Source organism: Bradyrhizobium sp. CCGUVB14 (assembly GCF_024199935.1).
Lineage (GTDB): Bacteria > Pseudomonadota > Alphaproteobacteria > Rhizobiales > Xanthobacteraceae > Bradyrhizobium.
The window spans coordinates 9,248,617-9,304,958 of sequence record NZ_JANADS010000001.1; the positions used below are offsets into that span (position 1 = coordinate 9,248,617).

Annotated in this window: 55 protein-coding genes and 1 tRNA gene (2 of these 56 only partly in view); 42 read left to right on the forward strand and 14 right to left on the reverse strand. The window is 64.2% G+C overall.

What is annotated here, in order from left to right:
• From NLM32_RS43315 to NLM32_RS43330, 4 genes are all read left to right on the forward strand, one after another.
• Positions 1-620, forward strand: partial view of a sugar ABC transporter substrate-binding protein gene (locus NLM32_RS43315; RefSeq protein WP_254134739.1) — the 3' portion only. It extends 397 nt beyond the left edge of the window; 620 of the gene's 1,017 nt are visible here — the last part of the coding sequence; its start codon lies beyond the left edge, outside the window; it ends in the stop codon at positions 618-620.
• Positions 621-699: 79 nt separating this feature from the next.
• On the forward strand, positions 700-2,823 hold the full coding sequence (locus NLM32_RS43320; protein ID WP_254134740.1) for an SMP-30/gluconolactonase/LRE family protein: 2,124 nt from the start codon (positions 700-702) through the stop codon (positions 2,821-2,823).
• Entirely contained in the window at positions 2,820-3,917 is a 1,098-nt protein-coding gene (locus tag NLM32_RS43325; protein ID WP_254134741.1) for a hypothetical protein, read from the forward strand. The genes NLM32_RS43320 and NLM32_RS43325 overlap by 4 nt, the downstream gene beginning before the upstream one ends.
• Complete coding sequence (locus NLM32_RS43330) at positions 3,914-5,410, forward strand: sugar ABC transporter ATP-binding protein (protein WP_254134742.1); 1,497 nt, start codon at positions 3,914-3,916, stop codon at positions 5,408-5,410. The genes NLM32_RS43325 and NLM32_RS43330 overlap by 4 nt, the downstream gene beginning before the upstream one ends.
• 9 nt (positions 5,411-5,419) lie before the next feature.
• Here NLM32_RS43330 and NLM32_RS43335 read toward each other — a convergent pair whose 3' ends face one another.
• The 3 genes from NLM32_RS43335 to NLM32_RS43345 all read right to left on the reverse strand — a co-directional run bounded on the left by NLM32_RS43335 (position 5,420) and on the right by NLM32_RS43345 (position 10,443).
• Positions 5,420-5,908: a DUF2059 domain-containing protein gene (locus NLM32_RS43335; RefSeq protein WP_254134743.1), complete on the reverse strand. Its 489-nt coding sequence runs from the start codon at positions 5,906-5,908 to the stop codon at positions 5,420-5,422.
• A gap of 12 nt (positions 5,909-5,920) precedes the next feature.
• Positions 5,921-7,123 carry an OpgC domain-containing protein gene (locus NLM32_RS43340; protein ID WP_254134744.1) on the reverse strand — a complete coding sequence of 401 codons (1,203 nt, stop codon included), beginning with the start codon at positions 7,121-7,123 and terminating at the stop codon, positions 5,921-5,923.
• Between the two features lie 272 nt (positions 7,124-7,395).
• A complete protein-coding gene (locus tag NLM32_RS43345) occupies positions 7,396-10,443 on the reverse strand; it encodes an AAA family ATPase (protein ID WP_254134745.1) in 3,048 nt (1,015 codons plus the stop codon).
• 305 nt (positions 10,444-10,748) lie between these two features.
• On the opposite strand from NLM32_RS43345, the gene NLM32_RS43350 reads away from it, so the two are divergent.
• The 4 genes from NLM32_RS43350 (at position 10,749) to NLM32_RS43365 (ending at position 14,738) form a co-directional block, all read left to right on the forward strand.
• Positions 10,749-11,249 carry a hypothetical protein gene (locus NLM32_RS43350; protein ID WP_254134746.1) on the forward strand — a complete coding sequence of 167 codons (501 nt, stop codon included), beginning with the start codon at positions 10,749-10,751 and terminating at the stop codon, positions 11,247-11,249.
• A 41-nt stretch (positions 11,250-11,290) separates the two neighbouring features.
• Positions 11,291-12,694, forward strand: coding sequence for an MATE family efflux transporter (locus NLM32_RS43355; RefSeq protein WP_254134747.1), 1,404 nt, complete (start codon positions 11,291-11,293; stop codon positions 12,692-12,694).
• 237 nt (positions 12,695-12,931) lie between these two features.
• Positions 12,932-13,486 carry a hypothetical protein gene (locus NLM32_RS43360; protein WP_254134748.1) on the forward strand — a complete coding sequence of 185 codons (555 nt, stop codon included), beginning with the start codon at positions 12,932-12,934 and terminating at the stop codon, positions 13,484-13,486.
• Between the two features lie 214 nt (positions 13,487-13,700).
• The gene (locus tag NLM32_RS43365) at positions 13,701-14,738 is read left to right on the forward strand and encodes a thermonuclease family protein (RefSeq protein ID WP_254134749.1); all 1,038 of its coding nucleotides are present in this window, start codon (positions 13,701-13,703) and stop codon (positions 14,736-14,738) included.
• 114 nt (positions 14,739-14,852) lie between these two features.
• Here the strand turns inward: NLM32_RS43365 and NLM32_RS43370 are convergent, their stop codons facing one another.
• Complete coding sequence (locus NLM32_RS43370) at positions 14,853-15,605, reverse strand: SDR family NAD(P)-dependent oxidoreductase (protein WP_254134750.1); 753 nt, start codon at positions 15,603-15,605, stop codon at positions 14,853-14,855.
• Positions 15,606-15,700: 95 nt separating this feature from the next.
• On the opposite strand from NLM32_RS43370, the gene NLM32_RS43375 reads away from it, so the two are divergent.
• A complete protein-coding gene (locus NLM32_RS43375; protein WP_254135552.1) occupies positions 15,701-16,012 on the forward strand; it encodes a helix-turn-helix transcriptional regulator in 312 nt (103 codons plus the stop codon).
• Positions 16,013-16,249: 237 nt separating this feature from the next.
• On the opposite strand, the gene NLM32_RS43380 is transcribed toward NLM32_RS43375, so the two are convergent.
• Complete coding sequence (locus NLM32_RS43380; RefSeq protein ID WP_254134751.1) at positions 16,250-16,963, reverse strand: GntR family transcriptional regulator; 714 nt, start codon at positions 16,961-16,963, stop codon at positions 16,250-16,252.
• 171 nt (positions 16,964-17,134) lie between these two features.
• On the opposite strand from NLM32_RS43380, the gene NLM32_RS43385 reads away from it, so the two are divergent.
• The 4 genes from NLM32_RS43385 to NLM32_RS43400 all read left to right on the forward strand — a co-directional run bounded on the left by NLM32_RS43385 (position 17,135) and on the right by NLM32_RS43400 (position 21,789).
• The gene (locus NLM32_RS43385) at positions 17,135-18,775 is read left to right on the forward strand and encodes a sugar ABC transporter ATP-binding protein (protein WP_254134752.1); all 1,641 of its coding nucleotides are present in this window, start codon (positions 17,135-17,137) and stop codon (positions 18,773-18,775) included.
• The gene (locus NLM32_RS43390) at positions 18,772-20,109 is read left to right on the forward strand and encodes an ABC transporter permease (RefSeq protein ID WP_254134753.1); all 1,338 of its coding nucleotides are present in this window, start codon (positions 18,772-18,774) and stop codon (positions 20,107-20,109) included. The genes NLM32_RS43385 and NLM32_RS43390 overlap by 4 nt, the downstream gene beginning before the upstream one ends.
• Before the next feature lie 37 nt (positions 20,110-20,146).
• Positions 20,147-21,064, forward strand: coding sequence for a substrate-binding domain-containing protein (locus NLM32_RS43395; RefSeq protein WP_375143660.1), 918 nt, complete (start codon positions 20,147-20,149; stop codon positions 21,062-21,064).
• Between the two features lie 131 nt (positions 21,065-21,195).
• On the forward strand, positions 21,196-21,789 hold the full coding sequence (locus tag NLM32_RS43400) for a DUF1349 domain-containing protein (RefSeq protein WP_254134755.1): 594 nt from the start codon (positions 21,196-21,198) through the stop codon (positions 21,787-21,789).
• A gap of 91 nt (positions 21,790-21,880) precedes the next feature.
• Here NLM32_RS43400 and NLM32_RS43405 read toward each other — a convergent pair whose 3' ends face one another.
• Both NLM32_RS43405 and NLM32_RS43410 read right to left on the reverse strand, forming a co-directional pair.
• Entirely contained in the window at positions 21,881-22,657 is a 777-nt protein-coding gene (locus tag NLM32_RS43405; RefSeq protein ID WP_254134756.1) for a cyclase family protein, read from the reverse strand.
• A 59-nt stretch (positions 22,658-22,716) separates the two neighbouring features.
• The gene (locus tag NLM32_RS43410; RefSeq protein ID WP_254134757.1) at positions 22,717-23,706 is read right to left on the reverse strand and encodes a fumarylacetoacetate hydrolase family protein; all 990 of its coding nucleotides are present in this window, start codon (positions 23,704-23,706) and stop codon (positions 22,717-22,719) included.
• A 112-nt stretch (positions 23,707-23,818) separates the two neighbouring features.
• On the opposite strand from NLM32_RS43410, the gene NLM32_RS43415 reads away from it, so the two are divergent.
• From NLM32_RS43415 to NLM32_RS43455, 9 genes are all read left to right on the forward strand, one after another.
• Positions 23,819-24,745 carry an ABC transporter substrate-binding protein gene (locus tag NLM32_RS43415; protein ID WP_256568348.1) on the forward strand — a complete coding sequence of 309 codons (927 nt, stop codon included), beginning with the start codon at positions 23,819-23,821 and terminating at the stop codon, positions 24,743-24,745.
• An 11-nt stretch (positions 24,746-24,756) separates the two neighbouring features.
• Entirely contained in the window at positions 24,757-25,461 is a 705-nt protein-coding gene (locus tag NLM32_RS43420; RefSeq protein WP_254134759.1) for a GntR family transcriptional regulator, read from the forward strand.
• Positions 25,458-26,264, forward strand: a complete 807-nt coding sequence (locus tag NLM32_RS43425) for an ABC transporter ATP-binding protein (RefSeq protein ID WP_254134760.1) — start codon at positions 25,458-25,460, stop codon at positions 26,262-26,264. The genes NLM32_RS43420 and NLM32_RS43425 overlap by 4 nt, the downstream gene beginning before the upstream one ends.
• Positions 26,261-27,025: an ABC transporter permease gene (locus tag NLM32_RS43430; protein ID WP_254134761.1), complete on the forward strand. Its 765-nt coding sequence runs from the start codon at positions 26,261-26,263 to the stop codon at positions 27,023-27,025. Before NLM32_RS43425 ends, NLM32_RS43430 begins: the two co-directional genes overlap by 4 nt.
• The gene (locus tag NLM32_RS43435) at positions 27,022-27,789 is read left to right on the forward strand and encodes an ABC transporter permease (RefSeq protein ID WP_254134762.1); all 768 of its coding nucleotides are present in this window, start codon (positions 27,022-27,024) and stop codon (positions 27,787-27,789) included. Before NLM32_RS43430 ends, NLM32_RS43435 begins: the two co-directional genes overlap by 4 nt.
• A 264-nt stretch (positions 27,790-28,053) precedes the next feature.
• Complete coding sequence (locus tag NLM32_RS43440) at positions 28,054-28,260, forward strand: DUF2892 domain-containing protein (protein ID WP_254134763.1); 207 nt, start codon at positions 28,054-28,056, stop codon at positions 28,258-28,260.
• Between the two features lie 5 nt (positions 28,261-28,265).
• On the forward strand, positions 28,266-28,811 hold the full coding sequence (locus NLM32_RS43445; protein WP_254134764.1) for an RNA polymerase sigma factor: 546 nt from the start codon (positions 28,266-28,268) through the stop codon (positions 28,809-28,811).
• The gene (locus NLM32_RS43450) at positions 28,808-29,062 is read left to right on the forward strand and encodes a hypothetical protein (protein ID WP_254134765.1); all 255 of its coding nucleotides are present in this window, start codon (positions 28,808-28,810) and stop codon (positions 29,060-29,062) included. The genes NLM32_RS43445 and NLM32_RS43450 overlap by 4 nt, the downstream gene beginning before the upstream one ends.
• Positions 29,063-29,093: 31 nt before the next feature.
• Complete coding sequence (locus NLM32_RS43455; protein WP_254134766.1) at positions 29,094-29,594, forward strand: isoprenylcysteine carboxylmethyltransferase family protein; 501 nt, start codon at positions 29,094-29,096, stop codon at positions 29,592-29,594.
• Positions 29,595-29,739: 145 nt separating this feature from the next.
• On the opposite strand, the gene NLM32_RS43460 is transcribed toward NLM32_RS43455, so the two are convergent.
• Positions 29,740-29,816 (reverse strand) — tRNA-Met (locus NLM32_RS43460).
• A gap of 380 nt (positions 29,817-30,196) precedes the next feature.
• Here NLM32_RS43460 and NLM32_RS43465 point away from each other — a divergent pair.
• The 5 genes from NLM32_RS43465 (at position 30,197) to NLM32_RS43485 (ending at position 36,245) form a co-directional block, all read left to right on the forward strand.
• Positions 30,197-31,573, forward strand: a complete 1,377-nt coding sequence (locus NLM32_RS43465) for a coniferyl aldehyde dehydrogenase (protein WP_375143661.1) — start codon at positions 30,197-30,199, stop codon at positions 31,571-31,573.
• Positions 31,574-31,670: 97 nt separating this feature from the next.
• Entirely contained in the window at positions 31,671-33,269 is a 1,599-nt protein-coding gene (locus tag NLM32_RS43470) for a GMC family oxidoreductase (RefSeq protein ID WP_254134768.1), read from the forward strand.
• A 320-nt stretch (positions 33,270-33,589) separates the two neighbouring features.
• Entirely contained in the window at positions 33,590-34,102 is a 513-nt protein-coding gene (locus NLM32_RS43475; RefSeq protein ID WP_254134769.1) for a CvpA family protein, read from the forward strand.
• A 178-nt stretch (positions 34,103-34,280) separates the two neighbouring features.
• Positions 34,281-35,063 (forward strand): SDR family oxidoreductase, encoded by a 783-nt coding sequence (locus NLM32_RS43480; protein ID WP_254134770.1) that lies wholly within the window; start codon positions 34,281-34,283, stop codon positions 35,061-35,063.
• 192 nt (positions 35,064-35,255) lie between these two features.
• Entirely contained in the window at positions 35,256-36,245 is a 990-nt protein-coding gene (locus tag NLM32_RS43485) for an NADPH:quinone reductase (RefSeq protein ID WP_254134771.1), read from the forward strand.
• Positions 36,246-36,315: 70 nt separating this feature from the next.
• Here the strand turns inward: NLM32_RS43485 and NLM32_RS43490 are convergent, their stop codons facing one another.
• A complete protein-coding gene (locus NLM32_RS43490; RefSeq protein WP_254134772.1) occupies positions 36,316-36,747 on the reverse strand; it encodes a DUF3775 domain-containing protein in 432 nt (143 codons plus the stop codon).
• A 132-nt stretch (positions 36,748-36,879) separates the two neighbouring features.
• Between NLM32_RS43490 and NLM32_RS43495 the strand changes: the two genes are divergently transcribed.
• The 9 genes from NLM32_RS43495 (at position 36,880) to NLM32_RS43535 (ending at position 46,152) form a co-directional block, all read left to right on the forward strand.
• The gene (locus tag NLM32_RS43495) at positions 36,880-37,731 is read left to right on the forward strand and encodes an MBL fold metallo-hydrolase (RefSeq protein ID WP_254134773.1); all 852 of its coding nucleotides are present in this window, start codon (positions 36,880-36,882) and stop codon (positions 37,729-37,731) included.
• Positions 37,732-37,924: 193 nt separating this feature from the next.
• Complete coding sequence (locus NLM32_RS43500; RefSeq protein WP_254134774.1) at positions 37,925-38,767, forward strand: fumarylacetoacetate hydrolase family protein; 843 nt, start codon at positions 37,925-37,927, stop codon at positions 38,765-38,767.
• Between the two features lie 186 nt (positions 38,768-38,953).
• Positions 38,954-39,565: a glutathione S-transferase family protein gene (locus NLM32_RS43505; protein WP_254134775.1), complete on the forward strand. Its 612-nt coding sequence runs from the start codon at positions 38,954-38,956 to the stop codon at positions 39,563-39,565.
• Between the two features lie 24 nt (positions 39,566-39,589).
• Positions 39,590-40,780: a serine hydrolase gene (locus NLM32_RS43510; protein WP_254134776.1), complete on the forward strand. Its 1,191-nt coding sequence runs from the start codon at positions 39,590-39,592 to the stop codon at positions 40,778-40,780.
• A gap of 17 nt (positions 40,781-40,797) precedes the next feature.
• Complete coding sequence (locus NLM32_RS43515; protein ID WP_254134777.1) at positions 40,798-41,667, forward strand: MBL fold metallo-hydrolase; 870 nt, start codon at positions 40,798-40,800, stop codon at positions 41,665-41,667.
• 223 nt (positions 41,668-41,890) lie between these two features.
• Positions 41,891-43,033 carry an alpha/beta hydrolase gene (locus tag NLM32_RS43520; protein ID WP_305884108.1) on the forward strand — a complete coding sequence of 381 codons (1,143 nt, stop codon included), beginning with the start codon at positions 41,891-41,893 and terminating at the stop codon, positions 43,031-43,033.
• Positions 43,034-43,120: 87 nt separating this feature from the next.
• The gene (gene mbfA / locus NLM32_RS43525; RefSeq protein ID WP_254134778.1) at positions 43,121-44,092 is read left to right on the forward strand and encodes an iron exporter MbfA; all 972 of its coding nucleotides are present in this window, start codon (positions 43,121-43,123) and stop codon (positions 44,090-44,092) included.
• 98 nt (positions 44,093-44,190) lie between these two features.
• Positions 44,191-45,663: an amidase gene (locus NLM32_RS43530; protein ID WP_254134779.1), complete on the forward strand. Its 1,473-nt coding sequence runs from the start codon at positions 44,191-44,193 to the stop codon at positions 45,661-45,663.
• Between the two features lie 135 nt (positions 45,664-45,798).
• Positions 45,799-46,152 (forward strand): nuclear transport factor 2 family protein, encoded by a 354-nt coding sequence (locus NLM32_RS43535; protein ID WP_254134780.1) that lies wholly within the window; start codon positions 45,799-45,801, stop codon positions 46,150-46,152.
• A 146-nt stretch (positions 46,153-46,298) separates the two neighbouring features.
• On the opposite strand, the gene NLM32_RS43540 is transcribed toward NLM32_RS43535, so the two are convergent.
• The gene (locus NLM32_RS43540; protein WP_254134781.1) at positions 46,299-47,387 is read right to left on the reverse strand and encodes a Zn-dependent alcohol dehydrogenase; all 1,089 of its coding nucleotides are present in this window, start codon (positions 47,385-47,387) and stop codon (positions 46,299-46,301) included.
• 44 nt (positions 47,388-47,431) lie between these two features.
• On the reverse strand, positions 47,432-49,216 hold the full coding sequence (locus tag NLM32_RS43545) for an acyl-CoA dehydrogenase family protein (RefSeq protein ID WP_254134782.1): 1,785 nt from the start codon (positions 49,214-49,216) through the stop codon (positions 47,432-47,434).
• A gap of 246 nt (positions 49,217-49,462) precedes the next feature.
• Between NLM32_RS43545 and NLM32_RS43550 the strand changes: the two genes are divergently transcribed.
• From NLM32_RS43550 to NLM32_RS43560, 3 genes are all read left to right on the forward strand, one after another.
• Entirely contained in the window at positions 49,463-50,164 is a 702-nt protein-coding gene (locus NLM32_RS43550) for an SDR family NAD(P)-dependent oxidoreductase (protein ID WP_254134783.1), read from the forward strand.
• A gap of 115 nt (positions 50,165-50,279) precedes the next feature.
• Positions 50,280-51,110: an enoyl-CoA hydratase gene (locus NLM32_RS43555; protein ID WP_254134784.1), complete on the forward strand. Its 831-nt coding sequence runs from the start codon at positions 50,280-50,282 to the stop codon at positions 51,108-51,110.
• Positions 51,111-51,176: 66 nt separating this feature from the next.
• A complete protein-coding gene (locus NLM32_RS43560; RefSeq protein ID WP_254134785.1) occupies positions 51,177-51,347 on the forward strand; it encodes an RNA polymerase sigma factor region1.1 domain-containing protein in 171 nt (56 codons plus the stop codon).
• A 10-nt stretch (positions 51,348-51,357) separates the two neighbouring features.
• Here NLM32_RS43560 and NLM32_RS43565 read toward each other — a convergent pair whose 3' ends face one another.
• Positions 51,358-52,266: a LysR family transcriptional regulator gene (locus NLM32_RS43565; protein ID WP_254134786.1), complete on the reverse strand. Its 909-nt coding sequence runs from the start codon at positions 52,264-52,266 to the stop codon at positions 51,358-51,360.
• A 120-nt stretch (positions 52,267-52,386) separates the two neighbouring features.
• Between NLM32_RS43565 and NLM32_RS43570 the strand changes: the two genes are divergently transcribed.
• Positions 52,387-53,229, forward strand: a complete 843-nt coding sequence (locus NLM32_RS43570; RefSeq protein ID WP_254135554.1) for an oxidoreductase — start codon at positions 52,387-52,389, stop codon at positions 53,227-53,229.
• Positions 53,230-53,280: 51 nt separating this feature from the next.
• Here the strand turns inward: NLM32_RS43570 and NLM32_RS43575 are convergent, their stop codons facing one another.
• Together NLM32_RS43575 and NLM32_RS43580 are read right to left on the reverse strand one after the other, a co-directional pair.
• Positions 53,281-53,904: a GNAT family N-acetyltransferase gene (locus tag NLM32_RS43575; RefSeq protein ID WP_254134787.1), complete on the reverse strand. Its 624-nt coding sequence runs from the start codon at positions 53,902-53,904 to the stop codon at positions 53,281-53,283.
• A gap of 69 nt (positions 53,905-53,973) precedes the next feature.
• Positions 53,974-54,177 carry a DUF1127 domain-containing protein gene (locus NLM32_RS43580; RefSeq protein WP_254134788.1) on the reverse strand — a complete coding sequence of 68 codons (204 nt, stop codon included), beginning with the start codon at positions 54,175-54,177 and terminating at the stop codon, positions 53,974-53,976.
• A gap of 110 nt (positions 54,178-54,287) precedes the next feature.
• Here NLM32_RS43580 and NLM32_RS43585 point away from each other — a divergent pair, with 110 nt between their 5' ends.
• Both NLM32_RS43585 and NLM32_RS43590 read left to right on the forward strand, forming a co-directional pair.
• The gene (locus NLM32_RS43585; protein ID WP_254134789.1) at positions 54,288-55,187 is read left to right on the forward strand and encodes a transcriptional regulator GcvA; all 900 of its coding nucleotides are present in this window, start codon (positions 54,288-54,290) and stop codon (positions 55,185-55,187) included.
• A gap of 145 nt (positions 55,188-55,332) precedes the next feature.
• Positions 55,333-56,342: the 5' portion of an MFS transporter gene (locus tag NLM32_RS43590; RefSeq protein ID WP_254134790.1), read on the forward strand. 322 nt of this gene lie beyond the right edge of the window; 1,010 of the gene's 1,332 nt are visible here — the first part of the coding sequence; its start codon is at positions 55,333-55,335; the stop codon falls past the right edge of the window.

The window sequence follows — 56,342 nt, forward strand, 5'->3', positions numbered from 1 at the left end:
TGGGCTCGGCCTACCGCAGCTCCGCCTTCGTCGGCGCCAACTGGGTCGAGATCGGCGAACGCCAGACCGAAGGCGTGGTCAAGGCTTGCGAGGGCAAGTCGAACAAGATCGCGATCATCCAGGGCGCGCTGTCGGCGGCCGCGAGCGCCTACACGCTGAAGGGCGTCGAGAACGTGCTCGCCAAGCATCCGGAGATCAAGGTGGTGTCGAGCCAGGCCGCTGACTGGGATGCCGCCAAGGCCAAGGCAATCACGCAGACGGTGCTGAAGCAGAATCCCGATCTCTGCGGCATCGTCGGCTTCTGGGACGGCATGGATATCGGCACCGCAGCGGCCGTGAAGGAAGCAGGTCTCACCGGCAAGGTGTTTCTCGCGACATCGGGCGGCGGCGAGCGGAAGGGCGCCTGCGAGCTGGTGAAGTCCGGCGCGTTCGACCTCAACATGAGCTACGACGTGCCGACCCAGGCTGCGCAGATGGCCGGCACCATCAAGTGGCTGCTGTCGTCGGGCGCCAAGCCTGGCTCGATCAAGGGCTCGGAATACACCACGCTGATTCCGATCACCAAGGAGAACGCCGACAGCCAGACGGCCTGCTGGAATCTCAGCGACCTCAAGAAATAGTTCGACGCTGACGCACGCGATCCCCGGGCGCATCAACGCCCGGGGACCCTCCGCCCGATAATTTCCATGCCCTGCTGGAATGCCGATGCGCGACACAATCACAAGCCTGCGTTACCGCTACTGGCCTGACCATCTCCTCGGTGAAATCCTGTCCAAGCGATGGACCGAGACTGCCATCCCGGTCATCCTGCTCCTGATCGTGGGCTTCGCGTTCAGCCGATCCATCGACAACTTCCTGTCACCGGCGAGCCTCGCCGACACCGCGCGCCAGGCCGGAGAGATCGGCTTCATCGCACTTGGGCTCGCGCTCGTCGTCATCGTCGGCGGCATCGATCTGTCCGTCGGTTCGATCTTCGCGCTGACGGATTTCTGCGCGCTCTATCTGCTCGACGTTGCCGGCTGGCCGGTTCCGGCCGTGGTGATCGCCACGCTGCTCTGCGGTGCGATGCTCGGCGCCGTCAACGGCATCCTGGTCGGATATCTGCGGCTACGCGCTTTCATCACCACGCTGATCACGCTGATCATCTATCGTTCGGCTTACGATCTCCTGATCCAGCGATACTCCAACGCCATTGCCTCAGCTTTCCCCGACATCCCGTCCTGGGATTTCATCGGCGCAGGCAGCATCTTCGGCATCCCGACCGTGGCGCTCGCCTATATCGCGATCGCCATCTTCGGCCACATCTTCATGACCCGGCTGCGGCCGGGCTGGCACATCACCGCGATCGGCGGCTCGCGTCGTTCGGCCTACAATTCAGGCATTCCCGTTCGCCGCACCATCGCGCTCTGCTACGTCGCAAGCGGCGCGCTGACCAGCGTCGGTGCGCTGTTCTTCGCCTCGCGGCTCGGCACCGTCGGCGGCGACATCGGCGTCGGCCTGGAAGTGATCGTGCTGACCGCGACCGTGCTCGGCGGCATCACGCTTGGCGGCGGCAAGGGCTCGGTCGCGAAATCCGCAGTTGGTGTCCTGATCGTGCTCCTGATCACCAACGGCCTCACAACCATGAACGCGCGCGGCGGCGTCAACCGCATGGCGCTCGCCGGCATCCTGCTCGTCGCAGCCATGGTCGACATCCGCTGGCAGAAGAACCGAACCCGCATCATCAGCAAGGTCTATGTCGCGCCGACCTACCACGAACTGCCCCCGCCGCCACCAACCGAAATCGGACAAGGCGGCCCGTTCGAGCAGAACGACAAGCTGCGTATCGTCGAGGCGATCGGCCTTGGCCGCATCGAGGCGCCGGAAGACGTCATCCTCGATCGCCACGACAACCTCTATGCCGGCTCACGCCATGGCGACATCATGCGCTTCCTCGCGCCCGACTACGAGAAGATGGAAGTATTCGCCCATATCGGCGGCCAGCCGCTCGGCATGGCCTTCGACCGCGAAGACAATCTCTATGTCTGCATCGGCGGCATGGGGCTCTATCGTATCAAGCCTGACGGCACGGTGGAAAAGGCGACCGACGAGACCAACCGCAGCATGCGCTCGGTCAACGATGACAGCCGGCTGCGGCTCGCCGACGACCTCGACATCACCGACGACGGCCTGATCTTCTTCTCGGAAGCGACGGTGCGCTACGAGATGGACGAGTGGCCGATCGACGGACTGGAGGCCCGCGGCAACGGCCGCATCATCTCCTACGACACCAAGACCGGTACCACGCGTACCGAGCTGCGCGGCCTCAAATTCCCGAACGGCATCTGCGTCGCCAGCGACGGCCAGTCGATCCTGTTCGCCGAGACCTTTGGCTGCTCGATCAAGCGCTACTGGTTTGCTGGACCGAAGAAGGGCCAAGTCGAAGTGGTCATGGACAACCTGCCCGGCTACCCCGACAACATCAACCTCGCCTCCGACGGCAATTACTGGCTGGCACTGGTCGGGATGCGCAGCCCTTCGCTCGATCTCGCCTGGAAGATGCCGGGCTTCCGCCGCCGCATGGCCAAGCGCGTGCCGGTCGACGAATGGCTGTTCCCCAACATCAACACCGGCTGCGTGGTCAAGTTCAACGAGCAGGGCAAGATCGTCGAATCGTTCTGGGATCTGCATGGCGAGAACCATCCGATGATCACATCGATGCGCGAGCATCGGGGCTATCTCTATCTGGGCGGCATCCTCAACAACAGGATCGGCCGCTACAAGCTCGACAACGCCGATCCGAACTTCGTCCAGTATGACAAGCGATGGGGGAAGCTCTCGTGATCGCTGCCGTCAAAGACTTCGCCAACCGCTTTCTCGGGCGCGGCGACGCCACCATCACCGTGCCGTCCTTCGACGGCGCATTGAAGCCCAACCAGAAGCTGGAATCGGCCGAGACCTTGCTGACGTGCGAGGCGCCGGAGGATATCGCCACCGAGGGAAGCAACCTCTTCATCGCTGACGGCCGGCGGCTGATGTGCCTGAGCGGCGGCACGGCATCGGAGGTACGCAGCTTCGAGCGGCCGATCTCGGCGCTATGCGCTCTTCCCGGTGGCGGCCTGACCGTCGCACTCGGCGGGCGCGAAGTGCGCGTTTACGCAAGTCCCTCGGCGGAGCAGCCGCGCGTCGCGTTCACCGATGCCGCGTTCAACGCCGTCAATGCGCTGGCACTCGCGGAAGACGGCACGCTGATTGCAACCGACGGCTCGACGACATGCGGCGTCGACGATTGGGCGCGCGACCTGCTGGAGCTCAATCGGACCGGCCGCGTGTTCAAGCTCGATCCCGGCAGCAAAGCCGTGACCCGATTGGCACAGGGGTTCGGCTATGCCTTCGGCACCTGCGCCCACGGCAACGCCATGCTGGTCAGCGAGAGCTGGCGTCATCGTCTCGTTCTCGTCTCGCCCGGCGCATCGCCAAAGGTCGTGCTCGCTCACCTCCCCGTCTATCCGTCGCGACTGACAAAGGCCTCCGGCGGCGGCTACTGGCTCACCGCCTTCACTGCGCGGACCCAGCTCGTCGAGTTCGTGTTGCGTGAACCGGGCTATCGGCGCCGCATGATGGCCGAGATCGATCCGGCCTATTGGGTCGCGCCGCGGTTGCGCTCCGGGCGCTCGTTCAAGGAGCCGATGCAGGGCGCGCACATCAAGACCATGGGCGTGATCAAGCCGTGGGCGCCGCCGCGCTCCTACGGCCTCGTCATCCGTCTCGATGCGGATGGCCAGCCGCTCTATTCGCTGCATAGCCGGGTCGACGGCATCAATCACGGCGTCGTTGCAGCCATCGAGATGGGCGGTGACCTCGTCCTGATTGCCAAGGGACCGGGCCGCGTCCTGCGATTGCCACTTGTTGGCCTTGCCGAGGAGTTTCGCCCATGAGCGACATCGCACTCTCGCTGCGCAAGGCCACAAAACTCTACGCCGGCGTGCCCGCCATCGATGGGGTCGACTTCGACCTCCGCCGCGGCGAGATCCACGCGCTGGTCGGCGAGAACGGCGCCGGCAAGTCGACCCTCACCAAGGTCATGGCAGGCGTGGTGACGCTGACCTCGGGGACCATGACGGTCGACGGCGCCGATGTCGCGCCGAAGACGCCATTGGAGGCACGCAATCTCGGCATCGCCATGGTGTTCCAGGAGAACAGCCTGGTGCCGACGATGACGGTCGCGCAGAATTTGTTTCTCGGACAGGAGAAGTTCTACAACCGCCTGCGCGGCATCTACATCGCCGCGCAGCAATTCCTGCAATCGCTCAATTTCGACGTCACGCCGACCGCCACCGTCAGCGGCCTCGGCGCAGCCAAGAAGCAGATGGTCGAGATCGCGCGCGCGGTCCTGCACCGCGCCAAGGTCATCATCTTCGACGAGCCGACGGCATCACTGACGCCGGAGGAGAAGAAATATTTCTTCGACCTCGTCCGCGACCTCAAGAAGCGCGGTGTCTCGATCGTCTTCATCTCGCATGCTCTTGAAGAGGCGCTGCTGCTGGCCGACCGCATCACGGTGCTGCGCGACGGCAGGCATGTCGTGACCGACGATGTCGCCAAGTTCGACCGCGCCGCGATCGTGCAGGCCATGGTCGGGCGCGATCTCTCCAACACGCTCTATGGCGCGCGGAAGAGCACCGTGAGGCCAGCGGGCGCGCGCGTGCTCACGGTGCAGAATCTGAAGATGGCACCGATGGTGAAGAACAATTCGCTGTCGGTGTTCGCGGGCCAGATCACCGGCGTGTTCGGTCTCGTCGGCGCGGGCCGCACCGAGACGTTCAAGATCGTTGCCGGCGTGCTCAAGCGCGATTTCTTCCATGGCGGCGAGATCCTGCTGCACGACCAGCCGGTGCGCTACCGCGTGCCTGCGCCGGCGGTCAAGGCCGGCATCGCCTATGTCACCGAGGATCGCAAGGTCGAGGGCTTCTTCGAGACGTCCTCCATCGCGCGCAACATCTATCTCGGCCTGCTGTCGAAGTTTCCGAAGGGCCGCATGATGCTGTCGCGGCGGGAGACCGACACGGTCGGCAAGACCTGGATCGAGAGGCTCAAGGTTCGCGCCATCGGCGACGACGGCAAGGTGGTCGAGCTGTCCGGCGGCAATCAGCAGAAGGTCGTGATCGCGAAATCGCTGGTGCAGGAGCCCGATTTGATCATCTTCGACGAACCGACCCGCGGCGTCGACGTCGGCGCCATCGTCGAGATCCACGAGCTGATCAACCGGCTCGCCGACGAGGGCAAGGCGGTTGTCGTGATCTCATCCTATCTGCCCGAGATCATGGCGCTGTCCGACCGCATCCTGGTCTCACGCCAGGGCAAGGTCGTGGAGGAGTTCTCCGCGCTGGAGGCGACGGAGGAGAAGATCATGTACGCGGCGATCCACTGAGGAGAGCCGCTACAGCTTGTGCCCCTTCTGGCGCAGCGCCTCGATCAGGCGTTGCTTCAATTGGTCGGCGGCCTTCTGGCTGACATCCTGGGCGATCTGCGTGGTCGCCTGCGCCAGCGCATCGGATTGCGCGAGCAGCTTTTGTCCGACCGGCTGGGCGTAGAACGCCTCGATCTGGCGCAGCTCATCCAGGGTGAAAGTCGCGGCATAGACGGCGGCGATCTGGTCGACCATCGCGGCGAAGAACGGCGCATAGATCTCGGCGCCGGGTGCGGTCATCGCGTCATAGTCGCGCTCGATCTCGGGCCTGTCCTGCGCCACCACCGGCCGCAGCTTGAGCAGCAGTTGCGGCAGCAGCGCGCGATACTGATCGGCGATCTTGAGCGTGACGACGAGCTTGCGCGCCGCAGCCATCGCCTCCGGCGACGGCGTCTCGGCGGACGCACCGCAGGCGAGGAGCAGGAGAATGCCGGTGATCGCTAGCAAACGTCTGGACATGGACCTCTCCACTCAGCGGCTCGCATTGGCGGCTGGCGCGCTCTCGACGGCGGTCTCGGGTTCGTCGACGTCGGTCACCTTCACAAACAGGTTCGGCACCCGCTCGGCGCGATCGAGCACCCAGGCGGCGGCGATCATGATGACGATACCGGTGAGCGAGACGGCGAGCTGCTCCCACGTGCCCTTGGTGTATTGGGTGAGGATCCAGTGGGCGGAGAACGACAGGAAGACGCCGAGGCAGAAGATCGGCAGCGAATGCTGGCCGCAGAGGATGACCGGCCGCAGCCACACCGTGTGCAGCGCCTTCCATTTGCGCGAGACGAAATGCGTCACCCAGATCGCCAGCGCCAGGAAATGCGTGAAGCGCAGCATGTCGAGGTCGGTCTTGTCGATCGGGTAGATCGCCTTGATCATCCATTTCGGGATCATGGCCTCGAGCGCGGGGACGTGCCATGTCATCACGATCAGCAGGGCGAAGACGAGCCAGGCGGCGGCCAGCGCCATCGCCGTCTTCGACCAGACCAGGGTTGAGAACTTCTCGATCTGGCCGATGCCGCACCAGGCGGCGAACACGAACATCAGCTGCCAGCAGAACGGATTGAAATACCAGGTCGTGCCGGGCGGATAGGAGGCGATGTTCCAGTCGAACCAGCGCGACAGCACGTAGAGCACGACGGACGCCGCGAGCGTCAGGTTCGGCCGGCGCACCAGGCACCACATGATGAAGGGCGAGGCGAACACCAGCGTGATGTAGAGCGGCAGCACGTCGAGATTGACCGGCTTGTATTTCAGCAGGATCGCCTGCCCGATCAACTCGTCCGGATGTGCCAGGAAATTGAACACGTTGAACTCGTGCTCGTACATCGGGTTGTCGAAGCGGCGGGCGGTGCGGGCGATCTGCGCCGTGAACAGCAGGAACAGCATGATGTGGGCGACATACATTTCCGTCGCCCGCCGCCACAGCCGCTTCAGCGCGGCGAGGAACCAGCCGCCGGCGACGATCGGCCCGTAGATCCAGCCGACCAGATAGCCGGAGATGAAGACGAAGAACTCGGCGGCATCGCTGAAGCCGTAATTGCGCAGCGTCAGCCAGGCCACGACGTCGTGCGGGATGTGATCGAGGAAGATCATCCACAGCCCGATGCCGCGGAAGAGGTCGAGCCGCAAGTCGCGCTCGATCGGCGCCAACAGTGCTGACTGGTCCCGTATGATCATGGCCCCCGCCTCGTCCGGTGGGCGTCGCGCCGTCGCGGCGCCGATGACGTCGGATGCTAAAATAGATCAATCAAATCGTCACCTAACCCGGCGACTAGAAACCGGACGGTAGCCCACCTTGAGGCCCGCGCAAGGGACTTTGTCATGACAACGCGCGGGCCTCCCACAAAAGGCGACCAAAACAACCCCATGCACAGTAGCTAAGTGCTTGCACTGCTTGCGAAACCTGGTCGACCCGTCGGGCGGGACCGCAGCCGGTCGCGCGCGGCGGCTCAACTCGGCTGATCGCCCGCGGCGCGCATGCCGTTCAGCATCGCCTCGGCCTTATGCAGCAGCGGCTTCGCCCCGCTCTCGGAGGCGATCGCGATTGCGGCGCGCAGCGCGGAAAAGATGATGGTCCGGTTCTCCTCGTTCGACGGCGGCGTCACCACGGCCTCGCCGAACAGGGCCTCGGCCTCGAGGCCGGAAAAACCCTGCTGGCGCGCGGTATTGCGCGCCTCGCGCAGCATGTTCTGCGCCGCCTGGGCATCGCCGAGCCGGTTGGTCGCCAACGCCAGGTAGATCGACGAGCGCAGCACCGCCGAGGTGTAGCCGACATTGCGCGCCTCTTCGCGCGCCTCGGCCAGCATGCCGCGCGCCCGGTCGAACAGGCCTTGCTCGAGATAGGCGATGCCGAGATGGCAGCCGAGCACCGGCACGAACAGCCGGATGCCGTGTTTTTGCGCCAGCACGAAAGCCTGTTCGAGGATAGCCGCGCCTGCCGCGGGATCGTTGCGGCCGAGCTTCAGCCAGCCGCCGCTATAGGCTGCCGCAACGCGGTCATAAGGGCGATTGGTTTCTTCCGCGATCGCATCGGCATGCCGCTGCATCTGTTCGGCGACGTCAAGGTCACCCATGACGGTGTGGTTGATGCTGCCCATCATGCAGCAAAGCAGCAACGCGTATTTCGCTGTCGTCCCGAAAGGTGCACTCGCCTCCGGCCCCATCAATTGGGCGCGGGCCCGTGCGAACAAACCGCCCGCCTCGCGATAGCGGCCGGCGAGGAAGTACACCTGACCGAGGCCGTATTGCGCAGCGTTGAGCCAGCCCGAGCTGTCCGACTGCTCTGCGAGGCCCACGACTTCCTCGTTGAGCTTGATCGCTTCGGCCGGCGAACCATAGAAATTCTGCGCCGCTGCCATGACCGTCATGGCCGCCACCTTCCGCCCGATGTCGTTGATCGCATCGGCGCGACGCTCGGCTTCCTTGCCTAGGTTCAGCCACTCGGACAGGTGGCCGGATCCAATGAACGCCGCGCGGGCCTCGATGCGAATATCCACGGCGCTCGCTTCCCGGGCGGGGGTAGCCAGCGTCATATCCAGCGATCGCATCGCTGTCTCGAAATAGTCTGCAGCATCAGTGAACGCGGATCGCGCCAGGCATTTTCGCGCCGAGGCCCGGCCATAAGCGAAAGCCTTGTCCCAATCCTTGGCCCGCGTGGCGTGATAGCAGAGCTTGTCGGAATCCTCGGCCTCGCTGCCTTCGAGTGCGGCGAGAATGCGCGCATGGATGTCCTCGCGCACCTTTTCGACCATCGAGTCGTAGGTGACCTGGCGAACCATCTCGTGACGGAACTCCAGCGAATCCTCCAGTTCGCTGTCGATCCGGACCAGCAGCTCGGCGCGATCGAGCGAGACGAGGCAGCCGTGGAGGGCATCTTCGGGCAGGATCGCAATCTTGCGCAGTATGGCCTCGCTCGACCGCGCCCCCAGCGCGGCCGCGATCTGCAAGATGGACCGTTCCTGCTTCGACACACGGTCGAGCCGCGCCGCGATCACGCCCTGAATGCTGGTGGGAATACCGAGCTCGTCGATCGGACGCACCAAAGCGAGGTCGCCCCACTCGCCGCGCAGGGTGCCGCTGTCCTTCAGCCCGCGGCAGACCTCCTCGATGAACAGCGGCACGCTGGCGGTGTGGGAGACGATCCGGTTCTTCAGATCGGCGTTGGTCGCGGACGATCCGAGCATGTCGGACAGCATTTCCAGCCCCGAATCGTCGTCGAGCGGCCGCATCGCGACGATTTCGGCGTGGCAGCGTGCGATCCACACCGGCATGCCGTTCGGGCGGGAGGTGAGCAGCACGAGGAGATCGGGCACTGCCAGCGAAGCGATGGCGGCCACGACGACATCACTGGCCCGGTCGATCCAGTGCAGATCCTCCAAAAGCAGGATGGTCGGCTGGCGGCTGGCGAGGGCCTGGATCACGGCGCAGCTCGCATCGGAGATCACGCGCCCGCGGGCATGAGGCTCGAGCTCGTCCCATTGCGGATTCGCAATCGGCACGTCGAGCACCGCGTCGAGGGCACTTTGCTGGATCGCGGTCAGGTCCTTCACGGGATCACCGGGATTGCCGGGCTCCCTTGCGGCTGCGTCCATGGCCGACAGCAGGATTCGCTTGAGCGTGCTGAAGGGCGCTCCTTGCAGATTCGGGCTGCACTCGGCGTCGATCAGCCGCCAGCCCTCGGCCCTGAGCTTCTGGGCGAATTCGTGCGCCAGCCGCGATTTGCCGATGCCGGCATCGCCCAGCAGCAGGACGGTCTGCCGGCTGGCCCTGGCCTGCCCGGCCGCGCGGTCCAGCAGGGCTCGCTCGGTGGTCCGATCGACGAACCGGGAGACACTGCGGGCGCGCCGGACCCGCCAGCTCGACAGATCGCTGGCGCCGACGATCCGGTAGACCGTCACGGGCTGGCTGAAGCCGCGCAGGGATTTGCCGCCCAGAGATTCGAACCGGACATGCCCGTCGGCAAGACTTTGACAGGCTTCCGAGACGTAGATCTGGTTCGCCTCGGCCTCCTGCTCCAGCCGCGCGGCCAGATGCTGCGCGGCGCCGCCGATCTCGTAGACCTTGGAGAATTCGCTGGCGACCATGTAGGCGACAACGTGGCCTGAGTGGAGGCCGACCCGGACCTGAAGGGCGGGATCGCCGAGGCTGGCGACGCGCCGGACCAGCTCGATCGCGGCATGACACGCCAGCGGCGCGTGGTTGTCGTCCGCGATCGGGGCGCCGAACACCGCGGCAAGCCCGTCGCCCAGCTCCTTGCTGACGATGCCGCCGAATTGTCGGACCGCGCCGCGCATGGCGGCCAGGGCCGGCTCCAGGCGCGAGACCGCCGCCTCCGGATCCAGCTCGGCGACGAGGCCAGTGGAATCGATCACGTCGGCGCGGAGGATCGTGACGAATCGACGTTCGCTGTCGGGATCAGGGCGCCGGACGGCCGTGCCGCATTTGGGGCACCGGCTATCGCCCGGGGCGAGCGTCGACTGACATGCAGCGCAATGCATTCCCGTGCTCTCAAGTGATTCCAAAGGCACTGTCGATCGGGCTCCCACGCGCGGATCGCAACAAGATCGCTTATCGAACCTTGCTTAGCAACGCCTAGTAATAGGGCAGCCGATCCATCCCCGGCGGAGTGCTGGCCAAGCGGTTGCTAATCTGGACGATTCACAGTCTGTGGTGGTAACCTCATGAATGTCGCGCGGAAAAGAGGCTGCGAATCGTGGGCTGCCAAGCACTCGTTCGAGCCGGCGAGTTTCGCAGAGCGGCATATTTCCCGGGGAAGCCAAGGGACTCATTGAGGGGCAAACATATGGGCATGCGAGTTTATACGGGCCGGCCATTTAAAGATCTGATGAATGCAAATTACTTTCCTTTGGAGAACATGAAGAAGAGCGTCAAAAAGCTCAAAGCGTCTGAAAACATTCACCTGCCGACTCTGGAATATGGCCAGTATCATTTGATCCTGGTGCCGAAGAGCAAGTGGCCGCAGGGCAGCGCGAAGCACTGGCAGAAGGAGAAGGGCCGCGCCCGCGTCGATCTCACCAACCAGCCGAACAAGACGCCCCTGTCCAAGGACGAGCCCAAGGTCGTTCCGCTGACCCGATGCGCGCTGCTCGATGCCTGCGTCCGCAAGTGCTTCAATTCGGAGCCGCCGATTCCGATGAAGACCAACATCATCACGCACGAGGCGACCGACCGTAACGCCGACCAGCACGAGATTCGACTGGAGTGGGAGTACGAGGGGAGCAGCAAGACGCCGACGCTACTCAACCTGACGATGGTCTGCCCGCACAAGCCGGCCAAGTCCTGATCTCGCGGCAAACCTGACAGGTCGACGAGAAGGAAGGTCCGATGTCATCGCCACCTCGCTCAGCGGCGAATGCGTTGCTCGACGGACCGATCCTGCGTACACTGCTCTCGCTCGCTTGGCCGAATGCGCTAGCGTTTTCGGCCGGCACTTTGGTTGCGATCGCAGAAACCTCGTACATCGGCAGGCTTGGAATCGAAGCTCTGGCGGCGATGGCGCTGGTGTTTCCTTGCGTGATGTTGACCATGAGCATGTCCGGCGCGGCCATGGGCGGCGGCGTAGCGTCGGCCATCGCCCGGGCACTCGGTGCCGGCGACCACGACCGGGCTGAGAACCTCGCCACGCACGCGCTCCTGATTGCGATCTTCTTCGGCCTCGTCTTCATGCTGGGCATGCTGGTCGGTGGCCGGAAACTGCTGGAGCTATTGGGCGGCCAAGGGGACGTGCTGGCACTGGCGGTCGCCTACAGCCAAGTCTACTTCGGCGGGGCCGTACTCACCTGGCTGGTCAATATTCTGGCCGGTGTCCTGCGCGGCACCGGCAACATGAAATTGCCCTCGATGATGATCGTCAATTCCGCGATCTGCCAAATCATCCTTGGCGGAACGCTAGGTCTTGGTCTCGGGCCTGTCCCGCAATTCGGGATGCCGGGGGTCGCAACGGGATCTTTGATCACCTATTCGATCAATATCGCGATCATGAGCTGGTACCTGTTCTCCGGCCGGGGGCGCATCGTTCCCCGGCTGCAGGGGTTTCGCATGCAATGGGCGTTGTTTGCCGACATCCTCAAGGTTGGTGCTGTCGCTTGTCTCTCCCCGCTGCAAAACACGCTGACCAACTTAACCCTCACCCACCTGCTGGCCATTTTCGGCACCGCCATCCTCGCTGCTTACGGCATCGGCGCGCGCCTGGAATACGTGCTGGCGACCATCGCTTTTTCTGTCGGTATCGGCTCGGTCCCGATGATTGGCGTGGCGATCGGCGCTGGGCGTATCGCGCGTGCCCGGCGTATTGCCTGGACGACCGGCCTTGTCGCGCTCGTGGTGGTTGGGGCGCTCGCGTGCGCGGTCGCTCTCCTTCCAGACCCGTGGGTTCGCCTCTTCACCGACAACGCGGAAGCGCATGCCGACAGCCGGCAGTTTCTCCGGACAGTCGCACCGTTCTACGCCTTCATCGGGCTTGCCTCGGCGATGTACTTCTCGTCACAGGGCGCCGGCAATGTGCTCGGTCCCGTGCTGGCGCAAACGGCGCGCCTGCTCTTTATCGTGCTTGGCGGCTGGTATCTGACGTCGCAGGCGGCGAGTGCCGCGAGCTTTTTCTCGCTCACGGCAGCTTCGATGATGTTGCTCGGCCTTCTCTCCTGCGCATCAGTTGCGTTTACCCGCTGGGGACCGCGCACGACCAACGTGAAAGGCCAACTGAATTTGGCGAACGCTGGCGACAAGTGAGAGCGCAAGGCCTGCACAACAAAATCGCCCTCAGCGTTGCCTTAAGATGCGGCGTCAACGAGCGCTCCGGCACGAGCGTTAAGCGCACTGCTGTTGTTGATCTGGACAACTCACTCTCAGGTAGTATCATTCCAACGCCGTGCGAGGCGGGGGGCTTCAAATCGTGAGCTGCCAGGCTTTCGTTCCAGCCGACAAGTTTCGCGGGGCTGAGATAGAAACATATTGAGGGAAAAGGCGATGGGCTCGAGACCTTACACCACGGCTGCATTCAGAAACCTGATGAACAGCAACTACTACCCTCTGGCGAACATGAAAAAGAGCGTGGCCAAGCTCAAGGCATCGGCTCACATCGATCTGCCGACCCTGGAATACGGCCAGTACCACCTGATACTGACGCCGGCCTCGAAGTGGCCTCAGGGCAGCGCGAAACACTGGCACAAGGAGAAGGGCCGGGTGCGCGTCGATCTCGCGGCACAGCCGAACACCGCCCCGCTGTCCAGGGACGAACCCGACGTCGTCCCGCTGACCCGATGCGCGCTGCTCGATGCCAGCGTCCGAAAGTGCTTCAATTCGGAGCCGCCGATTCCGATGAAGACCCACATCACGACGCACGAAGCGACCGACCCCGGCGCGGACACGCATGAGATCCGACTGGAGTGGGAGTACGAGGGAGACAGCAAGACGCCCACGCTGCTCTACCTGACAATGGTCTGTCCGTATAAGCCGGCGCGCGATGCTCGAGCTGTCGATAGTCGGTCCGTAGAAGCCGGCGAAGGGCTGAGCCTGGGCTAGATCGCAACTGCATTGCCTGATCTGAACGGCGCGGGTCGGCTATTCGCCGGCTCGCGCTTTTTGTTGCGTGGGTTGCAAGCGCCCACAAAACGACACTGCGGCGCTATGCCTCCGCCCCTCCTCCCGTCACGGGCCTGTCGTACGAAGATGGTCGGCTGCGTCTCATTGCGAGCGAGTCGCGTTGCGGCCGCGGGCTCATCGGAAGGAGCGGCCAATGCCGGTTGGATTGCTGGAGGTCGAAGGCACGATCGAGGTCAGCCAGTTCTGGCCGGAGGGACGATCGGACGCCGACACCACCAAGGTCGTGGTGAACGTCGCCCCCGACGCGATCCGCTTCCGCAAGAACGATCAATCGCCGTTCCAACCGACCCACGTTTTCGACAACGCCAAGGTCAAGGGGCGAACCAACACGGCGCCGATCAAGAACGGCAAGCTCACCATCCGCCTCCAGGGCATCGACGCGCCCGAGCTGCACTATATGCCGTCGCCGCTCTCGCCCGCCGAGAAGAAGGGGCTGACGGACGCCAGGAAGCAGGCCTATCACGAGGTCACGCATTCCTACCGGCAATTCCTCGGCGCGACCTCGACCAAGGCCCTGCATGACCTCCTCGCCGGCACCGGCGAGGCGACGCTCGCCTGCCGGGTGTTCACCCATGTCGACGCACCGAACGAGGTGTTCGACACCTACGGGCGGCTGGTCGGCGACATCGAGGTGACGATCGCGAACCAGACGATCGACATCAACCACTGGCTGGTCGAGCAGGGCTTTGCCTATCCGACCTTCTACTCCTCGATGAACGACGACGAGATCAAGGCCTTCCTGGCGCTGACCAAGACCGCGCGCACCAGGAAGCTGCCGGTCTGGAAGAACCTCGCCAAAACCATTCCCACCTTCGACTTCGATTTGCGCGAGCCCAAGAAGAACGAGACCGAATTGCTCGCGACCGACAAGGGCCCGGTGATCCTGCCAAAGCTCTTCCGCCGCCAGACCAACTGGTCGGCGCGCAAGAAGGCCAAGGTGACGAGCCAGAATTTCCAGACATTTTTGAGCGAAGGCTCCGGCGGCAAGCCCGACACCTGCTACGAGATCAACGACTTCCTGGCCAACGGCGTACACTCGGCCAGCCCGCGGAATTTCGCGGAATTCGTCGAGGGCGGCAAGACGATCAAGTTTCAGCCGGACGGGCTGGTGTTCGGCGAGGCGCCGTCGACGCTGGTGGGAGCCGACGGCAAGCCGATTACGGGGTTTTGAGCGCCCGAGCCACCAGACAAAAATGGCCCGCGCGAGGCGGGCCATTTTCTCATCGGAAGCCGTGAAGTCCAAACTTGGCCTTCAGCGACGTCGGGCCGCCAGAGCACCACCGCGTCAGCGAAGGCCGCCGGTGACGTGAAGTGTCTCGCCGGTCACGTAGGACGCTTCGTCCGAAGCGAAGAAGGCCACCGCCGCCGCGATCTCCTCGACCTTGCCGATGCGGCCGAGCGGGGTGGTGGATTCGATCCACTTGCGCATGTCGCCCTCGTGCAGGCCGGCCGACACGACGCCTTCGGTGGCGATCATGCCTGGATTGACGGCGTTGACGCGAATCTTGCGCGGTGCGAGCTCCTTCGACAGCACGGAGGTGATCGCATCCACCGAGGCTTTGGTCGCGGTGTAAACGGCGGTGTTCGCCGGTGCGATGGTCGATACGCCGGAGCTGATGTTGATGATGCTTCCGCCATTGGCGTTGAAGTGCTTCACCGCTTCACCCGAGACCAGCAGCAAGCCAAGCACGTTGAGGTCGAAATGCTTGTGGAAATGCTCGGGCGTGATGGCCTCGAGCGCGGCGAACTCGTAGATGCCCGCATTGTTGACGAGGATGTCGATCGCACCGAATGCCTTCACGGTCTCCGCGACAACGCTCTTCACGTCCTTGGCGTCGGCCAGGTTGCCATGGACCGCGACGGCTTTGCCCCCCTTGGCGATGATGGCGGCGACCACGCGGTCGGCGGCCTGCTTGCTGGAGCTGTAATTGACGGCGACCGCCGCGCCCTCAGCCGCGAGCCGGGCGGAGATTTCGGCACCAATGCCTTTGGATGCGCCGGTCACGAGCGCAACTTTGCCTTCGAGTCTCTTGGTCATCGCATGTCTTCCGTTGTTCGGCGGGATGCCGATATTCAATAGTTCAATACTAGTGAACTATTGAACGAGTTCAAGGGGCATGCTATATTTTGGGCATGGTGCAGTTCGTTCACCCATCGCGGGATGAGATTACGCTGGCCGGAGTGCTCGGAGCGCTCGCGGATCCCATGCGGCTGCGTATCGTCAAAAGCCTGGTCGCGCAGAAGGATTGCATGTCGTGCACCGAGGCGGCGCCTTGCCCCGACATGGCGAAATCGACCCTGTCGAACCATTTTCGCATTCTGCGGGAGGCCGGCCTGATCCGGACGTCGAAGCAGGGTGTCCAGCACCGCAACGTGCTTCGTGAGGAGGACATCAATGCCCGGTTTCCGAAGCTGCTCAAAACGATCCTGAGCTGCCCGGAGTGAGGGATCAGCTCGCTCTCTCACATCACAACGGCTAGACGCCCGGCAACAGCTTCCCGAGACCCCAAACAAAAATGGCCCGCATCAAGCGGGCCATTTTCGTATCGGAACCGGTCATCCCGAATTTGGTTGCGGGGATAGGATTTGCTTAAGAGCCTGATGAGCCACCGGGCTGCCCACCCCGCTTTAAACCGTTGCTTTCAAGATCGCCGAACCTCGCGACATGCAGCAGCCGGATCGCTAACTCTCGAAGAAGCCGGGATGCTTCTCCACGAAGGCGTGGAGCTCGCGCGCGACGCGATCGAGATGGTTGGCCATCTCGGCCCTGGCCCTCGCGGGATCGCGATCTGCGATTCCGCGGTAGATCGCCTCGTGCTCCGTGTAGGTTCCTTTGGGCCGGCCCGGCTCGGGCAGCAGCGTACGGCGCACGCGTTCAAGATGAGTTCGGATCGTATCGAGAGCTTCGCCGACGCGCGCGAGGCCCAGGCTCTCGGTCATCTGATGGTGAAACCTTGTATCGAGCTCGTGGAAGCCTTCGAGGTCTCCGCTCGCGATCGCGGCCTTTTGATAAGCGAGATTTTGGCCGAGCGCGCCGATCGCGTCGTCCGACATGCTGGCCGCGCAGACGCCGACGATTTCGACCTCCAGCGCGCGACGCATCAGCATCCACTGCCTGACGTCCTCGAGATGAATCCTGGCAACATAGGAGCCGCGCTGCGGCTCGACCACGACGAGTCCTTCAAAGGCGAGCCTGTTGATGGCCGTCGTGATCGACAGCTTCGACACGTCAAAGCGTGCACACCACTCGTTCTTGTCGATCGGCGTTTCGGGCGCGAGCGCGCCGGAGACGACGGCACGCTTCAGCGCGAGATAGGCCTGATCGACTTTCGACCCGCCTGCGCTGCGTCCGCGCGCCGGCCTCGCGCCGCCACTGAATCCGCCGACTGAATGCATGCTGTGTTCCCCCGGCCGATCTACACATATCGATGCCGCAACGCCAATCGCGCGGCCAAAAGGCTTGACGAGCATCAACTGATATAACTAGCATATCAGATAACAAACAAAGCATCACCTGCGGCTCTGATGTCTTCCCAAGGACTGACGGCACGCCGGGAGGAAATTGCAATGGAGACACGCGTCGGCGCGCTCGGGGCTGACGATGAGCGCGGCGCGTCGCGCTCCTCTCGCGTGGTCGAGCTTGGCAGCCGCGCGAGCGTGCCGGGCGGACATACCGTGCTCTGCGCGGAGCGGATCTCCAAATCCTTTGCCGGCGTGAGGGCGCTCCAGGACGTCGACTTCGACCTGCGCCATGGCGAAGTGCATGCGCTGATGGGCGAGAACGGTGCCGGCAAGAGCACCCTGATGAAAATCCTGGCCGGCGTGCATACGAGCTACGACGGCACCATCCTGGTCGGGGGCATCGCTGCGTCCTTCGGCGGCGTGCGCGACGCCGAAGAGGCCGGCGTCGCCATCATCCACCAGGAGCTCAACCTCGTCCCCGAGCTGAGCGTCGCCGACAACATCTTCCTTGGCCGAGAGCCGCTGATCGGCGGCGTCTTGATCGACCGGCGCCGGATGGTCAGGGCGGCCGGGCGCCTGCTCGCGCGCCTCGGCGTCACCATCGCGCCGGACACCAGGATCGCGGGCCTGCGCGTCGGCGAGCAGCAGCTCGTCGAGATCGCCAAGGCACTGTCGCTCAATGCGCGCATCCTCATCATGGACGAGCCGACCTCGGCGCTGTCCTCGTCGGAATGCGACACGCTGTTCAAGATCGTGCGCCAGCTCGCGAGCGAAGGCGTCGCGATCATCTACACATCGCACCGCATCGAGGAAGTGCTGGAGCTTGCCGACCGCGTCACCGTGCTGCGCGACGGAAAGCGCGTGGTGACGGCGCGAATCGATGAACTCTCGCGCGGCGCCATCATCTCGGCGATGGTCGGCCGCGAGATGGCCGCGAACGAACGCGGCGCGACGGCGCAGGACGGCGCGGTCGTCCTCTCGGTGCAAGACCTCACCCTCGATACGCCGGGTCCGCACGGATGGCGGCGGACACTGCACGGTGTGAGTTTCGAGCTGAAACGCGGCGAGATTCTCGGTGTCGGCGGCCTGCTCGGATCCGGCCGGACGGAGATCCTGGAGTCGATCTTCGGCGTGGCTCGCGGCTGGCGCGAGGGGCGCATCGCGATCGACGGTGCGGCGGTCGACATCACCTCTCCGTCCGACGCCTACCATCTCGGCGTCGCGCTCGTCAGCGAGGACCGCAAGGAGCGCGGCCTGCATCTGGCCGCCTCGATCTGCGACAATGTCGCGCTGCCCTCGATCGGCGCGCTCTCGCGATTTGGCCTGCGCACGTTCGCCCGCGAGCGCGCACTCGCCGCCGACATGGTGAAGCGGCTCTCGGTTCGCTGCACCGGCATCGGCCAGGAGGCCGCCGCGCTGTCCGGCGGCAACCAGCAGAAGGTCGTGATCGGCAAATGGCTGGCGACCGAACCGCGTATCCTGCTGCTCGACGAGCCAACCCGAGGCATCGACATCGGCGCCAAACAGGAGATCTATCGATTGATCTTCGATCTCGCCGCGCAGGGGCTCGGCATCATCGTGGTGACCTCGGAGATGCCCGAGCTCTTGCTGCTGTCCGATCGTATCCTCGTCATGTGCGAAGGACGGCAGACCGGCATCCTCGCACGCGAGAATGCGACGCAGGAGACGGTGATGCGCCTTGCCGCACCGGGGATGATGAACTGGTCGCAGGAAGCCGCATCATGAAAGCCATGCTGCGCCTGCTCTCCCGGACCAAGCTCTATTGGGGGCTTGTGCTGATCTGTCTGATCGGCGCCGTCATCTCGCCGCACACCTCATCCGGCCACAATATCTTCCTGTCCTACGGCAATCTGACCGACGTGCTGCGCCAGGTCTCGATCACCGGCCTCGTCGCAACCGGAATGACCATGGTCATCCTGCTCGGCGGCATCGATCTGTCGGTCGGCTCGGTGATGGGCTTCTCGACGGTGATCTGCGCGATGCTGCTGACCAAGCCCGGCTGGACCACGGCGTCCGTCATGGGCGTTCCGGCCGCGATCCTCGTCGGCGGCGCTGCCGTGGCGCTGGCGGCACGCTTCGTGTTTGCCGGCCTCGCGCGTGGCCGCGATGTCAGTGCGGGACGGCGGCGTGAGATTGCGCTGCCGCGCTGGCAGAGCACCGGCATTCCGGGACTGCTGGGCCTTGTCGCCGCCATCGCGATCGGCTGGTGGACGATGAACCAAGTGCCGGCCAAATTCGGTGTTCTCGGTGTCCTGCTGATCGCGCCCTGCCTTGCGATGGTGCTGGGCGGCATCAACGGTCTCCTGATCGTCACCGGCCGGCTGCAGCCCTTCATCGCGACGCTTGCGATGATGGTCAGCGCACTCGGCATCGCGCGATTGACGGCAGGCTCCGACAACGCCGTGGTCCCGGTCTACACCGGCACCAATGCGACCGAGGACTTCGAGCTGCTGCGCTCGATGCTGTGGGGCGTGTTGCCTGTCCCGAGCGTCTTCTTCCTCGCGGCCATCTGCCTGTTCGGCGCGATCCTGCGCTTCACCACTTTCGGGCGCTATGCCTATGCGATCGGCGGCAATGTCGAGGCCGCAAAGCTTTCCGGCATCAAGGTCGCGCAGGTGCAGCTCACGGCCTATCTGTTGTCGGGCCTGCTCGCGGGAATCGCCGGCGTGCTGTTCGTCGCGCAGTACCGCCAGGGCAAGCCCGACGCCGGCACGGGCCTCGAACTCGATGCGATCGCCGCCGTGGTGATCGGCGGCACCAGCCTGATGGGCGGCCGCGGCGGCCTCGCCGGCACCTTCGTCGGCGTCCTGATCTTCGGCCTGCTCTCCGACATCCTGCAGCTTCAGAACATCGACTCCAACGTCCAGCTCGTGATGAAGGGGCTGATCATCGTCTGCACTGTGCTGGTGCAGGAACAGAATCTCGGCCAGCTTGTCGCGCGATGGCGATTCCGCCGATCGGGCGAGGCCCAGGCCGATCCGAAAACAGCCGAGCCCCGTCGGCTGCCAAGTGCCGCAAAGGCCCAACTCGCAAGGGAGGATCTCGATGAAGCGTCGTGAATTCCTGAAACTGTCGACCACCGCGGCGGGTGCCGCAATGACCATCTATCTGCCGGCCGGCTGGACGCCTGCAAGTGCCGCCGGCAAGTCGAAAGTCGGCTTCAGCCAGTGCACCACGCTGGAGCCGTGGCGCGTGCAGTTCAACAAGGACATCCAGGCCGAGGCGAAGAACCATCCCGACATCGACCTCATCATTACCGACGGCCAGGACAAGACCCAGAAGCAGGTCGCCGATTGCGACAATCTGATCGTGCAGCAGGTCAACGTGCTCCTGATCTCGCCCAAGGAGTCGGCCGGCCTGACCGGCGTGGTCGAAAAGGCGATCGACGCCAAGATTCCCGTCATCGTGCTCGACCGCAACGTCGACACCAAGCGCATCACCCAGTTCATCGGTGGCGACAACGTCGCGATCGGCAAGGCAGCCGGCGAGCATGCGGTGAAGCTGCTCGGTGGTCCCGGCAAGGCGGCCGGCAACGTCGTGGAAATCTGGGGTGGCATGGGCACCCAACCCGCGCATGACCGGCACGACGGCTTCCATGCCTTCACCGACAAGGAACCAGGCATCAAGTACCTGCTCAACAACCAGTCGGGCGACTGGAAGCAGGACAAGGCCTACGACATCATGACGACGGCGCTGCGCAACAACGAGAAGATCGACATGGTCTACGGCCATAACGATCCGATGGCTTACGGCGCTTATCTCGCCGCCAAGGACGCCGGCCGCGACAAAGACATCAAGTTCATCATCGGCATCGATGGATTGCCGGACGAAGGCGTCACCTGGGTCTCCAAGGGCCAGCTCTCTGCGACATTCCTCTACGCAACACCTGGCGCGGAAGGATTGCGGCAGGCGGCAAAGCTGCTGAAGGGCGAGAAGCTCGAGCCGGTCATCACCCTGCCGACGATGCTGATCACCAAGGAGAACGCGGCGGAGATCCTGAAGAAGAACGGGTAGCTCTGAACCGTCAGCACTGAAATGTGCCTCGGAGAGCCGGTGATCTCGCACCAGGCTCTCCGTTCTTTTCACGGACCTATCGCGCGAGATCAACGTTCTCTGGTATCGGCAATTTTTCTTCGAGGTTCGACATGAGCGCTGCCATCTTCGCCAGACAGGATGGTGTCTGGCTGAATGAACCACAGCGATGGACTGCGCAGGGCGACAGCCTCGAGATCGTCACCGACAAGGCCACCGACTTCTGGCAAAAAACCCACTACGGGTTCTGCCGCGACAGTGGGCACTTTCTGGGATTTCGGACCGCAGAGGCGTTTACCGCCGAGTTGCGCATCCAGGGCAATTTCCAGGAGCTCTACGATCAAGCCGGCATCATGATGCGCATCGACGTCGAGCACTGGATCAAGGCCGGAATCGAGTTTTCGGATGGACGCGCCATGCTATCGAGCGTGCTGACCGTTGGTCAGTCCGATTGGGCAACAGCCCCGTACGCGCATGATGCCAGTGATTTCCGGATGCGCGTCACGGTCGCGGACGGCGTTGTTCGGTTGCAGACGTCGACCGACGGCAAGACCTGGCCGCTCGTCCGATTGGCGCCTTTCCCCAAAGCGCAATCCTATCTCGTCGGGCCGATGGCCTGCACACCCGAACGAGCGGGATTGCAGGTGAAGTTCACCGGATTTTCCCTGAAGCCGCCGCTCGGCAAGGATTTACACGATCTGAGCTAGAGCGGGGCAAGCCATGGTGCTGCGGTAACGGACGCCGAACTCGCGCCTTAAATAAAAATGGCCCGCGTCAAGCGGGCCATTGTCGTGTCGGCTAGCTTTCCAAAATCGCGACCGCGCGCGTCCATCCGGCCGAGGCGCGCTCGATCTTCACGGGGAAGCATGACACCTTGAAGCCGGTGGGCGGCAGCTGTTCGAGATTGTGCAGCTTCTCGAGGTGGCAATAGCCGATATGGCGGCCGGCCTTGTGGCCTTCCCAGATCAGGCTGGCGTCCTTCGTCTCGGCGTATTTCTTCGCGGTGTGAACGAACGGCGCGTCCCAGCTCCAGCCGTCGATGCCGGTCAAGCGCACGCCGCGCTCGAGCAGGTACATGGTCGCTTCATAGCCCATGCCGCAGCCCGACGTGACGTAGTCCTGTCGGCCATATTTGGCGCCGGCGCTGGTGTTGACGACGACGATCTCGAGCGGTTTCAGCTCGTGGCCGATGCGCTTGAGCTCGGCCTCGACATCCTCTGCGGTTGCGACATAGCCGTCCGGCAAGTGACGGAAGTCGAGCTTCACGCCGGGCTGGAAGCACCATTCCAGCGGCACCTCGTCGATGGTCCAGGACCGCTCGCCGCGATTCATGGTCGGGTGAAAATGCCAGGGCGCGTCGAGATGCGTGCCGTTGTGGGTCGAGAGGCTGACCTGTTCCACCGCCCAACCTTGCCCGTCCGGCAGATCCTCGGCCTTCAATCCGTCGAAGAACTGCAGCATGCGCGGCAGGCCCTGCTGGTGATTGATGTATTGGATGGTCGGATGATTTCCGGGCGGGTCGGCCGGCACGTCGTTCTGCAGGGGGACGGAGATATCGATCAGCTTGGTCGTCATGGCGCTTCCTCGTTGATTGTTTTCGTTAGCGGCCGTCAGGCGTCCCTTCAAACGAACCTTTAGACATCCTGCCGCTCGACGCGGTTCTTCAAGATACCGATCTTCTCGACCTCAAGCTCGATCGCATCGCCGTGCTCGAGATACCATCCGAGCTCGAGGCCGCAACCATTGCCGACCGTGCCGGAGCCGATGAATTCGCCGGGCATCAGCGTCTCGTCCTGGGTGACGTGGGCGATGATCTCCTCGAACGAAAACAACATGCCCTCGGAGACGCCTTTCGAACGGACCTCACCGTTGACGCGCGCTTCCATCTTCAGACGATAGGGATCGCCGATCTCGTCCGGCGTCACGATCCAGGGACCCATCACGTTGCCGCCGTCGAAACTCTTGCCCTTGGCCGGGCCGAGCCGTCCCTCCATCTCGATGCGCTGGGCGTCGCGCGCGGAGAAATCGTTGAAGATGGTATAGCCGAAGATGTGATCCCCAGCCTTCGCGGCAGAGATGTTTGAGCCCTTGTTCCTGGTGATGATCCCGAACTCGAGCTCGTAATCCATCACCTTGCTGTAGCGCGGCCATTTCACCGTCGTGTTGGTGCCGCGGACGCTGAAGCGGTTGGTGATGTAGAAGATCGGCTGCTTGCGATAGACCTCGGGCAACTCGCCGAGCGGTTCGGCGTCGATGCGCGCCAATTCCGCCATATCGCCCTTGGCGCGCGCCGCGAGCTTTTGCTGCCCGCGCGGCGCTTGCAGGATGTGCAGCGGAAACGACATGCCGTCGCGCATCTGCCTCGGCTCCGGCACCGGCGCGAGGATGTCGACGGCGCTGACCGCCGCCGACAGCGTTGCGTCCCGGCCGTGCTTGTCGAGCAGGGCCCGGGCCCGATCGAGCGCGCGGGGTCCGGCATCAATCAGCGCCAGCATCGAGCCGAAAGCCGGATCGGCCTGGCCGTCCCGCGCAGCGGCGGCGGCGAGATCGAACACCTGACTCTCATTGGCATGGACGGCGCCGATCTTCTCCTGACCGGCCGATCTGAATGTTGCGAGCTTCACCTTGGGCACCCCTTGCTATCGTTTCAAATATATGATCAGATAAAATATCGATAAACAAGATAGAAAAATACAAATTGGGGAGAGCGCGGTGAGACGAACGCAGATAAGGGCGATGTTGGCGGGTCTCTCACTCGGAGTTGGTGTGTGCGTTGCTTTGACGGCACCCGCGCTGGCGCAGGCCAAGATCCAGATCGGCTGCACCGCGACCACTGACTGCGCCTCGGCAATGGTCGCGGTCGACGAGGGCATCTTCAAAAAGCACGGACTGGACGTCGAGATGACGCCGATCGCGATCAACTCCAATATCCCGGCGGCGATCCTGTCGAACTCGATTCAGGTGGGTGGCCCGACCTCCACCGTCTTCCTCCAGGCCGTCGACGGCGGCCTCGACCTCGTCGCAATTGCCGGCGCCTCGGTCATGAACACGACCTCGAACACTGCGATTGCCGCGTTCGTCCGCAACGGCCTCACCATCAAGGAGCCGAAGGATTTCGTCGGCAAGAAGATCGGCGCGCCCGGCCTGAACGCCTTTCTCCATGTTTTGTTCGTGAAATGGCTGGTGGAGAAAGGCGTCGATCCCAAGAGCGTCAATTTCGTCGAAGTCACCTTCCCAACCATGGCGGACATCATCAAGTCAGGTGGCGTCGACGCCGTGCTCACGGCCGAGCCGTTCGTCACGCGCATGACCAACGCGGGGCTTGGTTCGGTCGGCGCGCGGTACGGCGCCGAACTCGGCCGCACCGATCCGATCATCTTCTATGCGGCGTCGCGCGACTGGGCGGAGAAGAACGCGGCGACGGTGAAGAAATTCCGCGAGGCCATCGCGGAGGCCGCTCCAATCGTCAACAGCGATCGCGAGAAGGCCTCCGCCTCGATCGCCAAATTCACCAAGCAGCCGCTCGATCTCGTCAAGGCGACGCCGCCGAACCAGTCCGAGCCGAACCTCAAGCCGGAAAACCTGTCCTGGTGGATCGACGTGATGTCGTCGCAGAAGATGCTGCAATCGAAACTCGACACCGCGAAACTGGTGCTGAACTGAGGATATCGACGATGCCCGCTCCCGAGCGCACTCTCGAACGCCCGCCGGCGGAAGCCGGCACCTTGAGCGAGCGCGCCGCAAATCTAATCGAGCGGGACATCCTGGCCGGAGATCTCGCGCCGGGATCGCGGCTCGGCATCGTCGACCTCGTGCAGCGCTACGAGATCGGCGCCACACCCTTGCGCGAGGGCTTGTCGCGGCTGATGTCGCGCGGCCTGATCGTCGGCATCGGCCAGCGCGGTTTCCGTGTCGCCGAGGTCAGCCGCGACGATCTCGCCGACATCACCTGCATGCGGACGGCGGTCGAGATCGAGGCCGTCAGGCTCGCTATCCTCCAGGGCGACGCCGCCTGGGAGGCCGGCATCATCAGCGCGTTGCATCAGATGCGCCGGCATATCGAGCGCACCGGCAATGAATTCCGCGAGGGCGCGGCTGACTTCGACCGGCTGCACAAGGGCTTTCACACCGCGCTGCTCGCCGCCTGCGGCTCACGGCGCATGCTGGCCGCCCATTCCGACCTCTACGACCAGGCCTATCGCTACCGCCGCGTGATGATGGGTGCCATCGACAGCGCCGAGGGGTTCATCCGGAGTCACCAGATGCTCGCCGACCACGTGCTCGCCCGCGACCTGGCCGCCGCGCAAAAAATGCTGGCCGCGCATCTGCACGCGACCATCGATTTCGTCTATCCGCCTGCCAGCGAGGAACAATCATGAGCGCCGTTGCCAGGCTCGACGAGGCGCGCGCCGCGCGGCGACAAAAGACGCTGATCGCCTTCAGCGCCGCGACGCTGCATCTCGGCGGCAAGACCATCATCGAGAATCTCGATCTGAAGGTGCGGCCGGGCGAATTCCTCTGCATCGTCGGCGCCTCCGGCTGCGGCAAGACCACGGCGCTGCGGCTCGCCGCGGGCCTCTATCGCCCCACGAGCGGTGCAGTCACGTTCGACGGCGAGCCGATCAATGAGCCGCGCCGCGAGGTGGCGATCGTGTTCCAGGATTACGGCAAGGCGCTGTTGCCGTGGCGGACCGCGGCCGGAAACATCTCGCTGGCGCTGGAAGCCTCCCGCGTGCCGGTGCGTGAGCGCGGTGCGCGCATCGAGGCACTGCTGCGCAAGGTCGGCTTGCCCGGCCATGCCGACAAATATCCGACCGAAATGTCGGGCGGCATGCAGCAGCGCCTGCAGATCGCGCGCTGCCTCGCGCAGGAGCCGACGACGCTGCTGATGGACGAGCCGTTTGGCGCACTGGACGCGATGACGCGCCAGGGCTTGCAGGACGAGGTGCTGTCGCTGACGCAATCGAGCCAGACGACCGTGATCTTCGTGACCCACGATCTCGACGAGGCGATCTATCTCGGCGACCGCGTCGTCGGCCTGCTGCCGCATCCGGGCCGGATCGGGATCGAGCTCGATGTCGACCTGCCGCGTCCGCGCGACCAGCTCGCCACCCGCGAACATCCGGAATTCCTGCGGCTGCGCCGGCAATTGTTCGACTTCATCAAGGCGAGCGAACATTGAGCCTCGATCGCACGAGGCCCTTGCTGCTGCCGCTGGCGCTGATGCTGGCGTTCGAGCTCTGGGCGCGGCTCACGCATCTGCAGAGCGACAGCCTGGCTCCGCCAAGTGCGATCCTCGCGGCGCTGACCGCGGCACTTGCCGATCTCTCGATTCCGATCGCGACCCGCGACACGCTGTTCGCCGCCTTTGCAGGATTGGCGATCGGTAGCGCAATAGGTCTTTCGCTCGGCATCGCCTTCGGCATCTCGCGTCCCCTCGACCGGCTGATGGAGGTGACGGTCGAGGCGATCCGCCCGATTCCCTCGATCGCGCTGCTGCCGATTGCGCTGATCGCGCTCGGCTTCGGCTATCGGATGGAGATCGTGATCGTGGCGTTCGCCTGTGTCTGGCCGATGCTGATCATGACGCGCAGCGCGGTGCGCAGCATCGAGCCGCGATTGATGGAAGTGTCGCGGGCCCTGCGGATGAGCGCGGCGCAACGGATCGCGAAGATCGTGATCCCGGCGGCACTGCCGCGGATCTTCGTCGCGTTCCGCCTGTCGGCCGGCATCGCCCTGATCGTCGCCGTGACCGTCGAGATCGCGATCAATCCGATCGGCCTCGGCGCCGGCATCATGCTGGCGCAGCAGGCGCTGCGCGCCGATTTGATGCTCGCTTATCTGCTCTGGATCGGCGTGATCGGCTACGCGCTGAACATCCTGTTGATCGCGGCCCAGCGCCGCCTGTTCGGCCGCGCCGCGCTCGGCGGAGACAATCAATGAACCGCGCGGCGATCCTCTGGCGTGTCGCCAGCATCCTCGTCGCGGCCGGCTTCATCGCGGCGTGGCAGCTCGTCGCCAACCTGCGGCTGGTCTCGCCGGTGTTCCTGCCCGGTCCCGACAAGGCCTGGGCCGCCCTGGTGCGAGGTTTCTCGAGCGGCGACCTCGCGGGCAAGCTGATCGGCACGCTCGAGCACATGGCCTATGGCTGGCTCGCCGCCTCGATTGCCGGCATCGCGCTCGGCGCGCTGATCGGATCGTCGAAGATGATGCGCGCCTATATCGCGCCGTCCCTGGAATTCTTGCGGCCCCTGCCGGTCTCGGCGATCATCCCGGTCGCAATCGCGATGCTCGGGCTGACGCAAGGCATGGCGCTGTTCGTCATCGCCTTCGGCGCGATCTGGCCGATCATGCTGGCAACCATTCACGGCTTTGCCGCGGTCGAGCCGCGGCTCTACGAGGTCGCCCGCTCGCTGCAGATGTCGCGCGCATCAGTCATTGCCAAGATCGCACTGCCCTCGGCCTTGCCTGATATCCTCGCGGGCATGCGGCTCAGCCTGACGGTCGCGTTGATCCTCTCGGTGGTCTGCGAGATCCTGGCCGGGCTCGACGGCCTCGGTCAGTGGGTCCTGCTCTCGGCCCGCGCGTTCCGATCAGCCGACCTCTTCGCCGGTGTCATCCTGTTAGGTGCGACCGGATATCTGACGTCGATTGCGGTATCGCTCGTCGAACAGCGACTGCTCGCCTGGCAGACTGCGGCGCGGTAGGGCTGCAATCACATTGGCAGACGCCCATCGTCGGCGGGTAGAAGCACGCACCAATCTGCCGACTATTCTTGATGAATCCGTCGAAATGCCCCCTCAAGAGAACATTGCGGGCGATTACGGTTGGCGTAGGGTGGACAAGTCGGACCCCCAGTAGGTGCGGTCCCCTCAAATTATTTTTTGTGCCGCGACCCCGGCGCCGGATTTGCGCCCTCTCATCTGGGTGAACGCGCCATAGCGGCGCGTCACGAACCGGAGCACAGAACCATGTGGTATAGGAAGAACGTTGGCGGGTGGGGGCGCGCGGCCAGGCTGATCGGCGGGGGCTTGATGCTCATCTGCGGCGTGGTTGCGCTGCACGCTTCGCCGCTCGGGCTACTGCTCAGCGCCGCGGGTGTCGTGATGCTGGTCACCGGCATGTTCGGTTATTGCCCCGCCTGCGCCATCGCCGGGCGCGAGCCAGTCAAGGGGTGACCGCCTTGGCGCGCGTATCAGACGATCTCTTGCTCGCGGCACAGTCGGGTGACCGGCACGCGCTGACACAGCTATTGGTGGCGCTGCAGCCGGACGTTCGACGTTACGCCCGGCGCCTTTGCTACCGCGCCTCGGTCATCGAAGATGTGGTGCAAGAAGCACTCATCGTCGTGTACCGACGCGTGGGCACGATCCGCAGTCCAGCTGCACTCGCCGGCTGGCTGGTGACTGTCATCGCGCGCCTTTGCATGCTGCCCGCGCTGATGCTGATGCGCGGAGTCGAGGAGCTCGCCAGCCTGGAAGCGTCGCGCGAGTTCGCAAAGGTCCCGCCGGACGAGTTGCGCATAGACCTGGTCGATGCGATCGAGTCGCTTTCGCCGTCGCATCGCGAAGTGCTGCTGCTGCGAGACCTCGAAGATCTGACGATCTGGGAAATCGCCGGGCGGCTCGGCGTGACGCGCGAAGCGGCCAAAAGCCGCCTTCGCCGCGCCCGTGCACTTGTGCGCGAATACCTGCTCGGCACAAAGAACAGCGGACGAGAGAGCACATGAATTACTTTCGTGGAGTCGGCGTGTTCGGGAGCTCCTTCCTGGGCGCACACCTGATGCGCGGCGCGGCTGCGGCCGCGCTACTCGCTTGGGCCATCGTCCACCAGACCGCGCACCCCTGGCTATCCTTTGGCGCGGGCGTTGCCGCCCTCGTCGCGCTGCGCGGATGTCCAATGTGCTGGACAGTCGGCCTGGTCGAGACGCTTTCGCAAGGCCGGCGCGATTCAACCGCTGAACGCGCTGACCGGACATGACTGCATTAACATTGCGACAAGGACGGGACGCATGTCGAAGCTCACGGCAATCCTGGGTTCCGCGCTGTTTTTCCTCGTTGCACCGGCGGTGTTGGCGGGTGTCATCCCGTGGTTGATCACGCATTGGGAATTTCGGCCACCCTTCCTAGCCGTCGAAGCGACCCGCTTGGCTGGGCTAGCGTTCATTATTGCCGGCGTGCCAGGATTGTTGGATTCGTTTGCGCGCTTTGCGTTGCAGGGTCTAGGCACGCCCGCGCCGATCGCGCCACCACGCAATCTCGTTGTGAGCGGATTATATCGCTATGTGCGCAATCCGATTTATGTTGCAGTCGTTGCCGTCATTCTTGGTCAGGCGCTGCTATTCGCTGACTGGCATCTCCTCGGCTACGGTGCGTTCATGTGGCTCTTTTTTCACGCTTGGGTCGTTGCCATTGAGGAGCCGGGGCTCCGCGAAAGCTTTGGAGCCGAGTATGAAAGCTATTGCGCCGATGTGCCGCGCTGGCTTCCCCGACTCATTCCGCGAGCCGTCTAACCGATTTGAGGCTCGGTGGGGTCGAAACGTCTGAATCCGGCCGATCGCGACACACCAGGGTTCAAGGCGAGATAACGCCGCCCCCAAACAAAAATGGCCCGCATCAAGCGGGCCATTTTCGTATCGGAACCGGTCATTCCGAATTTGGTTGCGGGGATAGGATTTGAACCTATGACCTTCAGGTTATGAGCCTGACGAGCTACCGGGCTGCTCCACCCCGCGTTAAATCGTTGCTTTGCCTCTGCGAAAAGGCCGGGGACGGTGGATTGAGGGCCGACGCTGTTCGCGTGGCTGCTTCTCCCGTCCCGAAGGCTTCCCTGGAAGGCAACCCCGGGGCAAAGCCCGTCGGGTGCGAGGGGTATGTACCAACCCGAACCGCCTTTGGAAAGGGCCGCCGGGACGTTTTTTTCGACTTTATGACAGGTTGCGGGCGCGGATTCCCGCCGATTTGCCACGGACTTGCCAGAAGTTCCACAAACCGCCAGCTTGCGGCAACAAAACAGAGGCGAAACGCCGATTTGGGGAGGACCGCCTTGAACAACACGTTCGATCGCCCCTTGGCGAGCGCCCCGCTGGCGGCGCTCAACGACAGCTTCCGGGCCATGGCGGCGCGGTCGCGCGCCGAGCCGGCGCCTGATTGCGCCGCGCGGCTCGACCGGCTGGCGCGGTTGCGCGCCGTGGTCGCGGACAATGAAGAGCGGTTCCGGAAGGCCATCTCGGCCGATTTCGGCCACCGCTCGGCGGTCGAGACCAATATCGCCGAGACGATGCTGGTGTTCTCCGAGATCCGGCATGCGACAAAACATTTGAAGACCTGGATGGCGCCGCAGCGCGTCGCAACCGCACTGCAATTCCTGCCCGCGCGCAACCGGCTGATGCCGCAGCCGCTCGGCGTGATCGGCATCATCGCGCCGTGGAATTATCCGCTGCAACTGACGCTCGCGCCCGCGATCGGCGCCATCGCCGCCGGCAACCGCGTCATCATCAAGCCGAGCGAGCTCGTGCCGCACTTCTCCGCGCTGTTGAGGGAGACGGTGGCCGAGAGGTTCGATGCGACAGAGTTACTCGTCACCGGGGTCGAGGACGAGATCGCAAAAGCCTTCGCACACCTGCCGTTCGATCACCTCGTCTTCACCGGCTCGACCCGGGTCGGGCGGCTGGTGGCGGAAGCCGCGGGGCGCAATCTCACGCCTGTCACGCTCGAGCTCGGCGGCAAGTCGCCGGCGATCATCGATACCTCGGCCGATCTCGACGAAGCCGCCGAACGCATCGCCTACGGCAAGCTGCTCAATGCCGGACAGACCTGCATCGCGCCCGACTATGTGCTGGTGCCGGAGGACGCGCTGCAGGCCTTCACTGAAAAGGTCCGCGCGCAGATGCGGCGCATGTTCGGCACCGATCCCGCCAACAAGGACTACACCTCCATCATCTCCGACCGGCATTATGCGCGGCTCGAAGCGCTGGTCGCGGATGCCGCGCAGCGTGGCGCAAAGATCCTGCAGCCGGCGAAGGCGGACGATCCGAACTGGAAGGCGCACCGCAAATTCCCACCGACGCTGATCGTCGGGGCCACCGAAGAGATGGCGGCGATGCAGGAGGAGATCTTCGGCCCCGTGCTGCCGGTGCTCGGCATTCGCGCGCCCGCGGACGCCATCGCCTTCATCAACCGCCGCGACCGGCCGCTGGCGCTGTACTGGTTCGGCAGGGATCGCGACGCGCGCGACGAGGTGCTGGCGCGCACCGTCTCCGGCGGCGTCACCATCAACGACTGCCTGTTTCACTTCGCGCAAGCCAACCAGCCGATGGGCGGCGTCGGCCCATCCGGCACCGGCGCCTATCACGGCGAATGGGGTTTTCGCACCTTCAGCAAGCTGAAGCCGGTGTTCTATCGCTCGAAATTCAACCGCCTCGCCGATCTCTATCCGCCCTATGGCGGCAAGATCGCGCGGCTGGAGAAGATGATGCGGTTCATGTCGTAGGGACGGTCGTTCCGGGGCGCGAAGCGAACCCGGAACCTCGAGATTCCGGGTTCGATGCTACGCATCGCCCCGGAATGACAATAAGGGGGAAACATCAGTGACTGACACATTCGACTTCATCGTCGTGGGCGCGGGCTCCGGCGGTTGCGCGGTGGCGGGGCGGCTGTCGGAGGATGCGGCGACGTCCGTGGCACTGCTCGATGCCGGCGGTACGAACGACAATTGGCGGATCACGACGCCGTTCGGGCTCGCTCTGCCGTACAAGGCGGCCAACTGGGCCTTCGATACAGTGCCGCAGAAGGGATTGAAGGGCCGTATCGGCTATCAACCGCGCGGCAAGGGCCTCGGCGGCTCCTCGGCGATCAACGCCATGGTCTACATCCGCGGCCACAAATGGGACTACGACCATTGGGCCGCGCTCGGCAATGAAGGCTGGTCGTATGCCGACGTGCTGCCCTATTTCAAGCGCTCGGAGAACAACAGTGATTTCGACGGCGAATATCACGGCAAGGGCGGCCCGCTGCATGTCAACAGGCTGCGCTCGGACAATCCGATCCATGACATCTTCCACCAGGCCGCGCGCGAGGCGCAATTCCGCATCCGCGAGGACTTCAATGAAGCGGACCACGAAGGGCTCGGCAGCTACCAGGTGACGCAGCACAAGGGCGAGCGCTGGAGCGCGGCGCGCGCCTATCTGCAGCCCCACATCGACAAGCGGGCCAATCTGCGCGTCGAGACCGGGGCCCATGCCACGAAAGTCCTGTTCGAGGGCGGGCGCGCGGTCGGCATCGAATATGTGCAGGGCAAGCAGACGAAACGGCTTCGCGCCCGCCGCGAGGTGATCCTTGCCGGCGGCGCGTTCCAGTCACCGCAATTGCTGATGCTCTCGGGCGTCGGCGATGGCGCTATGCTCGGCAAGCACGGTATCAACGTCACGCATCATCTGCCGGGCGTCGGGCGCAATCTGCAGGACCATCCGGACTTCGTGTTCGTCTACGCCTCGGACTACCCGCACTTCGTTCACGCCTCGATCAGTCGGGTGCCATCCCTGCTCCGCGCCATCCAGCGCTATCGCAAGGAGCGACGCGGCCTGATGACCAGCAATTTCGCCGAGTGCGGCGGCTTCCTGAAGACGCGGCCGGACCTCGACGTTCCCGACATTCAACTGCACTTCGTCATCGCAATGCTCGACGATCACGGCCGCAAGAAGCACAAGGAGGCTGGCTTTTCATGCCATGTCTGCCTGCTCAGGCCGAAGAGCCGCGGCAGCGTCTGGCTGAAGAGCGCGGACCCGCTCGCCGCTCCAATGATCGATCCGAACTTCCTGGAGGAGGACGAGGACCTCGAGGCGATGGTTGCGGGCTTCAAGACCACGCGACGGCTGATGGAGACGCCCGCGCTGCGCGCGCTGCAGAAGAAGGACATGTTCACGTCCGGCGTGAAGACCGACGACGACATCCGCAACATTTTGCGTAATCGCGTCGATACCGTCTATCACCCGGTCGGCACCTGCAAAATGGGCACCGATGCGGCGGCCGTGGTCGATCCGAAGCTGAAGGTGCACGGCGTCGACGGTCTGCGCATCGTCGATGCTTCGATCATGCCGACGCTGGTCGGCGGCAACACCAATGCGCCGACCATCATGATCGGGGAGAAGGCGGCGGACATGATCAGGGCGGAGATGCGGGTGAGTTAGCGGCGTTATCTCCACATCGTCGTCCCGGCGAAGGCCGGGACCCATACTCTCGAGGCGTCGTGATGCGCCGAACTGGTAACCACGAGTCATCGCCAAACTACTGCTTGTGGTTATGGGTCCCGGCCTTCGCCGGGACGACAGCGGAGTATCTGTCACCGATTGAGGCAATAGTGTTTGATGATGCTTTCTTTACCGACGTCGAATAGTCCTGAATCGACACAATCCCGAGCTGCTGGAGCGAAAGAATACAGACGATTTTAGCGATCTGAAACCGGAACGATCGGTTCAGCGTTCATTCGTTCCACGGCAGGGTTTCGCTCATGAACAAATTCGATCTGGCGGTCTATGCCGCCCTCGTTATCGCGATCGGCTTCGGCTTCAAGACCGGCCTGCTGCGCAGCGCCATGACCATCCTCGCCTATCTCCTCGCCGCTCCCATCGCGGTTTCGCTGATGCCGATGATCGCGCCGCAGATCACCGGCAATCCGAATGCGCCGCTGGTCCAGAACTGGATCTGGTTCTTCGGCATCTTTCTGGTGGTCGGCATGCTGCTCGGATATATCGGCCGCTTCGTGCTGGACGACACGATCCGCGAGGCCGGGATCGGCGACCGGCTCGGCGGCGCCGCGCTCGGCGCCATCAGGGTCGGCCTCGTCGCCACCACGCTGGTGCTGGTGTTCGACCAGATCGTCCCGGCCAATCGCCAGCCCCCCTTCCTTGCCGGGTCGCAGCTGCGGCCGCTGTTCTCGGCGGTCGGGCAGATGGGCTTCAAGTCGCTGCCGCCGGAGGCCGCGGCCGCGATCGACCGGCTCAAGCAGGAGCGGCGTATCTAAAGCGTTTGGGCATGATCTTTTCGGAAGACCGCGGCACACTTTTCCGGATCATGCCCGTTTGCATCGCCACGGCGAGCGCCATGCATTTTGACGCGGCTCCATCCCTTATCAGCGGCGTCGAGGTTGGCTAGAGTGCGCCCCGTCCAAAAACCTGCCTGCTATTTTCGGGAGTGAAACTGTGGATCTTGGGATCAAAGGTCGCCGCGCCATCGTCTGCGCATCCAGCAAGGGCCTGGGGCGCGCTTGCGCCATCTCGCTGGCCGAAGCCGGCGTTGACGTCACGCTGACCGCGCGCGGCGCCGACGCGCTGAAGAAGACGGCCGACGACATCCGCAAGGCCTATCCGGGTGTGAAGGTCACCGAGATCGTCGGCGACATCACCACGCCCGCGGGCCGCGAGGCCGTGCTCAAGGCCTGCCCCGAGCCGGACATTCTCATCAACAATGCCGGCGGCCCGCCGCCCGGCGATTTTCGCAACTGGACCCGCGACGACTGGATCAAGGCGATCGACGCCAACATGCTCACGCCGATCGAGCTGATCAAGTCGACGGTCGACGGCATGATGGCGCGCAAGTTCGGCCGCATCGTCAACATCACCTCGGCCGCGGTGAAGGCGCCGATCGACATTCTCGGCCTCTCCAACGGCGCGCGCGCGGGCCTCACCGGCTTCATCGCCGGCCTGTCGCGCAAGACCGTGATCAACAACGTCACCATCAACGGCCTCTTGCCGGGCCCGTTCGAGACCGACCGCCTGACCGGCACCGCGAAGGCCGAGGCCGACAAGCGCGGCACGACGCCCGAGCAGATTTTGGCCGAGCGCGCCAAACTCAACCCGGCTGGCCGCTTCGGCCAGCCCGACGAGTTCGGCTATGCCTGCGCCTTCCTGTGCGGCGCCAAGGCCGGCTTCATCACCGGCCAGAACATTTTGCTCGACGGCGGCGCTTTCCCCGGCACGCTGTGAGGGCGGTGGCGCCTTCAACCTCTCCCCAGCGGGGAGAGGTCGATTTGCGCCAGCAAATCGGGTGAGGGGGTGCTGCAACACGTGAGAGCGTAACCCCTCACCCCGCGCTACGCGCCGACCTCTCCCAAGGGAGAGGTGAAATTCCGATGCCGCGCCTCTTCATACAAAATCACAACCCGGAAAATAGCCGAGATGAGAGCGGTCTGGTACGAGCAGACGGGACCGGCAGTTGACGTTCTCACCTATGGTGAGATGGCGACGCCGGTCGCGGGCCCAGGCGAAGTCCGCATTCGCCTGGAAGCCTCCGGCATCAATCCGGCCGATGTCGGCAGGCGCGGCGGTTCTTATCGCGCGATGGAATTCTCGCGCGTGATTCCGAACAGCGACGGCGCCGGCTTCGTCGACCAGATCGGCGACGGCGTGACACGCTTCAAGATCGGCGACCGGGTCTGGCTGTTCAACGGCCAGCGCAACGGCCGCGCCTTCGGCACCGCGGCGGAATACATCGCGCTTGCCGAGCAACTGGTGACGCCGCTGCCGGACACTCTCTCTTTCGCGGAAGGCGCCACGCTCGGCATCCCCGCGATGACTGCGTGGTGCAGCCTGTTTGCGGATGGGCCGATCGTCGGCAAGACCGTTCTGGTCACCGGCGGCGCCGGCGCGGTCGGGCACTATGCGGTGCAACTTGCAAAGTGGGGCGGCGCGCAGGTGATCGCGACCGTCAGCTCGGCGATGAAGGGCGAGCAGGCCCGGCGTGCGGGCGCCGATCTCGTGGTCAACTACAAGGACGAGGACGTCGTTGCGAAGGCGATGGCCTTCACCGGCGGGCGCGGCGTCGACCGCGTCGTCGATGTCGATTTCGGCGGCAACATCGCCACCACGCTGAAACTGATGGCGATGAATTCCACCATCGCGGTCTACGCCACCAACGGCAACCGCACGCCGACGGTGCCGATGCGCGAGCTGATGGAGAAGTGCATCAACCTGCGCGCGCTCGTGCTGTTCGCGCTGCCGCCGGCGCTGCTCGCGGCGGCGCAGGCCGACATTTCAAAATGGCTGGCGGCCGGGCCGCGGCTTCACAACGTCGCGGCGCAGTTCGCGCTGTCGGATACGGCGCAGGCCCATCTCGCCGTCGAGAAGGGTGACAAGCTCGGCACCGTGATCGTCGACTGCGCGCGGTGAGCACCGAGTTAGTCGCTCGAAGTCTCCACAACCGTCATGGCCGGGCTTGTCCCGGCATGACGACGTCTCGCTACGCCACCGGCGTCGTCCGCTCGTCGCTCCAGTCGATGCCGAGCTCATCCATGCCGTCGGCCAGGAGATCGCCGAGCATCGGCTCTCCCAGCAGATATTGAACCGTCTCGCGCCGAGGAGCCTTGTACTCGCTGCGCGCTTCCACGGCCCGCTCGCGCAGATCGTCCCATTCGTCCACATCGCCATCGCCGCGGCCGAGCCACATCAGCGTGACGAGATCGAGCTGCTCGTCCTCGTTCAGCGCCCGGATGAAGCCGGAAAGCTCCGCTGCGACCGGATCGGAATTGCTGTCCTCGAGCACATCAATCTCGTCGTCGTCGGACGGATTAGAGCCCGAGTCCGGATCTGAGGCCGCTTCCTTGACGTCGAATTCGCGGGCCTTCTCGATGATGAAGGCGACCTTGTCGGCGGAAATCGCAAGCTCTGGCATGGGCTCCCCCTGCTGGTCGTTTGGCTGGTTCCAGCCTCCCCGGATAACGCAACATCACGACAGATGATCCATTGCGTTCGACGGCGGAAGACCGCATCTTTCGCGAAAGCAAGAAAATGAGGGGCACGCCCGATGCAGTGGCAGGTCGGCAACGTCAAGATCACCAAGCTCGTCGAAATGGAGACGGTCGGCTCGACCCGCTTCATCCTGCCGGCCGCAACCAACGACGAAATCCGGAAACTGCCCTGGCTGATCCCGCAATTCGCCACCGAGGAGGGTCGGCTGAAAATGTCGATCCATTCGCTGGTGGTGGAGACGCCGTCGCGCCGGATCGTGGTCGATACCGGGCTCGGCAACGACAAGCAGGGCCGCGGCGTCCCGGTCTGGAATAACCGCGACACGCCATTCCTCGAGATCATGGCGGCGGCGGGCTTCCCCCCGGACAGCATCGACACCGTGCTGTGCACCCATCTTCACGTCGATCACGTCGGCTGGAACACAAGGCTTGTCGGGGGCAAATGGGTGCCGACGTTCCCCGGCGCGCGCTACCTGTTCGGCAAGACCGAATATGAATATTGGCGTGACTATACGGCCGAGCCGGACAAGGTCGCGGTGTTCAACGATTCCGTGAAGCCGGTCGTCGATGCGGGCCTGGTCGACTTGATCCCGAGCGATCACCGGCTCTGCGAGGAGATCAGCGTGATCCCGACCCCCGGCCACAGCCCCGGGCACATGAGCGTCCTGATCGAGTCCGCCGGTGAGCGGGGGCTGCTCAGCGGCGATGTGGCCCATCATCCCTGCCAGATGGCGCATCTCGACTGGTGCTCCGTCGTCGACAGCGATCCCGCCCAATCGGCGGCGAGCCGGCACACGATATTCTCGCGCTTTGCCGATACCCCGACCCTGGTGATCGGCGGACATTTCTCGGCCGGGCACATCAAGCGGGACGGCGACGCGTTCAGGTTCGTGGCGCTGCAATCGTAGAATTTGGCTGCCCACGACCTGTTGCTGCAGGGAAAAGTGGTGGGCACGGCGCACCGCGCCTTTGCCCACCCTACGAGCGACGAGCGCCTGAATCGGGAGGCTGCAATGCACCCCTTTTCCGCGGTTGAATTTCCCGCCGCGCTGTTCCATGAAGCTATTTAACCGATCAGTCCATCCCAAGGGAGAAACCAGAATGAAGCTTGTTCGTTACGGCGAAAAGGGTGCGGAAAAGCCAGGCCTGATCGACAAATCCGGCCAGTTGCGCGACCTGTCGGCGCATGTGAAGGATTTCACCGGCGAGGCCTATTCGCCGGAGTCCCTGAAGAAGCTGGCGGCGATTGATCCCGCCTCGCTGCCTGCCGTGTCCGGCAAGCCGCGGTTCGGCGCGCCCGTCACCGGCATCTCGAAATTCGTCGCGATCGGCCTCAATTACAGCGACCACGCCAAGGAGACCGGCGCCGCCATTCCGACCGAGCCGATCATCTTCATGAAGGCCAACACCTCGCTGACCGGCCCGAACGACAAGGTCGAGAAGCCGCGCGGCTCGACCAAGCTCGACTGGGAAGTCGAGATCGCCGCGATCATCGGCACCCAGGCAAAATACATCTCGGAAGCCGATGCCCTGAACTACGTCGCCGGCTATTGCGTCTGCAACGACGTCTCCGAGCGCGCCTTCCAGACCGAGCGCCTGGGTCAGTGGACCAAGGGCAAGTCGCACGACACGTTCGGCCCGGTCGGTCCCTGGCTCGCCACCAAGGACGAGATCAAGGACGTGCAGAACCTGTCGATGTGGCTCGACGTCAACGGTCAGCGCCGCCAGACCGGCTCGACCAAGACCATGATCTTCTCGATGGCCAAGTGCATCTCCTACGTCTCGCAGTTCATGACGCTGCTGCCGGGCGACATCATCACCACCGGCACCCCGCCCGGCGTCGGCCTCGGCATGAAGCCGCCGACCTTCCTCAATGTCGGCGACGTCGTCACGCTCGGCATCGAAGGCCTCGGCGAGCAGCGCCAGGAGATCGTCGCGGCGTAAGTCGCCGTCCTCCCTCATCCTGAGGAGCGCGCAACGCGCGCGTCTCGAAGGATGTGCCAGGAAAAAAGTCGCCCGACGTTCGCGCCGGGTGACGAGCGAAGATACCTCGTTGTCCATCCTTCGAGACGCGCGCCAAGTGGCGCGCTCCTCAGGATGAGGACCGTCTGTCTCGATAGAGGACATCCCATGAAACTCTCCTTCTCCGCCGCCTCGCCCTTTGCCCGCAAGGTGCGCATCGCAGCGATCGAGCTCGGGCTGATCGACAAGATCGAGTTCACGCCGGCAACGGTCGCGCCGGGCACGGTGAACGAGGACTATTCGAAGATCACGCCGCTGAAGAAGCTGCCGGTGCTCATCACCAATGACGGCGACGTCATCCTGGATTCCTACGTCATCGTCGAATATCTCAACGAGATGGCCGGCGGCAATTTGATCCCGTCTTACGGCCCGCGGCGCTGGAAGGCCAAGACCAATCATTCGCTGATCAACGGCATGCTCGATTCCATGCTGCTGTGCCGCTACGAGAAGATGGTGCGGCCGCAGGGCCTGCAATGGCAGGCATGGTCTGACGACCACTGGAACCGGGCCTGGACCGGCATGGCGCGCTTCGAGAACATGCCTGATGTGCTGAACGGCCCGTTCGACATCTCGCAGATCGGCCTCGTTTGCGTGTTCGGCTATGCCGACTTCCGCTTCGCCGATTGCGGCTGGCGCAAGGCCTATCCGAAACTCGACGCGTTCCACCAGAAGATGCTGGAGCGGCCCTCGGTGAAGATCTCGGTCCCACCGGCCGCGTAGCGACAGTATGCCGGGAGAATGACGATGCGCGATCAATTCTCCCGGTTCTCAATTCTCAGCGCGAGCTTCGTGCTCGCGCTCTCCGTCTCAGCCACCCATCTGCGGGCCGAGAGCATGCCGCCTGGACCAACCGATCAGGCCTGCGGAGCGCCCTCATCGATCGATGATGGCTGGGAGATCGCCTCGCCCGACACTGTCGGCATGGACGGCGCGAAGCTGTGCACTGTCGCCGCGCGGCTCGCGCAGCGGTCGACCGCGGTGCATTCGGTCGTCGTCATCAGGCATGGCAAGCTCGTCTTCGAGCAATATTTTCCCGGCTACGACCAGCCCTGGGGACAGCCCGACGGCCAGTACGAGTTCACCGCCACGACGAAGCACGACATGCGCTCGGCATCCAAGAGCGTGACCTCGCTGCTGATTGGAATCGCGATCGACCGCAAGCTCATCGCAGGCGTCGATGAGCCCGTCCTGAAATTCTTTCCCGATTATGCCGCGGTGAAGCAGGAGGGATGGGACGCCATCACGCTGCGCCACCTGCTGACGATGTCATCCGGCTTCAAATGGGACGAGGCGCGAGCCTGGACCGATCCGAAGAACGAGGAGCCGCATCTCGTCACCGAGCCGGATCCGCTTGGCTATGTACTATCACGACCCATCGCAGCACCGCCCGATACGCTATGGGCCTATAGTGGCGGCGGCACGGAATTGCTCGGCAACATCGTCATGCGCGTCTCGAAACAATCGCTGGAGGCGTTCGCGCGCGAAGCGCTGTTCCAACCGCTCGGCATTACCGACGTCGAATGGAAGAACTACAAGAACGGCAAGATCGCGGCGGCCGCGGGCCTGCGCTTGCGGCCGCGCGATGCGGCGAAGATCGGCCAGCTCGTTCTCAATCGTGGCCTGTGGAACGGCCGGCAAATCGTCTCGGCCGACTGGATCGCACAATCGATCACGCCGCGTTTCCAGGCCGTCGGCTATTTCGGCAGCACGCAATTCTATGGTTATCAATGGTGGATGGGTCGCTCGTTCGCCGGCGACAAGGAGATCAAATGGGTTGCTGCCTTCGGCTGGGGCGGTCAGCGCATCTTCGTTGTACCCGAGCTTGATCTCGTCATGATGACCACTGCTGCGCAATACGGCCAGCCCAAGGAGGGCGTGGCCGCGATCGACATCCTCTCCAATATCGTCATTCCATCCGTGCGCGACGTGCACTGATCACAAAGGAAGCGAGCATGAGCCTGAAATATTCGGTCGGCGATCTCACCATCCAGCGCGTCATCGAGCAGGAGACCTCGTTCGTTCCGGCACTGGAGATGCTGCCGGGACTGACACCTGAGGTGCTGGCCGAGAACCGGGACTGGATGCGGCAAGCCAAGGCGCTGGACGATCAGGACGTGCTGATCCTGGCCTTCCAGTCCTATGTGGTGAAGACGCCGCACCACACCATTTTGATCGATAGCTGCATCGGCAACGACAAGCCGCGCCCCAATCGCGCGAAATGGAACATGAAGACCGATGACACCTATATGCGTGCGCTCAATGCCGCGGGCGTCTCGGTTGACGACATCGACTTCGTGATGTGCACGCATCTGCATGTTGATCACGTCGGCTGGAACACGCGGCTGGAGAACGGCCGCTGGGTGCCCACTTTCCCCAAGGCACGCTACGTGTTCGCCAAGCAGGAATACGACCACTGGTTCGCAGAGAATGCGAAGGCGGAGATCCCGCCCTTCGCCGACAGCGTGCTGCCAGTGGTCGAGGCCAAGCGGCACGAGCTCGTCAGCAACGATCACCAGATCGGCGATCACGTCCGCATCGTGCCGACGCCGGGCCACACGCCCGGCCATATCGCGATCGCGATGGGACGCGGCAAGGATGACGCCGTGTTCTCCGGCGACCTCATGCATTCGCCGCTGCAGACGCTCTATCCGGAGCTGTCGATCAAGTTCGACACCGATCCGGCCAAGGCGGCCACGACGCGGCGGAGCTTCCTGGAACGCTATTGCGACACCGACACGTTGTGCTGCACGGCGCATTTCCCCTCACCATCGGTGGGGAAGATCAAGCGCAAGGGCAACGCATTCGTGTGCGCGGCGGTTTGATTTAGCGCGGCTCGCACGGCGAACTCCCATCCTCCCCTGGAGGGGAGGATCGGATCGCATACAGCGAAGCGGAATGCGATCCGAGGTGGGGTGACGGTCTATCCTCGCTGAAACCGCCCGTGTTGAGAGATCACCCCACCCCGCTCGCGCTTCGCGCGATCGACCTACGAGCGAGCTACGCTCGTCTCGGACCCCTCCAGGGGAGGGTAAGGAGACAACATCGATGACAACACTCCCCGACATTCCTCTTCCCGCCGGCATCCGCTCGCGATACGTCGACGGCATCAACGGCCTGCGCATGCATGTGCTCGAAGCCGGCTTCGAGACCAGGGGCCGTCCCTGCATCCTGCTGCTGCACGGGTTTCCCGAGCTCGCCTTCTCGTGGCGCAAGGTGATGCCGGCGCTGGCCGCCGCCGGCTATCACGTGCTCGCACCCGACCAGCGCGGCTATGGCCGCACCACCGGCTGGACCGCCGATTACGACGACGATCTCACCCCGTTCTCTCTTCTCAACCTCGCGCGTGATGCGCTCGCTTTGGTGTCGGCGTTCGGCTACAGGCAGGTGGACCTCGCCGGACATGATTTCGGCAGCCCGGTCGCGGCGTGGTGCGCGCTGATCCGGCCCGACGTGTTTCGTTCGGTGACGCTGATGAGCGCGCCGTTCGGCGGGGCGCCGCCGCTGCCGTTCAATACGGCCGATGGTCCGGCGAAGACTGCGGTCGAGGATCCCGTCCATCGCGAACTCGCCGCGCTGCCGCGCCCGCGCATCCATTATCAATGGTACTACGCGACGCGCGCCGCCAACGCCGACATGCAGCACGCGCCGCAAGGCGTGCATGATTTCCTGCGGGCCTATTATCATCACAAGAGCGCGGACTGGATCGACCACAAGCCTTATCCGCTGAAGTCGTGGTCTGCAGGCGAGCTCGCAAAGCTGCCGACTTATTACGTAATGGACCTCGGCGAGACCATGGCCGAAACGGTCGCGAAGGAGATGCCCTCGCCGGCTGCGATCGCCGCCAATCGATGGCTGCCGGACAGCGACCTCGCTTACTACAGCGCCGAATATGGCCGCACCGGATTCCAGGGCGGTCTGCAATGGTATCGCTACGGCACAACGGGCATGCTCAACAGCGAGATGCAGCTGTTCTCGGGCCGCAGCATCGACGTGCCCTCGTGCTTCATCTCGGGCAAGCAGGATTGGGGCACTTATCAACGCCCCGGCGTGTTCGAGGCGATGCAGGGACGCGGTTGCACGAGGATGCTCGGCTGTCATCTCGTCGACGGTGCCGGCCATTGGGTGCAGCAAGAGCAGCCCGCCGAGGTCAGCCGGCTGCTGCTGGACTTCCTGGCAAAAGCAGCCTGACCAAGTCCGCCGACGCCCGATTTGACCCGGGAACCACGGCGCCCTATATAGTTTAGAATTATTCTAAACTAGCGAGATAGGGCCGCCGTGAAGAATTTTGCTGATCTGACCGAGCGCGAGGTGCTTGCGGTCGCGATCTCCTCCGAGGAGGAGGACAGCCGCATCTATATGAGCTTCGCCGAGGACTTGCGGGAACGCTATCCGGATACGGCGAAGATCTTCGAGGAGATGGCGGAGGAAGAGCGCGGCCACCGGCACCGCCTGCTGCAACTCTATGAAGAGCGTTTCGGCCCGCATCTGCCGCCGATCCGGCGCGAGGACGTCAAAGGCTTTCTGCGCCGGCGCCCGATCTGGCTGACCAAGAACCTGCCGCTCGACACGATCCGCAAGGAGGTCGAGACCATGGAGCTCGAGGCCGAGCGCTTCTACGCGCGCGCCGCCGAACAGGCCGAGGATGTCGGTGTACGCCGCCTGCTCGGCGACCTCGCCGAAGAAGAGAAGCACCACGAGAACCGCGCGGTCGCGCTCACCGACGAGATCCTGAAGCCCGACGTGCGCGCGGAAGAAGACCGCACGCGGCGGCGGATGTTCGTGCTGCAATATGTGCAGCCGGGCCTCGCCGGCCTGATGGACGGCTCGGTCTCGACGCTGGCACCGCTGTTCGCGGCAGCCTTCGCCACGCACCAGAATTGGCAGACGTTTCTGGTCGGCCTCGCCGCTTCGATCGGCGCCGGAATCAGCATGGGATTTGCGGAAGCATTGTCCGACGACGGCTCCCTCACCGGGCGCGGCTCACCCTGGCTGCGCGGCATCACCTGCGGCGCGATGACGACACTCGGCGGGCTTGGACACACCATGCCCTATCTCGTGCCCGATCACTGGGCCAACGCGTTTTGGATCGCGACGGGAATCGCCGGCATCGTCGTGTTCTTCGAACTCTGGGCGATCGCCTTCATCCGCGCACGCTACATGGACACGCCGTTCCTGCAGGCCGTATTCCAGATCGTGCTCGGCGGCGCCATCGTGCTGGCGGTGGGGATCTTGATCGGCGCGGCCTGAGGCATTCCGCACCACGGCATGGCAATCGCGATCAAACGGCGGTTGCGGCCTTCCGGCAAACTGCGCATCATCCCCCAGGTGAAGCGCAGGAGCATGTCGTGGCGAAATCGGAATGGAGTTACAAGAGTGCGGTCGAACTGTCGGCCGCTTTGGCAGCGAAGAAAGTCTCCGCTGTCGAGCTCACGCAGGACGCGATCGACCGCATCGAGCGCCACGACGGCAAGGTCAACGCGATCTGCGTGCGAGACTTCGATCGCGCGCTGAGCGCCGCGCGTGATGCGGATGCCGCATTGGCCCGCGGCGAGCGCAAGCCGCTGCTCGGCCTGCCGATGACGGTGAAGGAATCCTACAACATCGCCGGCCTGCCGACGACGTGGGGGAATCCAGCGCAAAAGGATTTCATTGCCAAGGAAGATTCGCTGCCGGTCACGCGGGTGAAGGACGCCGGCACCATCGTGCTCGGCAAGACCAACGTGCCGGTCGCGCTCGCCGACTGGCAGAGCTACAACGACATCTACGGCACCACCAACAATCCCTACGATCTCGGCCGCACCCCGGGCGGCTCATCCGGCGGCTCGTCGGCGGCGCTCGCCGCGGGCTACGGCCCACTCTCGCTCGGCTCGGATATCGGGGGCTCGCTGCGCGTGCCCGCGTTTCATTGCGGTGTCTACGCACACAAGCCGACCTTCGATCTGTTGCCCTCTCGCGGCCACACGGCTCCGCCGGCTGCGTCGCTAGCTTATGAGCGCGATCTCGCCGTGATAGGCCCGATGGCGCGCAGCGCCGGCGATCTATCCTTGCTGCTCGACGTCATGGCCGGGCCGGACCCAATCGACAACGGCAAGGCCTACAGGCTCGAGCTGCCGCCTGCGCGTCACGGCGCGCTAAAGGATTTCCGCGTCCTCGTGATCGATACCGATCCGGTGCTGCCGACCGACACCGCGGTGCGCGGGAGCATCAACACGCTCGCCGACAATCTCGCCAGGGCCGGCGTCAGAATCGAGCGCAGCAGTCCGCTGCTGCCGGATTTCGCGGCGTCCTCGCGCCTCTATATGCGGATGCTGCTGTCGTTTCTTGCCGCCAGCTTCCCGAGCGAATTCTACGCAGGCGCGGTCGCCGCGGCCGCCACCCTGCCGGCCAGCAACAACAGCCTGCAGGCCGAACGCCTCCGCGGCATCGCGCTCAGCCATCGCGACTGGGTGACCGCGACCGTCGGCCGGACACGACTGCGCGCACAATGGCGCGAACTGTTCACATCCTTCGACGCGGTGATCTGCCCGATTATGCCGACACCAGCCTATCCGCACGATCATTCGCCGGATCAGGAGCAGCGCCGTATCGTGATCGATGGCAAGGAGCACGTCTATACCGACCAGCTCGCCTGGCCCGGCATCGCCACGCTTCCCGGCCTGCCCTCGACCGCAATCCCGACCGGCTTCGCGCCGGACGGCCTGCCGATCGGCGTCCAGATTGTCGGCCCGTGGCTGGAGGACCGCACGCCCTTGAGGCTGGCCGAACTGATCGAACGCGAGTTCGGCGGGTTCGTGCCGCCGAAGATGTTTGACGACTAGACGAGAACCTCATCCTGAGGAGACCGCGAAGCGGTCGTCTCGAAGGATGGCCACAGGAGAGATCGGGGCCTTCATGGTTCGAGACGGCGCTAACGCGCCTCCTCACCATGAGGGTCGAATCGGGAGAGAAGCATCATGAGCCAGGACATCGAACAGCTCACCGCACTCAACCGCGACTACGTCGCCTCCGTGCAGAACTGCGACGTCAAACGCTTCGACGAGATTTTGGCGCCGGAGTTTTACTGCTCCAATCCCGACAAGACATTGGTCGACCGCGCCGCCTTCCTGGAGCAGACCGCGCGGCCGATCGCGATCCGCAATCTGCACGCCTTCGACGTCATCATCCGCATCATGGGCGACTTCGCCATCATCCACGCGGCGACGAGCTACACCACCGCGGATGGTCAGCAGGCGACCGGGCGCTATACGGACTGCTGGACGAAGAAGAACGGCACGTGGCTGGCGGTGTCGGCGCACGTGTCGCGGTGAGTTGATGCAGGCCATCCCCGCACTCCGCAGTCATGCCCCGGCTTGACCGGGGCATCCAGTACACCGCGGCAATAGTTCGTTCACGCAACTTCCGCCGCAGAGTACTGGATCGCCCGCCTTCGCGGGCGATGACACCGTCCTAGACGTCAACTATCAAACACAATCACGCTCCGCAGCGTCTTGCCGGCTTTCATGTTGGCAAAACCTTCGTTGATCTCGCTGAGCTTCAGCTTGGCCGAGATCCAGTCTTCCAGGTGCAGCCGGCCGCGCAGGTAGAAGTCGACTAGGCGCGGCATGTCGACACGGAAATGGTTGGAGCCCATCGACGAGCCCTGGATCCGACGCTCCCGCAAGAAATCGAAACCGTGCAGCTCGATCTTCTGGCCGAACGGGATCATGCCGACGATGGTCGCGGTGCCGCCGGAGGCGAGCATGCCGAAGGCCTGCTCGGCGGTTTCCTTGCGGCCGAGCACCTCGAAGGAATGCTGCACGCCACCATTGGTGAGGTCGCGCACCTGCTTCACCACGTCGCCGTCGGCGGGATTGATGATGTCGGTCGCACCGAGCTTGGTCGCGAGCTGGAGTTTTGCGGGATTGGTGTCGATGGCAATGATCCGCCCGGCACCGGCGATCTGCGCGCCGTTGATCGCGGCCATGCCGACACCGCCGCAGCCGATCACCGCCACGGTCTCGCCCGCGGTCACCTTCGCGGTGTTCACCACCGCGCCATAGCCGGTGATGACGCCGCAGCCGATCAGCGCGGCGAGATCGAGCGGCATTTCTTTCCGGATTTTGACGATGGCGTTTTCGTGCACCAGCATCTGCTCGGCAAAGGACGAGAGGTTGAGGAACTGATGCAGCTTCTCCGGCCTGTTCCACTGCATGCGGTCCGAGGCGCCCGGCAGCATCTTCACCGTGGTGTCGGTGCAGAGCACGGTGCGACCCGTGGTGCAATTGTCGCAGGTGCCGCAGAACACGGACAGACAGGTCACGACGTGATCGCCCGGTTTCACATAGGTCACGTCAGAACCGACCTGCTCGACAACACCGGCGGATTCGTGCCCGAGCACCGCGGGCAGCGGATGCGGGTAGAGGCCTTCCATGAAGTGCAGATCGGAGTGGCAGAGCCCGGCGACGGATGTGCGGATCAGCACTTCGCGCGGCCCGGGCTTCGGCAGGCTGACATCCTCGATGACCAGCGGCTTGTTGACTTCATAAAGGACGGCGGCCTTCATCGAGCACTCCCTATCGCGTTTTTTGTTTGATCGTGGAGTGCAGCCTACGCTGCCAGAACCAGTTCGCCAACCTCGCTCATGGAGGCCACGCGGTCGCCGAGCAGAAGCGCCGCGATCTTTGCTTGCGTGGCATTTTCCGTCAGCCGGAACGGATCGCTCGGCGATACCCGATGATCGATCACCAGCCGCGACAGCAGCAGCCGGCGCGCATCGCCGCGCATGTCGTGGATGCGATGCGCCTCCCAGGCGAGCGCAACGGCGCTTGCGACGTGATAGAGCAGGCTCGTGGCGCGGCGCGCGTCGGCCTCGTTCTCCGACTTGCCTGCGACCTCGCGCGCGAAGCCGACGGCACGATCGACGAAGCCGCGCAAATTGTCGCGCCAGGCCTGCGGCACGGAGCCGCTGTCGTCGAGGCGGGCGTGCAGATCGGCGGCAAGCGCGGACTCGGCACCATGGCGGCCAACCGCGCGCCGGAGCGCATCGATCGCGACGATGTTGCCGGTGCCCTCCCAGACCGAGCCGAGATGGGCATCGCGCAGCAGGCGCGGCGTCGCGAATTCCTCGATGTAGCCGATGCCGCCGCGCATCTCGAGCGCATCGCCGCAGACTTTTCGCGCATCGCGCGTCGCGCGGAATTTCAGCGTCGGCGTCAGGATGCGCAGCAACGCCGCCGCATCCTGGCTGCCGGCCTCCGCACGATCGAGCGCATCGGCGGTGAGAAAGCTCATCGACAGCGCCTGCTCGACCGGCAGCATGATCTTCAGCATCTGCCGTCGCCCGAGCGGCAGGTCGATGATGCGGTTGCCGAACACGACGCGGTTCTTCGCCACCGTCATCGCGTCGTGATAGGCGCGGCGCATCAGCGCGGTCGATTTCACGCCGTTGGAGAGACGCGACGAGTTCACCATCTCGGCCATCTGCACGAAGCCGCGGTCGAGCTTGCCGACCGCGTACGCAATCGCGCCTTCGAGCTTGATCTCGCCCGAGGCCATCGAGCGGGTGCCGAGCTTGTCCTTGAGGCGCACGATCCGGTAGTGGTTCTGCGAGCCGTCGTCGAGGAAGCGCGGCATCAGGAACAGGCCGACGCCGCGCGTGCCGGGACCGGCACCTTCGGGGCGCGCCAGCAGCATCACCACTTTCGCATCGGCATTCGAGCAGAACCATTTTTCGCCATGAAGGCGCCAATGGTCACCCTCCTGCACCGCGCGCGTGGTCAGCGTGCCGACATCGGAGCCACCTTCCTTCTCGGTCATGAACTGGCCGCCCTGGGTCAGCTTGCTCATGTCGGTCGAGGTCAGGCCGTCCAGATATTTCGCCTTCAGCGCCTCGCTGCCGAAATTCGCCAGCAGTTTTGCGCAACCGTCGGTGACGTTGATCGGGCAGCCCATGCCGAATTCAGTCTGGTTGAACAGAAACGTGAAGGCGTGCTTGGCCACCACGGGATATTTGTCCGGCCAGCCCATGATCCCCTTGCGGATCGAGAGCGCGTGGATGCCGAACTCGCCGAAGGCGGCGTCCTCCAGCTCGCGATAGGCGGGGTGATATTCGATCCACTGCACGTCGCGGCCGAACTTGTCGCGCTGGTGCAGCACCGGCGTATGCCGGTCGGCAAGCCGCGCGCAATCGTCGAGACGGCCGCCGGCGAGTTCACCGAGACGGTCGAGATGCGGCTCGATGTGTCGGAATAGCTTCTCCGGCAGATGGATGCGCAAGAGATCCGTCAGCGCCTGATCGGCGCGGTAGAAATTCATGCCTGACGTATCGGGCGCCAGCAGGCCCGACTGCTCCGCCGCGACATTTTTTGGCTGCGCTGTGGCCGGCTTGTGCATGATCGTCCTCTTCGTTTCCGCCCAACGGCAATTCTTATTGCTTGCCGCTTGAGATGATGTCGATCATGCTCCCATCGCGAGAGGCGATAAAGCCGCAAATTGTCAGGGAGGCATGATCGCCGTGAAGGAGCAATTCGCTCTGCGGAATTGTGATCAGCTGGCCTTAGGTCGTGGCTGGTTGTCCGCGCAGCGGATGCCTAGATCAACGGTTTCCCGTCCCCGAAAGATCACGCCAGAGACCACATCATGGAACATCCGAAATACAAGATCGCCCTCATCGTCGGCGCCGGCGAAGGCCTGAGCGCTTCGCTGGCACGGCTGCTGTCCGCGCAGGGCATCCGTGTTGCCCTTGCCGCGCGAAAGATCGAGAAGCTGGGTGCGCTCTGCAGCCAGACCGGCGCGAAGGCCTATGCCTGCAACGCCACCGAGCCTGAGGAGGTCGAGCGCCTGTTCGGCCTGGTCGAGCGTGAGATCGGCACGCCGGACCTCGTCGTCTACAATGCCAGCGGCCGCGCGCGCGGGCCGTTCGTCGATCTGGTCCCAGCTGATGTCGCCAACGCGATAGCGGTCAGCGCCTATGGCGGCTTCCTGGTGGCGCAGCAGGCGGCCAAGCGCATGGTACCGAACCAGCACGGCGCGATCCTGTTCACCGGCGCATCGGCCAGCGTCAAGGGCTACGCACAATCCGCGCCATTCGCGATGGGCAAGTTCGCACTGCGCGGGCTGGCGCAGAGCATGGCGCGCGAATTGTCACCGCAAGGCATCCATGTCGCGCATTTCGTCATCGACGGCGGCATCCGCAGCGCGGCGCGGACGGAGCCTGCGGACAAGCCGGATTCGATGCTCGATCCCGACGCGATCGCGGAGAGCTACTGGAACGTCTTGCAGCAACCGCGCAGTGCCTGGAGCTGGGAGCTGGAGCTGCGGCCCTGGGTGGAGAAGTTTTGATACGAGCTGCCGCAGGGTGGGCAAAGGCGCAAAGCGCCGTGCCCACCCTCGCGAACACAAAAACAAATCGTGGGCACGCTTCGCTTTGCCCACCCTACAAGAGCAGGGAGAAAGCATGTCCACCGAAACCACCATCGATACCGGCACAAATGAGCTTCTCTGCGTCATCCGCGACCGCGTCGCCGTCATCACGCTGAACCGGCCGGAGGCGCGCAATTCGCTGTCGGATACGTTGACGCCGGCGCTGCGCACGATGATCCGGACCTGCGGCGAGAACCGAGATGTCGGCGCGCTCCTGATCACCGGCGCGGGCGAAGCGTTCTGCGCCGGCGGCAACGTCAAGGGCATGGGCGCGCATCGCGATCCCAAAAAGCTGGAGATGTCGCTGGAAGATCGCGTCGCCGATCTGCAGGAGCGGCAGCGGCTGCTCACGGGCGCGCTGGTCTCGGTGCGCAAGCCGACCATCGCCGCCCTGCCCGGCCCTGCGGTCGGCGCCGGGCTTGCGCTCGCCATGGCCTGCGACATCCGCATCGCCGCACAATCGGCCTTCGTCGCCACCGGCTATGCCCGTATCGCGCTCTCCGGCGACTACGGCATCGCCTGGCTGCTGACGCGCCTCGTCGGCACCGCGCGGGCGCGCGAGCTGCTTTTCACCGGCGATCGCGTCGATGCCGTCCGAGCGGAGGCCATCGGCCTCGTCAATCGCGTCGTGCCCGATGACAAGCTTCAGGCCGAGGCCTTCGCCCTGGCCAAGTCGCTCGCCGAAGGCCCGCGCCTGGCGCTGCGTTACATGAAGGACAATCTCGACGAAGCCCTGCTGTTCGATTTCGAGACGGCCCGCGACCACGAGGCCGAACGGCTGGTCCGCCTGACCACGACCGCCGATCACAAGGAAGCCGTGCAGGCCTTCATCGAAAAGCGCAAGGCGGTGTTCACGGGGAAGTAGGGGCCGCGCGGCCAAGACCATCAGATCATTCCATAGGGTAGATACCCCCTTTTTTGGGAGAGCCACATGGACTGGTCTGAGGTGGTGCGGAAAGCCGTCATCCTGGCGGAGAAGACCGGCTACGTCACTTTCGATCAACTGAACGAGTTGTTGCCGTCGGCCAAGGTGGAACCGAAAGACATCGAGGCGATCCTGACCGCTTTGAGCGAGCGGGGTATCTGGATTGCCGAGGAATAGGCCGGCACCGTCATCTCCTCGATTGGGCCGCGCCGGTCTCGCCCCGCGCAAAATCCACGAACGCCCGTAGCGCGGCCGGCAACTGGCGGCGGCTCGGGTAGTACAGGAAGAAGCCGGGATAGGCCGGGCACCAGTCGGCGAGCACGCGGACCAGCTTGCGCCTGGCGAGCAGCGCTTCGACCTGGGCCTCGAACACATAGGTGAGACCAGCCCCGTCGAGCGCGGCATCGACCATCAAATCCTGGTCGTTCATCGTCAGCGGCCCGGTGACGTCGATGGTGAGCTCGATGCCGCCGCGCTCGAACTCCCAGTGATAGAGCGCGCCGGAGGTGAAGCGGTAACGGATGCAGGGCAGGCCTTTCAGGTCGCGCGGCGTGGTGGGCGGCTTGTGCACCTTGAAGAAAGCGGGCGAGCCGACCACGGCAAAACGATGCCGCGGGCCGATCGGGACCGCGATCATGTCGGCGGCGATGGTTTCGCCAAAGCGCACGCCGGCATCGAAGCCGGCCGCGACCATGTCGATCAGAGCGTCGTTGATGACGATCTCGACGCTGACGTCAGGGAACCCTTTCAGGAAACGCGTCACGATCGGCAGCAGCACGAGCTGTGCCGACTGGCGCGCAGCGGTGAAACGCAGCATGCCGGCGGGCTTGCCGCGGAAATTGTTGAGGTCCTCCAGCGCATCGTCGATGTCGCGGAAGGCGGGCGTGATGCGCGCAAACAGGCGCTCGCCGGCTTCCGTCAGCGCCACGCTGCGGGTGGTGCGGTTGACGAGCCGCAAGCCCAGTCGTTCCTCGATATTGCGCAAGCCATGCGACAGCGCCGACGGCGTGACGCCAAGCTCGGTCGCCGCCGCGCGAAAGCTGCGATGGCGGGCAATGGCGAGGAAGGTCGCGAGGTCGGACGGGTCGATCCGCATTGATGAATTTTTCTCAGAAGCTTGCGGAATATATAGCGGATTATCTCAGCTATGGCGAGCCGCTACACCTTGCCCATCGGCTTCGGCACCTCGCCTGGCCAAAATGGAAAGGGCAACATCATGCGTGTCTGGTTCATCACAGGAGCATCCCGCGGTTTTGGCGCATTGATCGCCGAGGCAGCCCTGAAGGCCGGCGACGCCGTCGTGGCGACCGCGCGCGATCCGTCGACCGTCACCGCGCGGCTGGGCAGCCACGAACGGCTGCTCGCCACCCGGCTCGACGTCACCAGCGAAGCGGAAGCGCACGAGGCCGCGGGCCAGGCGGTGAAAAAGTTCGGCCGCATCGACATCCTCGTCAACAATGCCGGCTACGGCCTGTTGGGCGCGATCGAGGAAGCGAGCGGCGCGGAGACGCAAAAGCTGTTCGCGACGAACGTGTTCGGCCTGCTCGGCGTCACCCGCGCCGTGCTGCCGCATATGCGCCGGCAGCGTTCGGGCCACGTCATCAACATCTCGTCGGTCGGTGGCTACACCGGCTATCCCGGCTGGGGCGTTTATGGTGCGACCAAGTTCGCGGTCGAGGGCCTCAGTGAAGCGCTGGCCGGCGAAGTCGCGCCGCTCGGCATCAAGGTGACCGTGGTCGAGCCGGGCTTCTTCCGCACCGACTTCCTCGACGAGTCCTCGCTGTCGCGCACGACGCAGACGATCGACGACTATCACGAAAGCGTCGGCAAGACCCGTGCGCATGCGGCCGAATTCAATCACGGCCAGCGCGGCGATCCGCGCAAGCTGGCCCAGGCCTTCCTGACGCTCGCCGATGCCAGGAACCCGCCGCTGCGGCTGCCGCTCGGCAGCGACACGGTGGAGCGGATCGAGACGAAGAACGCCTTCGTGGCGAAGGAGCTCGCGGCATGGCGGACGGTCGCGACGTCGACCGACTTCACCAATGACGATCCTGCGTGACGGCAAAAAAAAGCCCGGCGCTGGCTTGGCCAGGCCGGGCTTGGAGTGGTGTCAGGCCGAGGCTGAGGGGCTATCGGCCTGACGGGAAAGCGCTGCAAGACGCCAGCTGGCGCAGGGAATGTCCTTGGGAGCGACGTGGATCTCCTTGTCGAAGCGCACCAGCTTCCAGTCGTCAGGATGGTTGACGAAGGCGAAGCCGGATTTGCGCGCGAGCGAAATCATGGTCTGGTTGGAGCGTAGCGTGTCACCAAAGATGTGCTCGGCACCAAGCGCGGCGGCGCGGCATTCGAGATTCTTCAGAAGTGCGGTCGCAATGCCGTGGCCCTGCCAGCGGTCGTCGACCGAGAGGCCGAATTCCAGTGTCGACGTCTCGACATGGAAGGCGTAACGCGCTTCAGCGACAATGGTCTCGAAGCCGTCGACCATTTTGGTCGCGACGACGGTAAAGCGCTCGCGCGCTCCGATATCGAGGAACTCGCTCAGCAGGCCCTTCGGCAACTCACTGAGGGCGCCGAAGAAGCGGTTGTACCGGGAGCGGGTCGAGAGCGAACGGAAATAGTGCTGAAGCTCCTCGGTGTCGCCGGGCTCGACGAAGCGGACGTTGAGCGGCTCGCCCTGTCGGGAGCGCAGCACGTCCGAATATTGCTTCAGATCTTCCAGGCGAAGGATGCTCATGACACGAGCCTCAAAGGAAGAGGGACCGCCGGCGCCCCTGTGATCAGGCGGCGCCGGCCTGGCGGCCAATCAGGCCCGCCAGAAAGGTTTGTCGGCCTCGTACGCGACATCGGTCCAGGACAGGCCGACGTCGTGGAGATCGCGGGCGGTCCAGTTGGTCAGCTCGCGACGGGTCCGGTAACGCTCGTGCCAGACATGGAGGGTCTCGCCGATCTGGTAGAGCAGGCCGGGTGCATGATGATTTGTCATCGAATTGTCGGTGCAAGTAGACATTTTCAGCTCCTCGAGCTAAATTTGAAGCGAATATCCTCCTGCGCGCGTCGCTCGACAAACGACAATTTGTACCTCTTCGCATGAAATAAGCTCATGCATCCTGCTGCCAAATGACTGCCAGATTGCCCTCCCTGAACGGATTGCGGGCGTTTGAGGCCGCCGCGCGCCATCTCAGCTTCACGCTGGCCGCCAGCGAGCTGAACGTGACGCAGACCGCGATCAGCCATCAGATTCGGCGGCTCGAGGAGGAACTCGGCATCCGCCTGTTCATCCGCCAGAACCGCGCGCTGGCCCTGACAGCGGAGGCGCGCGACTACCTCCCCGGCGTCCGCGCCGCCTTCAATGACCTCCGCCTTGCGACCGACCGGTTGCTGCGCAAGGACGACGACAAGGTGCTGACGGTCTCGACCCTGGCCTCGCTCGCCGCCAAATGGCTGCTGCCGCGGCTGACCGATTTCCAGGAGGCGCATCCCGGCATCGACGTCCGCATCACCACCTCGACCAGCCTCGTCGACTTCCAGCGCGACGATGTCGACGCCGCAATCCGCTACGGCCGCGGCCAGTGGCCGGGCCTGCGCGCCGACTGGTTGATGGCGGATGAGCTGTTCCCGGTGTGCAGCCCATCTCTGCTGCGCGGCGACAAGCCGCTGCGCCGGCCGGAGGATCTCCGCGGCTATCCGTTGCTGCACACATCCAACGCCAACAGCGACGACTGGCGGCTGTGGCTGACGGCGGCGGGCCTGCCGGCCGACATCGCCAAGCAGCCCGGCATCACCTTCGACATGATCTTCATGACCATCCAGGCCGCGATCGACGGCATTGGCGTTGCGATGGGCCGCACCTCCTACGTGAGTGACGACATCGCCAAGGGGCGATTAGTGGTTCCCTTCAAGATCGCCCTGCCGGCCGACGCGGGCTTTTACCTGGTCTCGCCGGAAGGCCGTCGCGAGGCGCCAAAGCTTGCCGCCTTCCGCCAATGGATGATCGCTGCAACGCAGAATAAAGCCTGAAAAATCATCAGCTTCCGCAGCGAAATGGGTTGACTCGCAAGGCCTCGCGCGAGAGGGGTTAGACAGATTGTCACAGCAACAATCTGTCGCCTTGCCGTGAAAATGAGTTCCGGTCCGGCCACGTCTTCCAGGGGAGCAAACGTCAATGGCTGGACCAGCAGCATCAACCAATCCGCCCGAGATCAAGTCGCGCATCGGCGCGATCCTGCGCGCCACGTCGGGCAATTTCCTCGAACAGTTCGACTTCTTCCTGTTCGGCTTCTACGCCGCCGCGATCGGCAAGGCGTTCTTCCCCTCCACCAACGAGACCGCATCGCTGCTCAACACCTTTGGTGTGTTCTGGCTCGGCGCGCTGATGCGCCCGGTCGGCGCGATCGTGCTCGGCGCCTACATCGACCGCATCGGCCGCCGCCAGGGCCTGATCGTCACGCTCGGCATCATGGCCATCGGCACCGTCGTCATCGCGTTCTGCCCGAGCTATGCGACCATCGGCATCGCGGCACCGATCATCGTGCTGATCGGGCGCCTATTGCAGGGCTTCTCCGCCGGCGTCGAGCTCGGCGGCGTCTCGGTCTATCTCGCGGAAATCTCCACGCCCGGCAATCGCGGCTTCTACACCTCGTTCCAGTCGTCGAGCCAGCAAGTCGCGATCTTCGTGGCGTCAATCCTTGGCTTCATCCTCTCCGAGGTGATGCCGGCCGAGACGGTCGCGTCCTGGGGCTGGCGCATTCCGTTCTTCGTCGGCTGCCTGATCATTCCCCTGATCTTCTTCCTGCGGCGCACGCTGGAGGAAACGCCGGCCTTCCTCGCGATGAAGAAGCACCCGACCGCCAGCGAAGTGTTCGCTTCCGCGCTCGCCAACTGGCGCATCGTCATCCTCGGCATGATGATCGCGATCCTGACCACGACGACGTTCTACTTCGTCACCGTCTACACGCCGACCTTCGGCAAGACCGTGCTGAAGCTGTCGACGCAGGATGCGCTGCTGGTCACGCTGCTGGTCGCCGTCACGAACTTCATCTGGAATCCGGTCGGCGGCGCGCTGTCCGACCGGATCGGCCGCAAGCCGGTGCTGCTCGCCATCGCCACGCTGGCGCTGCTCACCGCCTATCCGGCGCTGAGCTGGCTGGTGGCCGCGCCGACCTTCGGCAAGCT

Excerpts from the sequence above, each read along its gene's own strand:
- NLM32_RS43515 (WP_254134777.1), top strand. The coding sequence starts at position 40,798 with ATGAGCCTGAAATATTCGGTCGGCGATCTCACCATCCAGCGCGTCATC.
- NLM32_RS43330 (WP_254134742.1), top strand. The coding sequence starts at position 3,914 with ATGAGCGACATCGCACTCTCGCTGCGCAAGGCCACAAAACTCTACGCC.
- NLM32_RS43490 (WP_254134772.1), bottom strand. The coding sequence starts at position 36,747 with ATGCCAGAGCTTGCGATTTCCGCCGACAAGGTCGCCTTCATCATCGAG.
- NLM32_RS43335 (WP_254134743.1), bottom strand. The coding sequence starts at position 5,908 with ATGTCCAGACGTTTGCTAGCGATCACCGGCATTCTCCTGCTCCTCGCC.
- NLM32_RS43550 (WP_254134783.1), top strand. The coding sequence starts at position 49,463 with ATGGAACATCCGAAATACAAGATCGCCCTCATCGTCGGCGCCGGCGAA.
- NLM32_RS43340 (WP_254134744.1), bottom strand. The coding sequence starts at position 7,123 with ATGATCATACGGGACCAGTCAGCACTGTTGGCGCCGATCGAGCGCGAC.
- NLM32_RS43405 (WP_254134756.1), bottom strand. The coding sequence starts at position 22,657 with ATGACGACCAAGCTGATCGATATCTCCGTCCCCCTGCAGAACGACGTG.
- NLM32_RS43560 (WP_254134785.1), top strand. The coding sequence starts at position 51,177 with ATGGACTGGTCTGAGGTGGTGCGGAAAGCCGTCATCCTGGCGGAGAAG.
- NLM32_RS43370 (WP_254134750.1), bottom strand. The coding sequence starts at position 15,605 with ATGACCAAGAGACTCGAAGGCAAAGTTGCGCTCGTGACCGGCGCATCC.
- NLM32_RS43440 (WP_254134763.1), top strand. The coding sequence starts at position 28,054 with ATGTGGTATAGGAAGAACGTTGGCGGGTGGGGGCGCGCGGCCAGGCTG.
- NLM32_RS43390 (WP_254134753.1), top strand. The coding sequence starts at position 18,772 with ATGAAAGCCATGCTGCGCCTGCTCTCCCGGACCAAGCTCTATTGGGGG.
- NLM32_RS43350 (WP_254134746.1), top strand. The coding sequence starts at position 10,749 with ATGGGCATGCGAGTTTATACGGGCCGGCCATTTAAAGATCTGATGAAT.
- NLM32_RS43365 (WP_254134749.1), top strand. The coding sequence starts at position 13,701 with ATGCCGGTTGGATTGCTGGAGGTCGAAGGCACGATCGAGGTCAGCCAG.
- NLM32_RS43345 (WP_254134745.1), bottom strand. The coding sequence starts at position 10,443 with ATGCATTGCGCTGCATGTCAGTCGACGCTCGCCCCGGGCGATAGCCGG.
- NLM32_RS43465 (WP_375143661.1), top strand. The coding sequence starts at position 30,197 with ATGGCGGCGCGGTCGCGCGCCGAGCCGGCGCCTGATTGCGCCGCGCGG.
- NLM32_RS43395 (WP_375143660.1), top strand. The coding sequence starts at position 20,147 with ATGACCATCTATCTGCCGGCCGGCTGGACGCCTGCAAGTGCCGCCGGC.
- NLM32_RS43400 (WP_254134755.1), top strand. The coding sequence starts at position 21,196 with ATGAGCGCTGCCATCTTCGCCAGACAGGATGGTGTCTGGCTGAATGAA.
- NLM32_RS43380 (WP_254134751.1), bottom strand. The coding sequence starts at position 16,963 with ATGCATTCAGTCGGCGGATTCAGTGGCGGCGCGAGGCCGGCGCGCGGA.
- NLM32_RS43500 (WP_254134774.1), top strand. The coding sequence starts at position 37,925 with ATGAAGCTTGTTCGTTACGGCGAAAAGGGTGCGGAAAAGCCAGGCCTG.
- NLM32_RS43455 (WP_254134766.1), top strand. The coding sequence starts at position 29,094 with ATGTCGAAGCTCACGGCAATCCTGGGTTCCGCGCTGTTTTTCCTCGTT.
- NLM32_RS43570 (WP_254135554.1), top strand. The coding sequence starts at position 52,387 with ATGCGTGTCTGGTTCATCACAGGAGCATCCCGCGGTTTTGGCGCATTG.
- NLM32_RS43425 (WP_254134760.1), top strand. The coding sequence starts at position 25,458 with ATGAGCGCCGTTGCCAGGCTCGACGAGGCGCGCGCCGCGCGGCGACAA.
- NLM32_RS43580 (WP_254134788.1), bottom strand. The coding sequence starts at position 54,177 with ATGTCTACTTGCACCGACAATTCGATGACAAATCATCATGCACCCGGC.
- NLM32_RS43435 (WP_254134762.1), top strand. The coding sequence starts at position 27,022 with ATGAACCGCGCGGCGATCCTCTGGCGTGTCGCCAGCATCCTCGTCGCG.
- NLM32_RS43420 (WP_254134759.1), top strand. The coding sequence starts at position 24,757 with ATGCCCGCTCCCGAGCGCACTCTCGAACGCCCGCCGGCGGAAGCCGGC.
- NLM32_RS43545 (WP_254134782.1), bottom strand. The coding sequence starts at position 49,216 with ATGCACAAGCCGGCCACAGCGCAGCCAAAAAATGTCGCGGCGGAGCAG.
- NLM32_RS43475 (WP_254134769.1), top strand. The coding sequence starts at position 33,590 with ATGAACAAATTCGATCTGGCGGTCTATGCCGCCCTCGTTATCGCGATC.
- NLM32_RS43575 (WP_254134787.1), bottom strand. The coding sequence starts at position 53,904 with ATGAGCATCCTTCGCCTGGAAGATCTGAAGCAATATTCGGACGTGCTG.
- NLM32_RS43505 (WP_254134775.1), top strand. The coding sequence starts at position 38,954 with ATGAAACTCTCCTTCTCCGCCGCCTCGCCCTTTGCCCGCAAGGTGCGC.
- NLM32_RS43485 (WP_254134771.1), top strand. The coding sequence starts at position 35,256 with ATGAGAGCGGTCTGGTACGAGCAGACGGGACCGGCAGTTGACGTTCTC.
- NLM32_RS43495 (WP_254134773.1), top strand. The coding sequence starts at position 36,880 with ATGCAGTGGCAGGTCGGCAACGTCAAGATCACCAAGCTCGTCGAAATG.
- NLM32_RS43585 (WP_254134789.1), top strand. The coding sequence starts at position 54,288 with ATGACTGCCAGATTGCCCTCCCTGAACGGATTGCGGGCGTTTGAGGCC.
- NLM32_RS43510 (WP_254134776.1), top strand. The coding sequence starts at position 39,590 with ATGCGCGATCAATTCTCCCGGTTCTCAATTCTCAGCGCGAGCTTCGTG.
- NLM32_RS43535 (WP_254134780.1), top strand. The coding sequence starts at position 45,799 with ATGAGCCAGGACATCGAACAGCTCACCGCACTCAACCGCGACTACGTC.
- NLM32_RS43555 (WP_254134784.1), top strand. The coding sequence starts at position 50,280 with ATGTCCACCGAAACCACCATCGATACCGGCACAAATGAGCTTCTCTGC.
- NLM32_RS43360 (WP_254134748.1), top strand. The coding sequence starts at position 12,932 with ATGGGCTCGAGACCTTACACCACGGCTGCATTCAGAAACCTGATGAAC.
- NLM32_RS43320 (WP_254134740.1), top strand. The coding sequence starts at position 700 with ATGCCGATGCGCGACACAATCACAAGCCTGCGTTACCGCTACTGGCCT.
- NLM32_RS43450 (WP_254134765.1), top strand. The coding sequence starts at position 28,808 with ATGAATTACTTTCGTGGAGTCGGCGTGTTCGGGAGCTCCTTCCTGGGC.
- NLM32_RS43540 (WP_254134781.1), bottom strand. The coding sequence starts at position 47,387 with ATGAAGGCCGCCGTCCTTTATGAAGTCAACAAGCCGCTGGTCATCGAG.
- NLM32_RS43520 (WP_305884108.1), top strand. The coding sequence starts at position 41,891 with ATGACAACACTCCCCGACATTCCTCTTCCCGCCGGCATCCGCTCGCGA.
- NLM32_RS43355 (WP_254134747.1), top strand. The coding sequence starts at position 11,291 with ATGTCATCGCCACCTCGCTCAGCGGCGAATGCGTTGCTCGACGGACCG.
- NLM32_RS43415 (WP_256568348.1), top strand. The coding sequence starts at position 23,819 with ATGTTGGCGGGTCTCTCACTCGGAGTTGGTGTGTGCGTTGCTTTGACG.
- NLM32_RS43375 (WP_254135552.1), top strand. The coding sequence starts at position 15,701 with ATGGTGCAGTTCGTTCACCCATCGCGGGATGAGATTACGCTGGCCGGA.
- NLM32_RS43385 (WP_254134752.1), top strand. The coding sequence starts at position 17,135 with ATGGAGACACGCGTCGGCGCGCTCGGGGCTGACGATGAGCGCGGCGCG.
- NLM32_RS43565 (WP_254134786.1), bottom strand. The coding sequence starts at position 52,266 with ATGCGGATCGACCCGTCCGACCTCGCGACCTTCCTCGCCATTGCCCGC.